Origin of the sequence: Streptococcus sp. LPB0220 (assembly GCF_008727815.1) — a bacterium.
Taxonomy (GTDB): domain Bacteria; phylum Bacillota; class Bacilli; order Lactobacillales; family Streptococcaceae; genus Streptococcus.
In genome coordinates this window covers 1,610,063-1,666,955 of record NZ_CP044230.1, presented here as the reverse complement: position 1 = coordinate 1,666,955, position 56,893 = coordinate 1,610,063, and the positions used below count along the sequence as shown (strand labels likewise).

General features: G+C 42.9%; 61 protein-coding genes and 1 riboswitch (2 of these 62 cut by a window edge). Of the genes, 53 read left to right on the top strand and 8 right to left on the bottom strand.

Features of this window, described 5'->3' with window-relative positions:
- The 11 genes from LPB220_RS08650 to LPB220_RS08600 form a co-directional block, all read left to right on the top strand.
- On the top strand, positions 1 to 678 hold the 3' portion of the coding sequence (locus LPB220_RS08650; RefSeq protein ID WP_045759787.1) for a methionine ABC transporter ATP-binding protein. 390 nt of this gene lie to the left of the window's left edge; only the last 678 of its 1,068 coding nucleotides appear in the window; its start codon lies beyond the left edge, outside the window; its stop codon occupies positions 676 to 678.
- Positions 675 to 1,367, top strand: a complete 693-nt coding sequence (locus LPB220_RS08645) for a methionine ABC transporter permease (protein ID WP_003008487.1) — start codon at positions 675 to 677, stop codon at positions 1,365 to 1,367. Before LPB220_RS08650 ends, LPB220_RS08645 begins: the two co-directional genes overlap by 4 nt.
- A 12-nt stretch (positions 1,368 to 1,379) precedes the next feature.
- Entirely contained in the window at positions 1,380 to 1,967 is a 588-nt protein-coding gene (locus LPB220_RS08640; RefSeq protein WP_049492390.1) for an MptD family putative ECF transporter S component, read from the top strand.
- Positions 1,968 to 2,092: 125 nt separating this feature from the next.
- Entirely contained in the window at positions 2,093 to 2,287 is a 195-nt protein-coding gene (locus LPB220_RS08635; protein WP_003005328.1) for a helix-turn-helix transcriptional regulator, read from the top strand.
- Positions 2,288 to 2,315: 28 nt separating this feature from the next.
- Positions 2,316 to 2,798, top strand: coding sequence for a DUF6773 family protein (locus LPB220_RS08630; RefSeq protein ID WP_049492393.1), 483 nt, complete (start codon positions 2,316 to 2,318; stop codon positions 2,796 to 2,798).
- A gap of 10 nt (positions 2,799 to 2,808) precedes the next feature.
- On the top strand, positions 2,809 to 3,300 hold the full coding sequence (locus LPB220_RS08625; protein ID WP_049492396.1) for a DUF6773 family protein: 492 nt from the start codon (positions 2,809 to 2,811) through the stop codon (positions 3,298 to 3,300).
- Positions 3,301 to 3,450: 150 nt separating this feature from the next.
- Positions 3,451 to 4,434, top strand: a complete 984-nt coding sequence (locus LPB220_RS08620) for a rhodanese-related sulfurtransferase (RefSeq protein WP_118227884.1) — start codon at positions 3,451 to 3,453, stop codon at positions 4,432 to 4,434.
- A gap of 99 nt (positions 4,435 to 4,533) precedes the next feature.
- A complete protein-coding gene (locus LPB220_RS08615) occupies positions 4,534 to 5,439 on the top strand; it encodes a DUF4299 family protein (RefSeq protein ID WP_118227885.1) in 906 nt (301 codons plus the stop codon).
- Positions 5,440 to 5,601: 162 nt separating this feature from the next.
- Positions 5,602 to 6,375, top strand: coding sequence for a nucleoside phosphorylase (locus LPB220_RS08610; RefSeq protein WP_150906455.1), 774 nt, complete (start codon positions 5,602 to 5,604; stop codon positions 6,373 to 6,375).
- Between the two features lie 153 nt (positions 6,376 to 6,528).
- Entirely contained in the window at positions 6,529 to 7,281 is a 753-nt protein-coding gene (locus LPB220_RS08605) for an SDR family oxidoreductase (protein WP_049492410.1), read from the top strand.
- 83 nt (positions 7,282 to 7,364) lie between these two features.
- Positions 7,365 to 8,267: a carbohydrate kinase family protein gene (locus tag LPB220_RS08600; protein WP_150906453.1), complete on the top strand. Its 903-nt coding sequence runs from the start codon at positions 7,365 to 7,367 to the stop codon at positions 8,265 to 8,267.
- A gap of 216 nt (positions 8,268 to 8,483) precedes the next feature.
- On the opposite strand, the gene rsmG is transcribed toward LPB220_RS08600, so the two are convergent.
- Positions 8,484 to 9,197, bottom strand: a complete 714-nt coding sequence (gene rsmG, locus LPB220_RS08590) for a 16S rRNA (guanine(527)-N(7))-methyltransferase RsmG (protein ID WP_150906452.1) — start codon at positions 9,195 to 9,197, stop codon at positions 8,484 to 8,486.
- A gap of 70 nt (positions 9,198 to 9,267) precedes the next feature.
- On the opposite strand from rsmG, the gene LPB220_RS08585 reads away from it, so the two are divergent.
- Positions 9,268 to 9,828 (top strand): LemA family protein, encoded by a 561-nt coding sequence (locus LPB220_RS08585; protein ID WP_023918932.1) that lies wholly within the window; start codon positions 9,268 to 9,270, stop codon positions 9,826 to 9,828.
- A gap of 1 nt (position 9,829) precedes the next feature.
- The gene (gene htpX, locus LPB220_RS08580) at positions 9,830 to 10,726 is read left to right on the top strand and encodes a zinc metalloprotease HtpX (RefSeq protein WP_118095475.1); all 897 of its coding nucleotides are present in this window, start codon (positions 9,830 to 9,832) and stop codon (positions 10,724 to 10,726) included.
- 29 nt (positions 10,727 to 10,755) lie between these two features.
- Here the strand turns inward: htpX and LPB220_RS08575 are convergent, their stop codons facing one another.
- Positions 10,756 to 11,973, bottom strand: coding sequence for an MFS transporter (locus LPB220_RS08575; RefSeq protein WP_049492423.1), 1,218 nt, complete (start codon positions 11,971 to 11,973; stop codon positions 10,756 to 10,758).
- A 284-nt stretch (positions 11,974 to 12,257) separates the two neighbouring features.
- The gene (locus tag LPB220_RS08570; RefSeq protein WP_150906450.1) at positions 12,258 to 13,118 is read right to left on the bottom strand and encodes a helix-turn-helix domain-containing protein; all 861 of its coding nucleotides are present in this window, start codon (positions 13,116 to 13,118) and stop codon (positions 12,258 to 12,260) included.
- Between the two features lie 204 nt (positions 13,119 to 13,322).
- Here LPB220_RS08570 and LPB220_RS08565 point away from each other — a divergent pair, with 204 nt between their 5' ends.
- The 18 genes from LPB220_RS08565 to greA all read left to right on the top strand — a co-directional run bounded on the left by LPB220_RS08565 (position 13,323) and on the right by greA (position 34,739).
- Positions 13,323 to 13,862, top strand: a complete 540-nt coding sequence (locus tag LPB220_RS08565) for a YceD family protein (RefSeq protein WP_150906448.1) — start codon at positions 13,323 to 13,325, stop codon at positions 13,860 to 13,862.
- A gap of 124 nt (positions 13,863 to 13,986) precedes the next feature.
- On the top strand, positions 13,987 to 15,465 hold the full coding sequence (locus LPB220_RS08560) for a flotillin family protein (protein WP_003017392.1): 1,479 nt from the start codon (positions 13,987 to 13,989) through the stop codon (positions 15,463 to 15,465).
- A 169-nt stretch (positions 15,466 to 15,634) separates the two neighbouring features.
- Entirely contained in the window at positions 15,635 to 17,059 is a 1,425-nt protein-coding gene (gene gndA / locus LPB220_RS08555; RefSeq protein WP_150906446.1) for an NADP-dependent phosphogluconate dehydrogenase, read from the top strand.
- 9 nt (positions 17,060 to 17,068) lie between these two features.
- Complete coding sequence (locus tag LPB220_RS08550; protein WP_021153723.1) at positions 17,069 to 17,767, top strand: response regulator transcription factor; 699 nt, start codon at positions 17,069 to 17,071, stop codon at positions 17,765 to 17,767.
- A gap of 224 nt (positions 17,768 to 17,991) precedes the next feature.
- Positions 17,992 to 20,184, top strand: coding sequence for a PTS transporter subunit IIBC (locus LPB220_RS08545; protein WP_150906842.1), 2,193 nt, complete (start codon positions 17,992 to 17,994; stop codon positions 20,182 to 20,184).
- A gap of 85 nt (positions 20,185 to 20,269) precedes the next feature.
- A complete protein-coding gene (locus tag LPB220_RS08540) occupies positions 20,270 to 21,082 on the top strand; it encodes an endonuclease/exonuclease/phosphatase family protein (protein ID WP_150906445.1) in 813 nt (270 codons plus the stop codon).
- Between the two features lie 166 nt (positions 21,083 to 21,248).
- Positions 21,249 to 21,722: a transcriptional regulator NrdR gene (gene nrdR / locus LPB220_RS08535; RefSeq protein ID WP_150906443.1), complete on the top strand. Its 474-nt coding sequence runs from the start codon at positions 21,249 to 21,251 to the stop codon at positions 21,720 to 21,722.
- The gene (locus tag LPB220_RS08530) at positions 21,723 to 22,901 is read left to right on the top strand and encodes a DnaD domain protein (RefSeq protein WP_150906441.1); all 1,179 of its coding nucleotides are present in this window, start codon (positions 21,723 to 21,725) and stop codon (positions 22,899 to 22,901) included. It abuts the gene before it with no gap.
- Positions 22,902 to 23,801: a primosomal protein DnaI gene (gene dnaI / locus LPB220_RS08525; RefSeq protein WP_150906439.1), complete on the top strand. Its 900-nt coding sequence runs from the start codon at positions 22,902 to 22,904 to the stop codon at positions 23,799 to 23,801.
- On the top strand, positions 23,798 to 24,511 hold the full coding sequence (locus tag LPB220_RS08520; protein WP_150906437.1) for a nitroreductase family protein: 714 nt from the start codon (positions 23,798 to 23,800) through the stop codon (positions 24,509 to 24,511). The genes dnaI and LPB220_RS08520 overlap by 4 nt, the downstream gene beginning before the upstream one ends.
- A gap of 57 nt (positions 24,512 to 24,568) precedes the next feature.
- Positions 24,569 to 25,879 (top strand): ribosome biogenesis GTPase Der, encoded by a 1,311-nt coding sequence (gene der / locus LPB220_RS08515; RefSeq protein WP_031575509.1) that lies wholly within the window; start codon positions 24,569 to 24,571, stop codon positions 25,877 to 25,879.
- A 565-nt stretch (positions 25,880 to 26,444) separates the two neighbouring features.
- The gene (locus LPB220_RS08510; RefSeq protein ID WP_150906435.1) at positions 26,445 to 29,543 is read left to right on the top strand and encodes a DEAD/DEAH box helicase; all 3,099 of its coding nucleotides are present in this window, start codon (positions 26,445 to 26,447) and stop codon (positions 29,541 to 29,543) included.
- Positions 29,544 to 29,598: 55 nt separating this feature from the next.
- Positions 29,599 to 30,249 (top strand): cystathionine gamma-synthase, encoded by a 651-nt coding sequence (locus LPB220_RS08505; RefSeq protein ID WP_129299039.1) that lies wholly within the window; start codon positions 29,599 to 29,601, stop codon positions 30,247 to 30,249.
- 9 nt (positions 30,250 to 30,258) lie between these two features.
- Positions 30,259 to 31,593, top strand: coding sequence for a UDP-N-acetylmuramate--L-alanine ligase (gene murC / locus LPB220_RS08500; protein ID WP_150906433.1), 1,335 nt, complete (start codon positions 30,259 to 30,261; stop codon positions 31,591 to 31,593).
- A gap of 81 nt (positions 31,594 to 31,674) precedes the next feature.
- Positions 31,675 to 32,091 carry a GNAT family N-acetyltransferase gene (locus LPB220_RS08495; protein ID WP_024054776.1) on the top strand — a complete coding sequence of 139 codons (417 nt, stop codon included), beginning with the start codon at positions 31,675 to 31,677 and terminating at the stop codon, positions 32,089 to 32,091.
- 12 nt (positions 32,092 to 32,103) lie between these two features.
- Positions 32,104 to 32,613, top strand: a complete 510-nt coding sequence (locus tag LPB220_RS08490) for a GNAT family N-acetyltransferase (RefSeq protein ID WP_191904631.1) — start codon at positions 32,104 to 32,106, stop codon at positions 32,611 to 32,613.
- Between the two features lie 71 nt (positions 32,614 to 32,684).
- A complete protein-coding gene (gene mltG, locus LPB220_RS08485; protein WP_191904604.1) occupies positions 32,685 to 34,199 on the top strand; it encodes an endolytic transglycosylase MltG in 1,515 nt (504 codons plus the stop codon).
- 57 nt (positions 34,200 to 34,256) lie between these two features.
- Positions 34,257 to 34,739, top strand: a complete 483-nt coding sequence (greA, locus tag LPB220_RS08480) for a transcription elongation factor GreA (protein ID WP_003005389.1) — start codon at positions 34,257 to 34,259, stop codon at positions 34,737 to 34,739.
- A 154-nt stretch (positions 34,740 to 34,893) separates the two neighbouring features.
- On the opposite strand, the gene yidC is transcribed toward greA, so the two are convergent.
- Together yidC and LPB220_RS08470 are read right to left on the bottom strand one after the other, a co-directional pair.
- On the bottom strand, positions 34,894 to 35,811 hold the full coding sequence (yidC, locus tag LPB220_RS08475; protein WP_003008377.1) for a membrane protein insertase YidC: 918 nt from the start codon (positions 35,809 to 35,811) through the stop codon (positions 34,894 to 34,896).
- Between the two features lie 77 nt (positions 35,812 to 35,888).
- Positions 35,889 to 36,167: an acylphosphatase gene (locus tag LPB220_RS08470; protein WP_023918900.1), complete on the bottom strand. Its 279-nt coding sequence runs from the start codon at positions 36,165 to 36,167 to the stop codon at positions 35,889 to 35,891.
- Between the two features lie 73 nt (positions 36,168 to 36,240).
- On the opposite strand from LPB220_RS08470, the gene LPB220_RS08465 reads away from it, so the two are divergent.
- The 14 genes from LPB220_RS08465 (at position 36,241) to yidD (ending at position 45,684) form a co-directional block, all read left to right on the top strand.
- Positions 36,241 to 36,987: a TrmH family RNA methyltransferase gene (locus LPB220_RS08465; RefSeq protein WP_150906429.1), complete on the top strand. Its 747-nt coding sequence runs from the start codon at positions 36,241 to 36,243 to the stop codon at positions 36,985 to 36,987.
- 82 nt (positions 36,988 to 37,069) lie between these two features.
- Positions 37,070 to 37,561 (top strand): HDIG domain-containing metalloprotein, encoded by a 492-nt coding sequence (locus LPB220_RS08460; protein WP_003005617.1) that lies wholly within the window; start codon positions 37,070 to 37,072, stop codon positions 37,559 to 37,561.
- Positions 37,562 to 37,589: 28 nt separating this feature from the next.
- Positions 37,590 to 38,276 (top strand): Bax inhibitor-1/YccA family protein, encoded by a 687-nt coding sequence (locus tag LPB220_RS08455; protein ID WP_003008369.1) that lies wholly within the window; start codon positions 37,590 to 37,592, stop codon positions 38,274 to 38,276.
- A 95-nt stretch (positions 38,277 to 38,371) separates the two neighbouring features.
- Positions 38,372 to 39,622, top strand: a complete 1,251-nt coding sequence (locus tag LPB220_RS08450) for a diaminopimelate decarboxylase (protein WP_150906428.1) — start codon at positions 38,372 to 38,374, stop codon at positions 39,620 to 39,622.
- A 55-nt stretch (positions 39,623 to 39,677) separates the two neighbouring features.
- On the top strand, positions 39,678 to 39,923 hold the full coding sequence (locus LPB220_RS08445; RefSeq protein WP_024055201.1) for a YneF family protein: 246 nt from the start codon (positions 39,678 to 39,680) through the stop codon (positions 39,921 to 39,923).
- 77 nt (positions 39,924 to 40,000) lie between these two features.
- Positions 40,001 to 40,795, top strand: coding sequence for a glutamate racemase (racE, locus tag LPB220_RS08440; protein ID WP_150906427.1), 795 nt, complete (start codon positions 40,001 to 40,003; stop codon positions 40,793 to 40,795).
- Complete coding sequence (locus LPB220_RS08435) at positions 40,792 to 41,772, top strand: nucleoside-triphosphate diphosphatase (RefSeq protein ID WP_009731509.1); 981 nt, start codon at positions 40,792 to 40,794, stop codon at positions 41,770 to 41,772. The genes racE and LPB220_RS08435 overlap by 4 nt, the downstream gene beginning before the upstream one ends.
- Positions 41,745 to 42,266 carry a metallophosphoesterase gene (locus tag LPB220_RS08430; protein WP_150906426.1) on the top strand — a complete coding sequence of 174 codons (522 nt, stop codon included), beginning with the start codon at positions 41,745 to 41,747 and terminating at the stop codon, positions 42,264 to 42,266. The genes LPB220_RS08435 and LPB220_RS08430 overlap by 28 nt, the downstream gene beginning before the upstream one ends.
- A complete protein-coding gene (cbpB, locus tag LPB220_RS08425) occupies positions 42,263 to 42,724 on the top strand; it encodes a cyclic-di-AMP-binding protein CbpB (protein ID WP_003008353.1) in 462 nt (153 codons plus the stop codon). The genes LPB220_RS08430 and cbpB overlap by 4 nt, the downstream gene beginning before the upstream one ends.
- Positions 42,721 to 43,452 (top strand): site-specific tyrosine recombinase XerD, encoded by a 732-nt coding sequence (gene xerD, locus LPB220_RS08420; RefSeq protein ID WP_003005319.1) that lies wholly within the window; start codon positions 42,721 to 42,723, stop codon positions 43,450 to 43,452. The genes cbpB and xerD overlap by 4 nt, the downstream gene beginning before the upstream one ends.
- Entirely contained in the window at positions 43,452 to 44,171 is a 720-nt protein-coding gene (locus LPB220_RS08415; protein WP_150906425.1) for a segregation/condensation protein A, read from the top strand. Before xerD ends, LPB220_RS08415 begins: the two co-directional genes overlap by 1 nt.
- Positions 44,155 to 44,724 carry an SMC-Scp complex subunit ScpB gene (scpB, locus tag LPB220_RS08410; protein ID WP_009731504.1) on the top strand — a complete coding sequence of 190 codons (570 nt, stop codon included), beginning with the start codon at positions 44,155 to 44,157 and terminating at the stop codon, positions 44,722 to 44,724. The genes LPB220_RS08415 and scpB overlap by 17 nt, the downstream gene beginning before the upstream one ends.
- Complete coding sequence (locus LPB220_RS08405) at positions 44,714 to 45,445, top strand: pseudouridine synthase (protein ID WP_013904014.1); 732 nt, start codon at positions 44,714 to 44,716, stop codon at positions 45,443 to 45,445. The genes scpB and LPB220_RS08405 overlap by 11 nt, the downstream gene beginning before the upstream one ends.
- Positions 45,442 to 45,684 carry a membrane protein insertion efficiency factor YidD gene (yidD, locus tag LPB220_RS08400; protein WP_013904013.1) on the top strand — a complete coding sequence of 81 codons (243 nt, stop codon included), beginning with the start codon at positions 45,442 to 45,444 and terminating at the stop codon, positions 45,682 to 45,684. Before LPB220_RS08405 ends, yidD begins: the two co-directional genes overlap by 4 nt.
- A 223-nt stretch (positions 45,685 to 45,907) precedes the next feature.
- Here yidD and LPB220_RS08390 read toward each other — a convergent pair whose 3' ends face one another.
- The gene (locus tag LPB220_RS08390; protein WP_021153700.1) at positions 45,908 to 47,347 is read right to left on the bottom strand and encodes a TrkH family potassium uptake protein; all 1,440 of its coding nucleotides are present in this window, start codon (positions 47,345 to 47,347) and stop codon (positions 45,908 to 45,910) included.
- Between the two features lie 5 nt (positions 47,348 to 47,352).
- Positions 47,353 to 48,708 (bottom strand): Trk system potassium transporter TrkA, encoded by a 1,356-nt coding sequence (gene trkA, locus LPB220_RS08385; RefSeq protein ID WP_150906424.1) that lies wholly within the window; start codon positions 48,706 to 48,708, stop codon positions 47,353 to 47,355.
- A 333-nt stretch (positions 48,709 to 49,041) separates the two neighbouring features.
- Here trkA and LPB220_RS08380 point away from each other — a divergent pair, with 333 nt between their 5' ends.
- From LPB220_RS08380 to LPB220_RS08350, 7 genes are all read left to right on the top strand, one after another.
- On the top strand, positions 49,042 to 49,584 hold the full coding sequence (locus tag LPB220_RS08380) for a tRNA (cytidine(34)-2'-O)-methyltransferase (protein WP_024055209.1): 543 nt from the start codon (positions 49,042 to 49,044) through the stop codon (positions 49,582 to 49,584).
- Positions 49,585 to 49,664: 80 nt separating this feature from the next.
- Positions 49,665 to 49,814, top strand: a riboswitch (FMN riboswitch).
- Between the two features lie 217 nt (positions 49,815 to 50,031).
- Complete coding sequence (locus LPB220_RS08375; RefSeq protein WP_049472288.1) at positions 50,032 to 50,589, top strand: ECF transporter S component; 558 nt, start codon at positions 50,032 to 50,034, stop codon at positions 50,587 to 50,589.
- On the top strand, positions 50,579 to 51,229 hold the full coding sequence (locus LPB220_RS08370; protein WP_150906423.1) for a phosphatase PAP2 family protein: 651 nt from the start codon (positions 50,579 to 50,581) through the stop codon (positions 51,227 to 51,229). Before LPB220_RS08375 ends, LPB220_RS08370 begins: the two co-directional genes overlap by 11 nt.
- Before the next feature lie 53 nt (positions 51,230 to 51,282).
- Positions 51,283 to 52,242 (top strand): TIGR01212 family radical SAM protein, encoded by a 960-nt coding sequence (locus LPB220_RS08365; protein ID WP_150906422.1) that lies wholly within the window; start codon positions 51,283 to 51,285, stop codon positions 52,240 to 52,242.
- The gene (locus tag LPB220_RS08360; RefSeq protein WP_013904006.1) at positions 52,226 to 52,783 is read left to right on the top strand and encodes a tRNA (mnm(5)s(2)U34)-methyltransferase; all 558 of its coding nucleotides are present in this window, start codon (positions 52,226 to 52,228) and stop codon (positions 52,781 to 52,783) included. Before LPB220_RS08365 ends, LPB220_RS08360 begins: the two co-directional genes overlap by 17 nt.
- Entirely contained in the window at positions 52,776 to 53,030 is a 255-nt protein-coding gene (locus LPB220_RS08355) for a hypothetical protein (RefSeq protein WP_003005673.1), read from the top strand. Before LPB220_RS08360 ends, LPB220_RS08355 begins: the two co-directional genes overlap by 8 nt.
- A 12-nt stretch (positions 53,031 to 53,042) precedes the next feature.
- Positions 53,043 to 55,097 carry a cation:proton antiporter gene (locus LPB220_RS08350; protein WP_150906421.1) on the top strand — a complete coding sequence of 685 codons (2,055 nt, stop codon included), beginning with the start codon at positions 53,043 to 53,045 and terminating at the stop codon, positions 55,095 to 55,097.
- 211 nt (positions 55,098 to 55,308) lie between these two features.
- On the opposite strand, the gene LPB220_RS08345 is transcribed toward LPB220_RS08350, so the two are convergent.
- Complete coding sequence (locus tag LPB220_RS08345; protein WP_150906420.1) at positions 55,309 to 56,100, bottom strand: ABC transporter ATP-binding protein; 792 nt, start codon at positions 56,098 to 56,100, stop codon at positions 55,309 to 55,311.
- A gap of 74 nt (positions 56,101 to 56,174) precedes the next feature.
- On the opposite strand from LPB220_RS08345, the gene LPB220_RS08340 reads away from it, so the two are divergent.
- On the top strand, positions 56,175 to 56,893 hold the 5' portion of the coding sequence (locus tag LPB220_RS08340) for an AI-2E family transporter (RefSeq protein ID WP_118227906.1). The gene runs 409 nt beyond the window's last position; only the first 719 of its 1,128 coding nucleotides appear in the window; the start codon lies at positions 56,175 to 56,177; the stop codon falls past the right edge of the window.

Here is a 56,893-nt window from a genome sequence, read left to right as displayed (position 1 = left end):
AAATTGTTGGATCTAGTTGGTCTAGCTGACCGTGCAGAAAATTACCCAGCCCAATTGTCTGGTGGTCAAAAGCAACGGGTGGCGATAGCGCGTGCCCTTGCCAACGATCCAAAAATTTTGATTTCAGATGAGTCAACTTCAGCCTTGGATCCAAAGACGACCAAACAAATTCTAGCTTTGTTGCAAGAATTGAATAAAAAACTTGGTTTAACCATTGTCTTGATCACCCATGAGATGCAAATTGTCAAAGATATTGCCAACCGGGTAGCTGTCATGCAAAATGGCGAACTGATTGAAGAAGGGTCTGTGTTAGATATCTTCTCGAATCCGAAAAATGCTTTGACGCAAGACTTTATCACGGTTGCAACAGGAATTGATGAAGCCATGGTGAAAATCAATCAACAAGCGATTGTGAAGAACTTGCCTGATGATTCGATTTTGGCGCATCTCAAGTATGCAGGTTCTGTGACAGATACAGCTATCATCAATGATATTTACAAGCAGTACCAAGTATCTGCCAACATTTTATTTGGGAACATCGAGATCCTTGATAACACACCTGTTGGAGAGTTGGTGGTCATCTTATCAGGTGAAAATCAAAATCTGGAAACGGCCAAAGCTGAGTTAGAAAATGCAGGAGTTTCCGTGACTATTGTGAAAGATGGGAGAAAAGCATGATCCAGTTAATTCAAACATATTTACCAAATGTCTATAAATTAGGGTGGTCTGGCCAGTATGGATGGGGAACCGCTATTTACTTGACTCTTTACATGACCGTTATTTCCTTCATTATTGGTGGATTTTTAGGTTTGGTGACAGGACTTTTGTTAGTCTTGACCCGTCCAGGAGGTGTCATCGAAAATAGAATCGTTTTCCAAATTTTGGATAAGATTACTTCCTTGTTCCGCGCCATTCCTTTCATTATCTTGTTGGCCTTTATTAATCCCTTGACCTACTTGCTCTTGAAAAATACCATCGGTCCTACAGCGGCCCTTGTTCCGCTGTCTTTGGCTGTCTTTCCATTCTTTGCTCGCCAAGTCCAAGTAGTCTTGTCAGAATTGGATGGAGGCGTGATTGAAGCAGCACAAGCCAGTGGGGCAACCTTCTGGGATATTGTCGGTGTCTACCTGCGTGAAGGACTTCCTGATTTGATCCGTGTAACAACAGTGACCATCATTTCCTTGATTGGAGAAACCGCCATGGCGGGTGCCGTTGGTGCTGGAGGATTAGGAACCTTAGCCATCAACTACGGGAAAAACATGTTTAACAATGATGTCATCTTTGTGGCGACCCTATTGATCCTGATTCTGATCGTTCTGGTCCAATTTATCGGGGACTTCCTTTCGAAGAAAATTAGCCACCGTTAGGATCAGTATCCAATGAATAGAATAAATGTGAATCAAATAAAACAAGTTGGAGCCTTCATCTTCCTCTATTTTCTTGCGATTGGACTGGGGGTCTTAGTTGGAAATCTGGTCGATCATCAAGGAAATATGTTTTATGCTCCTGCCTTTTCAGCCTTGTTTGGCGGGATGATCTACCGCTATTATCTAGAAAAAATAAAAGGAGTTGGATCTATCTTTATAGTTGGCTGCGTGATTGGATCCTTCTTCCTCTTTTCGCGTCATGGTGCAGGGGCCTTTATTCCAGCCTTGATCGCCGGAAGTTTTGCGGAAATGGTCGCCTTAAGTGGTCGTTTTCGCTCGAATTTACGAAATGCTTTGTCTTTTGTCATTTTTGCCTTTGCGACGACAGGGCCCATTCTTATGATGTGGTTCTATCCAGCCAGTTACCGCATGTCGTTACTGGATCGTGGTAAATCGATAGACTATGTCAATCGGGTGATGGTATCACCAGATCTAGCGACCATCACTTGGTTTGTCCTCACGGTCATATTGGGTGCTGGATTAGGATGGGGACTATCATATATCCTACAGTCATTTCTAACAAAAAGAAGAGGAAACTAAGAAAACCTGGGAAACCAGGCTTTTTTTGTTTTGTAAAAAATATTTTTTACAAAATGCAAGATATATATTGCAAAATAGAAAATATAGTGTATAATAGAGCTATAAAAATAAGAAAGGAAAAGCCTGTGGCGAAAAATCTCAAATTAAAAATGGCCCGGGTCGAGCATGATATGACCCAGGGGGATCTTGCAGATGCCATTGGAGTGACGCGCCAGACCATCGGTCTGATTGAGGCGGGAAAGTATAACCCGACCCTCAGTCTCTGCCTTGCCATCTGTAAGACCTTGGATAAGACGCTGGATCAACTGTTCTGGGAGTAACAGTTTTAATAATAGAAAGAGGAAGAATATGAAACAAAAGAAAGAACCAATTGTAAAAGATGAACGGACTATGCTACTTGATGGAAAAATCGCAGGAGAACTTGTCCTTGGCATGACCTGCTTTATTGCCCTATCTGCCTTTGTGAAGTCCAGTATCCTGGACTTAGACCTAGTCGCTTATCTCCCCGAGATGTTCCTTCTGATTGCCATGGGGGCTTATGCTCTGCTAAGAAGGATCAGTTCAGGGATTGATATCCGAGATGTGTTAGAAAAAGATAGCTGGTTGAGTCGCCTTGGGTCAGGTCTAGTCTTTGCTGTGCTGATGATAGCCATGGATGTGATTGGAAAGCGAGAGGCAACGAGCTTTATCTTGAGTCCCAAGTATCTGATCAAAATTTTATTAGAAATCATCGTTTTTGCCATCCTGACAGATCTGCTTGAAAAACCACTTGCTCTTATCAATCGGAAAAAACAAGAGAAGATCGAGGCAGAGTTAGAGGATGAAGAATAAGGAGAAAGCAATGAGATTACAATTGCTGAACAAACAAATCATAGATGAACGAGAAGAAGGCTTAGCTAATAAGGCTGGTGCTGAGACAGCCGGTTTTCTTTTCCTTGCCTTAACTGTTTTTAGTGTGGGATCCATTTTTACATCTAAGGTGGGGCTCAGTCCAATCATGGTGGTAGCCTTACTCATCGTCTCAGGATTGTATTACTCTGTTCGTTGTCAACGATTGGGTGTGAAATTTATCAGTTATAGCTATCTAAATGTGACGGGAATTGTAGCAGTAACCTCTATTCTTTCCTTGTTCATCTGGGCTCAAAATTTTCAATTAAACCAAGCTGTCTATCAGGCAAATCCCTTCCATTCAAAATTCTTACTGGTACTACCTATTACCTTTTTACTGAATCTTCCAATTGTATGGGGAGTCAATACCCTTGTAATGCTTCTTGCAAAAGTTGAGAAAAAACGCTATGAAGCCTATCTAGATCAGTTGGAAAAGGAAGAGTAGAAAGTTGGAACCTTGGTTTCGTCGTATAAAAGTCTGGGAAACCAGGCTTTTATTTTTCAGTCAAATAAATTGCATTCGTTTTCTTGGGAGAGTATACTGGTATAGTTGAATGAAAAATTCTGATAATTTAATCTTAGAAAAGAGAATGACATGGCAAAACCTATTCGTGTATTACTTTACTATAAATATGTTCCCATCGAAAACGCAGAACAATTTGCGGCTGATCACTTGGCTTTTTGTAAATCAATCGGCCTTAAAGGTCGTATCCTAGTCGCTGACGAAGGGATTAACGGAACCGTTTCTGGTGACTATGAAACAACGCAAAAATACATGGACTACGTTCACAGCCTTCCAGGGATGGAAGACCTCTGGTTCAAGATCGATGAGGAAGAAGAGCAAGCCTTCAAGAAGATGTTTGTACGTTATAAGAAAGAGATTGTCCACCTTGGTTTAGAAGATGATAATTTCGATAATGACATCAATCCTCTTGAAACGACAGGTGCTTATTTGTCTCCAAAAGAGTTTAAAGATGCTCTTCTAGACGAAGATACAGTCGTCCTTGATACTCGGAATGACTACGAGTACGATCTTGGTCACTTCCGTGGGGCTATTCGTCCTGACATCCGTAACTTCCGTGAATTGCCACAATGGGTTCGTGATAACAAGGAAAAATTCATGGACAAGCGTGTTGTCGTCTACTGTACTGGTGGAGTCCGCTGTGAGAAATTCTCTGGCTGGATGGTGCGTGAAGGCTACAAAGATGTTGGTCAATTGCATGGCGGAATCGCCACTTACGGGAAAGACCCAGAAGTTCAAGGCGAACTGTGGGATGGGAAAATGTACGTCTTTGACGAGCGGATTGCAGTCGATGTCAACCATGTCGATCCAAGCGTTGTCGGAAAAGACTGGTTTGATGGAACACCATGCGAACGCTATGTCAACTGTGGAAATCCTTTCTGTAACCGTCGCATCTTGACCTCAGAAGAAAACGAAGACAAGTACCTCCGTGGCTGCTCACATGAGTGCCGAGTTCACCCTCGCAATCGCTATGTAGAAGAACACAACTTGTCACAAGCAGAAGTTCGTGAGCGTTTAGCCCTTATCGGTGAGACGCTTGATGGAGCACCTGCATAATGGAAACAAACAGTCTGAAAGCTCAGGCTGTTTTTATATGGAAATTGATTGAAAATTGTGCTATACTTTAGGTAAGCGATTTCACAAAGGAGAAAACAAATGAGTATCGTGTTTTCAATCAAAAATAAAAAGAGCTTATTTGGCTATCAGAAAGTACTCGCAGCACAGGAAGTTCTTAAATTAGTGGAAGGGTTGACGACCTACAACTATGATCCTGCCACCCTTCATCGTCCCTTAAATGATTTTGAAGGTTTGAACTGTATCGTATTTGGTAAGAGCGGTCTTCCTCTGCAGTTACGCTATTTTGATGAGGAAGAGTCTTATCAGATTCAGGTGCCCTCTTTTGCGATAGAAGAAGATTGGCAGTTGGCCCTTCGATGGCTTAGTCGCCTCGCAGAAGTATTAGGAACGGAGATTGTGGCCAGCGACGGCGTGAGCTATACTCCAGATTCTATTTTCCATTTTGATTATGAAGTCGTCATCCTAGAAACGCTGGGTAATTTGACGAAAGAAAAAGATCTAAAAGAGTTTGAAGTACAAGGCTTCGCTCATCTGGTTTATTTGGATCGGGATACAGTGCAGGAAGTCTTGAACCATGTCCATCCACTAGAAGCCTACTCTGCCTTTATCAAGAAGATTCAATATAGTGCAGCTTATTTCAGTCAAGTCCGTTTTTATCAACAGGAGGAGACAGGAGCCTTCTTAGCTAGCTATAGCTTGACAGAAGATACGGATACGGTCTTGCCAAGCGTGCCACATGTTCCTGCAGAATATGTAGAAATTGTGGGCTTAGCGGGTATCATTGATTGGCGAGTTCTATTGGTTGCGATCGATGGAGATCCTGATAAGCCAGAAAGTTACCATCCAATTGGTTCTCTTGCTCTGAAGAATCTACTGGAAGCACTAGAGCCAGATGAATTCCAGTTGCTTGATGCTAGTCAAATTGAAATTAAAAAATTGTCCAAAGAACGATTGCTAGAATTAGCGCAATTGGAGAACAAGTAAAAAATATCGAAGTGAACTGTTCTTCCGACGTTTGATCCGAAAAATCTAACGTCTGGGAGCAGTTCTTTTTTTTTTTATGCTTCTTCCTTTGATCAAAAACCAATGACTAGGCTAATTATGGTATAATAGGGGCCTAGAAGTAGAATGAAAGAGGTGCACGAAATGCTGTTAGAAGAATTTGATGCCAATCGACAGGCGATTATCAATCCACAAGACTTACACCAACCAATTGAAGGATTTCCCAAAGTAGTCATCCCTTGCTTTTCAAGAGTAACTTTTGCTCGCCTCCTTGAAAATTATGAACATGAGGTCATTGCAAGAACCTCCATGGCCAATTTTGAAGTCGTGGTCTATGGGATCACTATTGGAGACCAACAGATTGGTGCCTTTAATGCACCAGTTGGGGCTGCTTCCTGTGTGGGGATTATAGAGGACCTGATTCAATTTGGGATGGAAAAACTGGTGCTCTTTGGAACCTGTGGGGTTTTAGACCGTGATATCGAAGCGACTTCCATCATCATTCCAACGGCTGCTCTTCGCGACGAGGGGACCAGTTACCACTATCTTCCGGCTAGTGATGAAGTGGAAGTAAACAAGAAAAACCTTCCTCTCTTCCAAGCCTTTCTTGAAAGCCACAAGGTTTCCTATCAGTCAGGAAAAGTGTGGACGACAGATGCACCCTACCGGGAAACCATCGACAAGATGAAGCGACGAAAGGAAGCGGGAGCCATCTGTGTGGATATGGAATGTTCGGCAGTGGCAGCCTTAGCAGCTTATAGGGGCTTTGAGCTCTGCCATTTCTTCTATGCAGCTGACCACCTCTCGGAAGAAAAATGGGATATCCGAACCTTATCTAGTCATGAGGATTTAGATAGCAAGGATCGAATCGCGGAGTTAGCCATCCAATTTGCGCTCTTATGGGAAAAGGCGAACTAAATGAAAGAAGTAATGATTGAACTGAAGGATTTTTCCTTCCAATACAAGAAGTAATTTTGCAAGTGAGGGATGGTTCATCTAGATTCTAATTCGAGACAGAACCTGATGGATCTGCTCAATCTGAATTTTTTTACAATCCATGGAGGTAATGACATGTCAGAAACGATTTTAGTAACAGGAGCTTCAGCTGGCTTTGGTCAAGCGATTTGCCGTCGTTTAGTAGCAGATGGATATCGTGTGATCGGATCAGCTAGACGCATCGAAAAATTACAGGCCCTCCAAGAAGAGTTGGGAGAAGCCTTTTATCCCCTGCAAATGGATGTGACGGATCTTTCTCAGGTAGATCATGCACTTGCCAGTTTGCCAAAAGCTTGGGAGAAAGTGGATGTTTTGGTCAATAATGCTGGCTTGGCTCTAGGCCTCGCCCCAGCTTATGAAGCAGAGGTCGCAGACTGGCTGACCATGATTCAGACCAATATTGTTGGTTTGACCTATCTGACAAGGAAAATCTTGCCCCAGATGGTGGAACGAAATGATGGCTATATTATCAATTTGGGCTCTACAGCAGGAACTGTGCCTTATCCAGGGGCCAATATTTACGGGGCATCCAAGGCTTTTGTCAAGCAATTCTCCCTCAATCTTCGGGCGGATCTAGCTGGCAAGAAGATTCGTGTCAGCAATATTGAACCCGGTCTTTGTGAAGGGACAGAGTTCTCTTCTGTTCGCTTTAAAGGAGACGAAAAACGGGTAGAAGCCCTCTATCGTGATGCCCATGCCATTCAACCTGAAGACATTGCTAACACCGTAGCTTGGTTGATCCAACAGCCCAAGCATGTCAATGTCAATCGGATTGAAATCATGCCGGTTTCCCAAACCTTTGGCCCTCAACCCGTTTATCGTGATTAAAAAGAGAAGCAACCACTCCACAAGGGGTTGGTTGTTTTTTATGTTTCCTCTGGTATAATAGAAGGCAAAGTAAGGAGAAAAAGATGACAGCTGCGTTAATTATTGGTTCTACAGTTTGTGATGTGATGATCTACTTGGATCGTTTGCCAAGTCGTGAAGGAGATGCCCATATTGATCACCAGCAATGGTCTGTGGGAGGTTATGCCTTTAATGTCGTTAATATCCTTCATTTTTTGTCGCAACCCTACCAGTTTGTCTCGCCAGTCGGTTCTGGAATATATGGTGATTTTATTCGGAGAGAATTGAAACAATTAGGGATTTCCTCTAGCATCTCATTAGAAGGGGCCAATGGTTGCTGTTACTGCTTTGTAGAGTTTGATGGTGAGCGGACCTTCTTATCGGACCACGGAGTGGAGTATAGCTTCCAAGCAGAGTGGCTAAAAGAGATTGAGACAGATCGGTTTGATTACATCTACTTATGTGGCCTTGAAGTCGAGGAGCCAACTGGTCTTGCATTGGTCCAGTCTGTTTCGCAACTAGAAGGCCAGGTGATTTTCGCACCTGGGCCACGTGGACTCTTGATTCCAAAGGATCGATTGGAAGCCATTTATGATCTGCATCCAATTCTCCATGTTAATGAGGCTGAAGCACTGGCTTTTTCAGGGTGTAGAGAGATCCAGCCAGCCATCGAACACTTGTATCAGAGAACGGGACAAATAGTCATTGTCACCTTGGGTGAAAACGGAGCGGTTGCCTATGATGGCAACTGGTATGAGGCAGACGGTTTTCCAACAGAAGTCGTCGATACAGTAGGCGCTGGAGATAGCCATGTAGGAGCCTTTATATCCGCTCGTCTAGAAGGCTTAGACATCGCGCAAGCCTTAAGCTTTGCCAACAAAGTCTCTAGCCAGATTGTTGCAAGTAAGGGCGTTCATCTGACAAAAGAGCAGCAAGAAGCCCTGCGAACAGAATTGAAACAAAAATAAAAAAGAGAGTGGGACAGAAATCGGTAATTCGTTAGAATTCGATTTCGTCGTCCCACCTCCGCACAGTTGAGTAGGGCTGTAAAAGCTGATGAAATCAGCGTAGTAGAGCCCACTCAACCACTGCGTCTTGCTTGACAATCCAAAAATAATTGAGAGGCTAGGACTTTTGTCCCAGCCTCTTATTTGACTTTTATCCTCTTAGCCCTTTGTATCTTACTACAATGGCCGCTTATTGGGCATACCTGCTTTTCTTGGGTATTTGTTGGGTGTTTCTTTTTTCTTCTCCACAATAGTGATATAGCGTGGATCCCCGTTTGGCAATTCATACTGTAGATTGTCTTCAACCTTGCTAAAGAGCAGGTTAAGGGCATTTTTGGCTTCTTCCAACTCTTCTGGAGCATTGCTGGCCTTGAGAGCAAGAAGTTGTCCTCCTACTTTCAGGTAAGGAATGGTCAGTTCAGAGAGGACCTGCATGCGGGCAACAGCGCGGGCAGTTACGATATCAAATTGGGCACGAAAAGCCTTATCTTGTGCAAAGTCCTCCGCACGTCCATGGTAGAAATGAACTACGCTCAAACCTAACTCTTCAGCCAGCAAGTGGAGAAAATTGATCCGCTTATTAAGGGAATCAATGATGGTCACATCCAGCTCAGGGAAAAGGATCTTCATGGGTAGGCTTGGAAAGCCGGCGCCAGCTCCGATATCCAAGAGACGGATGGGTTGGTTTTCGATCAAACCTTGTAAAATGGGTGCGATCGAATCATAAAAATGCTTGAGATAGACTTCGTCTTTTTCGGTGATGGCAGTGAGATTAATCTTTTCATTCCATTCCACGAGGAGCTCGAAATAGCGTTCGTATTGCTCTTTTTGACGATCAGTTAATGGAAAGCCGAGATCGGCTAAACGGACATAAAATTCTTCTGGTTTCATGCTTTTATTTTACCACAAAATAAGGGAAATTTGATATACTGGTAGAAAGAAATGAAAGGAATTCAATAAAATGATTTGGATTATTCTTGGGATCATTGTGGTCCTTGTGTTGATTGTAGTAGGAGTTTACAACGGTTTGGTGAAAAGCCGGATGCAAACTCGTGAAGCATGGAGTCAAATTGATGTGCAATTGAAACGTCGGAATGACTTGATTCCAAACTTGATCGAAACCGTTAAAGGCTATGCCAAGTACGAAGGAGATACACTAGCAAAAGTGACTCAACTTCGCCAACAAGTAGCGCAAGCTTCTTCACCTGCAGAAGCAATGGCAGCCAGTGATGCTCTTTCACGCCAAGTAGCAGGCATCTTTGCGGTGGCTGAAAATTACCCAGACTTGAAAGCCAACACCAACTTCATGCAATTGCAAGAAGAATTGACCAACACAGAAAACAAAATTTCTTATGCTCGTCAATTGTACAATAGTGTCACAAGCAATTACAATGTCAAGTTGGAAACTTTCCCAACAAACGTAATTGCTGGAATGTTCGGCTTCAGACAAGCTGAATTTCTTCAAGTGCCTGAAGAAGAAAAAGCAGTACCAAAGGTGGACTTTAGCGGATTAGGAGACTAATATGCTCTTTGACCAAATTGCAAGCAATAAAAGGAGAACCTGGATTCTCCTTATTGCTTTTTTCATACTCTTAGCTCTTATCGGAGCAGCCGTTGGTTACCTCTGGTTAGGCTCCTCCCTTGGTGGCGTCATCCTAGCTTTGATTATTGGTGGGATTTATGCCTTTAGCATGATTTTCCAATCCACGGAAGTTGTCATGCGGATGAATGGGGCGCGTGAAGTGACGGAAGAGCAAGCCCCTCAGCTCTACCATATTGTACAAGATATGGCTATGGTAGCTCAGATCCCCATGCCTCGGGTCTATATTGTAGATGATCCTTCTATGAATGCATTTGCGACAGGGTCCAATCCTCAAAATGCTGCTGTTGCAGCAACGACAGGTCTTCTAGCTGTGATGAACCGTGAGGAATTGGAGGGAGTCATCGGACATGAAGTCAGCCACATTCGCAATTACGATATTCGCATCTCTACGATTGCAGTGGCCCTTGCCAGTGCCATCACCATGCTTTCTAGCATTGGTGGCCGGATGATGTGGTGGGGCGGTGGTCGTAGCCGGGACGATGATCGAGAAGGTAGCGGTGGTTTGGAGATTGTAATTTTGATCCTTTCCTTGCTTGCCATCGTTTTAGCACCATTAGCAGCGACCTTGGTCCAGTTAGCCATTTCTCGTCAACGGGAGTTCCTAGCAGACGCTTCAAGTGTTGAATTGACACGGAATCCTCAAGGAATGATAAATGCTTTGTTAAAGCTAGACAATAGCGAACCAATGCAACGACATGTCGATGATGCGAGCAGTGCTCTTTTTATCAACGATCCAAAAAAAGAATCCGGATTGCAAAAACTCTTTTATACCCACCCACCCATTGCTGAACGGGTGGCTCGCCTAAGAAAAATGTAAAAAAAAAAATCCACCAAACGGTGGACTTTTTATTTGGTTGTTAAGAGGAGGGTAGTGAAACCAAGCATGGCAAATGTCCCCCAAGCTAGGGGAAGGCTCCAGATAGCTAGACTAGAAAAGAGAGCTGTCCCAAGTGGCATGGCAAAGCTGACCATCAGTCCCAAAAAGCTAGAGGTAGAAGCTAATTTTTCAGCAGGCAATTTGCTCATTAAAAGACTGGAAACTTTTGGGTTGATTTTTGCTACAAGATAACCAAGGAAAGTGATGAGTAGAAGAGAAAGAATGTCCCAGTGTACCAGGATATTTGTGAGCCCAAGCATGGTCAGCCCACCTGCGATCCACAGGAGGATATGATGGAGCGATTGTTTGGAAAAATAGTCATGGGGTGTCAAGCTAGCCCAGACCATGCTTAAAATAGTCACAGCCTCTAAGATCAAGAGGGATTGGCTAAAACTCAACTGAAAGAAGGGGGAGTGAAGCAGTTGCAAATTGTAGATACCAGAGATGGATCCCCCTAGGGCATTGATGAGAACCAATGAGAAGAGCAACTTGCCAAAGTGGTGAACCTCCTCATCTGCAAAAATACTTTTTGCGTTCTGGTACATCTCTTGGCAATCGTGTACCAAAGATTTCTTACTTTTGGGCTCAATGACGGGAGCATGTGTCAGCTGCTTTTTTCTCATCAGGAGACAAGTGGAAGACAGGAGAAAAGTCACGGCATTGATCGAAGCGACCATAGCAAAATTTTGATGGCTGATAGCTAGCAGCCAAACTCCTAGAGCTTGTCCAGAAATCGAACAGACCATGCTAAGCAGTTGGTTGAAGGAATAGGCCTCCATCAAATCCTCGTCGGGGATGTTCTTTTTCATGATAGGGAGTTGCAAACCTCCGCGATAATCACTCAAACAATCTGAAACAATGTTTAAGAAGCAAACAATCGAAAAGGCAAGGTAACCCGGAATCTTGGTCATGAGAGCAATAAGGATGAAGAGGCTGGCTTGAAGATAGCCAATGCGGATCAACCAGTTAGCTTTTTTCTTCGTGCGATCAGCCTTCATTCCGACAAAAATGGTAAAGAGGCTAGGAATAAATACAATGAGATTGGCAATGCCAACCGCCAGACTCGGTTGTGGCATGCTGGCAGCAAAGACCACAAAGACCAGATTGTAGATGGCAGCACCAAGGGTATTCAAAAAGCGAGAAAGACTAAGTAAGGCAAAAATCTTATTACGGACTAAGAGTTTCATAAGCCTTCCTCCTTCACGTGATCAGTTGGTATGACTTGTTTGATAGATCGAAAGATCTGTTTGAAGAGATCCAACTTCTCCTTTTCAGAGAGAGCTAGTTCCTGATCCTTCAGATAAACGCAGGTATGTGAGAGAAGAAAGCGGAGGAAGTGGTTTTTTAGTTTGGTCATCATGGGAAGAACCTTCTTTCTTTACTTGATAGTCCTATTGTAAACCTAAAAAGCAAGAAAAAATTAATGTTGCATATTTTCAACAAAAACTCACGGAACAGATCTGTGAGTTTCTTAGGTTTCTTTGATGAGTTCCTGCATGCCCTGCCTGTAGTAGCGGGCACTGTCCTTGCAATCAAGAATGGAGAGGACCTGAATGGCCTGCTCCATCTTTTCAAGACCAATTTCTTTCTCTCCCTTTCGATAGAGAAATTCTCCTTTGGCGTAGAGATAAACCGTCCGATGGTAGGCTTCGTTCTCAGAGTAAAAGTGGTCGTTAATTAGGTGGTCAAAAAAAGATGCATCTTCAAATTCATTTGAACTAATGGCGAGAAAAAAGCCATTAAGGAAAATAGAATTGATGGCAGGACGAGAGGAATCTAGGAGAAGCTTGAAATCCTCCCGTTGGACCAACTCCTCTGTGTATTGTCGATAGAGCTGACTAGAGAAAAGAGGAGAGGTCAGTGAAAATAGGCTTAACTCAAAATTTCCCCAGACCATGACAGAGAAAAGGTAGTCATAGAGGAAATCTAGTTCCTCTTGGCTAGCAGCCAACTCTACCTCAGGATAGTTGCCAAGCATTTGGGCCTTGAGAATAATGCTGGCTAAGAAGTCTTCTTTTTTCTGATGTTTCTGGTAGGCTAGCTGGTAGCTTTGGTACAAGGCTTGATCGTGTTCCAAGCTCATGTTTTCATAGTGCTCTTTCAACAATTTGGGAATAAAGGAGTGCTGATCGATTCCAGCTAGATGGGAAAACTCACTGAGGCTCGTTTTGATCTGTTGCAAAGCCTGAAAAAACCGTTGGGTCGTCAGGTCATTTTCCCCTCTTTCAAATCGAGATAACATAGAGCGCGAAAATTCACCACCCGTAGCTTCCTCTAAAGAGATGTGGCGACTTTCACGTATTTGCCGAAAAACTGCTCCGATTTCTTTCATGAATTCTCCTCTATCTAACATTGCTCAATGCCCTAGCCAGTGACCCTCTGTTGTCCAAGAGATGGTGGGACCTTGTATACAACACCAATTGGCCTAGTTACTGTATCTTTTTTCATGATTATAACAAATTTTTGAGGAGACTTCTTGGTTGAGGGGCAGCTTCATGATATACTAGTAGTATCTAGAAGATTTGAGGACAAAAGAATGAACTTATATACACAAGAAATCCGTAAAAATCCTGAAGGACTAGCTTTTGATCAAGAGTTGGATTTGTTAAAGGATCTGCAAAAGCGTAATTCAGAAATTCTTGATTTAAAGAATGTGACAGCGACAGGACGAGTAGCCTATGATACAGGCCTCTATGTCTTGGATTACCAGTTGACCTACACCATCGTTTTGGCATCTAGCCGAAGCATGGAGCCTGTTGAGCTTCAAGAGAACTATCCTGTAACAGAGGTGTTTGCGGAGGATGTACAGTCTGACGCAGATATCGAGGCCCTAGAGGAAGACTTGATCCTTCCAATCGAAGGTGGGAAGATTGACCTGAGTGAGAGTGTAGCGGATAATATTCTGCTCAATATTCCTCTCAAGGTTCTCACTCCAGAAGAAGAGGCTGGACACGGCTTTATCGAGGGCAATGATTGGAAAATCATGACAGAAGAAGAGTACCAAGAAGCTCAAGCTCTTAAGAAGGAAGAAAATAGTCCTTTTGCTGGTCTCCAAGGTTTATTTGAGGAAGAATAGGCTAGGGATGACATATTAAAAATCTAAACATAAATACAGGTCTTTTCTTTGAGGAAAGGCCTTCTTTTGATATACTAGGATTAATAAACAACAGAGGGGAGACCTCTAAAAAAGGAGAAAAAGTATGGATACTTTATTTATTCCAGGTTGGTTGATTACTTTTGTAATCGTAGCCATTCTTGTATTGATCTTGTTGGTCAAAGGGTATGTCAACGCTAAACCCAACGAAGTCGTGGTCATTACAGGTCTTCGAAAACAACGTCACTTGCGTGGGAAAGCTGGCTTTATGATTCCCTTTGTCGAACAACGCTCTTATCTTGATATTGAGCAATTCTCGACAGATGTTCGGACGTCAGAAGCAGTCCCAACACTGGACTTCATTAACGTCCGTGCCGATGCAGCTGTTAAATTAAAAATTGGTACTACCGATGAAATGATTGCCCGGGCTGCAGAAAACTTCTTGAACTGGAATACGACAGATATTTCCAACTCTGTCCAAGATGTCTTGGAAGGAAACTTGCGGGAAGTGATCGGTCAGATGGAGCTCCGTAAGATGGTCAATGACCGTCAAGAGTTTGCCTCAAAAGTGCAGGACAACGTAGCACCAGACTTGGCTAAAATGGGTCTAGAAGTCATCGCCTTTACGGTTCAATCCTTCTCTGATGAAGGGGGAGTCATCGATAACCTCGGGATTGAAAATGTTGAAACCATTAAGAAAGATGCCTTGATTGCCAAAGCCAAAGCAGAACGTGAACGCAAGGAAGTCGAAGCAGAACAAGATAAATTGGCTAACGACAAACGCGTCGCTGCCGATCTTGAAATTGCGCAGAAACAAAATGAACTGAAACTCAAACAAGCAGCCCTCAAGCAAGAAGCAGATATTGCCCAAGCAAAAGCGGATGCCGCTAAAGGGATTGAGGCAGAAGTGCAACGTCGTGAACAAGAGCGCGTGGCAGCCGAAGCTAATATCATGAAGCAGGAAAAAGAAGCGGAAGTCAAAGAGCGCGAAGTTAAGGTTCGTGAGCAAGAATTGGATGCCAATATCCGCAAACAAGCTGAAGCTGAAAAATATGCGCGTCAACAAGCTGCAGAAGCAGAATTGATCGAACGCCAACGCAAGGCGGAAGCAGAACTCTTCGAAACACAAAAAGAAGCCGAAGCTCGGAAAGCCCAAGCCGAAGCTGAGAAATTTGCTCAATTGCAAGAGGCCGAAGCTATTGAAGCCAAAGGTCGTGCCGAGGCTGAAGCCATTCGATTGAAACTGGAAGCTGAAGCCAAAGGTTTGGACCAAAAGGCCGAAGCGATGAAGAAAATGCAAGAAGCAGCCATTACTGAAATGGTCGTTGACAAGTTGCCTGAAATTGCGCGTGCTGTCGCAGAACCATTAACTAAGGTGGATAAGATCACCATGTACGGGGAAGGCAATGCTTCTAAGATGGTGGGCGATATTATGCAAAGTATCGACCAAGTCTCTCAAGGAGCTGGATTTGATATTCGTCAATTGCTAGCAGGAGCTCTTGGGGTCAATATGACGGTCAACAAACTCAAAGAAGGAGAACAACCGGTCATTGAAGCAGAGGAGTTAGCTTCTAAAGAAGATTAGTACCATTCTTAAGAAAGTGTCTGAGAACTGTTTCTCGGGCACTTTTGTTTTGAAGATCAAATGACTTGCATGATCTTCTCCCTCTTGGAGAAGGCGGGAAGCTATTTTCTGCTTTCTTTTGAGGAGGAAAAATGGTAGAATAAAGGCAAACTATAAAGAGGAGTGTCACATGACTAAAGCAAACTTTGGTGTTGTTGGTATGGCCGTAATGGGTCGTAACCTTGCCCTTAATATCGAATCTCGTGGCTACACAGTTGCCATTTTTAACCGTAGTAAAGAAAAAACAGAAGATGTGATTGCTTGCCATCCTGATAAAAACTTTGTGCCAAGCTATGATATCGAAAGCTTCGTAAACTCTATCGAAAAACCACGTCGTATCATGCTCATGGTTCAAGCAGGACCTGGTACAGACGCAACCATCCAAGCCCTTCTTCCACACTTGGATAAAGGTGATATCTTGATCGACGGAGGAAACACTTTCTATAAAGATACCATCCGTCGTAATGAAGAGTTGGCGAACTCAGGGATCAACTTTATCGGTACAGGTGTATCTGGTGGGGAAAAAGGTGCCCTTGAAGGTCCTTCAATCATGCCTGGTGGGCAAAAAGAAGCGTATGACTTGGTAGCTGACGTTCTTGAAGAAATCTCTGCAAAAGCGCCTGAAGATGGAAAACCATGTGTGACTTACATCGGTCCTGATGGAGCTGGTCACTACGTGAAAATGGTCCACAACGGGATCGAGTACGGGGATATGCAATTGATCGCAGAAAGCTATGACCTCATGCAACACTTGCTTGGACTTTCTGCAGAAGACATGGCTGAAATCTTCACTGAATGGAACAAGGGTGAATTGGACAGCTACTTGATCGAAATCACTGCGGATATCTTGAAACGCAAAGACGACGAAGGTCAAGATGGACCAATCGTAGACTACATCTTGGACGCTGCAGGAAACAAAGGAACTGGTAAATGGACTAGCCAATCAGCGCTTGACCTTGGTGTGCCGTTGTCACTCATCACTGAGTCAGTATTTGCCCGTTACATCTCTGCCTACAAAGAAGAACGTGTACACGCTAGCAAGGTTCTTCCAAAACCAGCTGCATTCAAATTTGAAGGAGATAAGGCTGAATTGATTGAAAAAATCCGTCAAGCCCTTTACTTCTCAAAAATCATCTCATACGCACAAGGTTTTGCGCAATTGCGTGTTGCTTCTAAAGAAAATAATTGGAACTTGCCATTTGCGGACATCGCATCTATCTGGCGCGATGGATGTATCATCCGTTCTCGTTTCTTGCAAAAGATCACAGATGCTTACAACCGCGATGCAGATCTTGCTAACCTTCTATTGGATGAGTACTTCTTGGATGTCACTGCTAAGTACCAACAATCAGTTCGTGACATTGTAGCTCTTGCTGTTCAAGCAGGTGTACCTGTACCAACCTTCTCAGCAGCCATCACTTACTTCGATAGCTACCGTTCAGCGGATCTTCCAGCGAACTTGATCCAAGCACAACGTGACTACTTTGGTGCTCACACATATAAACGTAAAGACAAAGAAGGTACCTTCCACTATTCTTGGTACGACGAAAAATAATCTTGCTCTATGGTCAAACGAGTTCTACTAGTAGAAAATGAGAAGCAAATCGCTCGCTTCATTGATTTGGAACTTCAAAAAGAAGGGTACCAAGTTGATGTGGTCGAGGATGGAAAAGCGGGTCTGGCTTTGATTGCTGCGACCAAATATGATCTGATCTTGTTTAATTACGATTTGTCAGATATGTCTGGTGAAACATTCGCAGAGGAAATCAGTCGGATTCGCCCAGCTTCTGTTTTGATTGTTTTGGATAGCCGCGAAAAAATTGCTGAGCACAAAGAGAGTATTCAGCGCTTTGCCGTTTCCTATATGGTTAAACCCTTTATTATCAGCGATTTGGTAGATAAGATCACAGCCATTTTTAGAGGACGTGATTATATTGACCAACATTGTAGCCAGATGAAAATCCCAACATCATACCGCAATTTGCGCATTGATGTGGAACACCATACCGTCTATCGTGGGAAAGACATGATTAGTTTGACCCGCAGGGAGTATGATCTCTTAGCGACTCTGATGGGAAGCAAAGGGGTGGTGACACGAGATCAGTTGTTGGAAAGTGTCTGGAAGTACGAGAGTACAGGTGAGACTAATATTGTGGACGTCTATATCCGTTATCTCCGTGGGAAAATTGATCTACCCGGTCAAAAAAGCTATATTAAGACCGTTCGTGGGATTGGCTATGCCATGCAAGACGCATTAGAATAAAATATTCGAACCCTTAGAGGGTTCGAATATTTTTATACTTCAAGGGAAACGTTTGCGTTCGGGAAGAATAGGTTTTAAAAAGGATTTGGCTTAAAAAAGATAAAATTTGGAGAAAAAAATGGATGTAAGGCTTTACAAATTTTTAAAATATGGTATACTAGAAACAAATTAAGCGCAAACGTTTTCTTAAAACAAAGCCTTAAACAATATAAGGAGGTTGAATGATGAACAAAGGATCATTCAAAAGTTTATTTAGCTTTGAATTCTGGCAGAAGTTCGGTAAGGCCTTGATGGTCGTTATCGCTGTCATGCCAGCGGCTGGGTTGATGATTTCAATCGGGAAATCAATCCCTATGATCAACCCGAATTTATCTCCACTTGTTATTACAGGTGGGATTCTCGAACAAATCGGTTGGGGGGTTATCGGTAACCTTCACATCCTCTTTGCACTCGCTATCGGTGGTAGCTGGGCCAAAGAGCGTGCAGGGGGTGCCTTTGCAGCTGGTCTCTCTTTCATCTTGATTAACCGTATTACCGGTGCAGTTTTCGGAGTGACATCTGCAATGTTAGCTGATAAAGCTGCAACGGTTCATACAATCTTCGGTGGATCGATTAAAGTTGCGGATTATTTCATCAGTGTTCTTGAAGCACCAGCCCTTAATATGGGGGTATTTGTAGGGATTATCTCAGGTTTCGTTGGAGCAACTGCCTTCAATAAATACTACAACTACCGTAAACTCCCAGAAGCCCTTTCTTTCTTCAATGGGAAACGCTTTGTACCATTCGTTGTTATCGTCCGTTCAGCTGCTACAGCCTTGGTTTTGGCAGCCTTGTGGCCAGTAGTTCAATCAGGAATTAATGGATTTGGTGTTTGGATTGCCAACTCACAATCAACAGCTCCAGTATTGGCACCATTCTTGTTTGGTACCTTGGAACGTCTTCTCTTGCCATTTGGTCTTCACCACATGTTGACCATTCCAATCAACTATACTCAATTGGGTGGTAGCTACCAAGTACTTACAGGTGCTGCCAAAGGAACAACTGTATTTGGACAAGATCCACTTTGGTTGGCTTGGGTAACAGACCTTGTCAACTTGAAGAAAGCTGATCCTAGCCAATACCAACACTTGCTTCATGCCTACACACCAGCTCGTTTCAAAGTTGGTCAAATGATCGGATCATTTGGTATTTTGATGGGTATTGTGGTTGCCATCTACCGCAATGTGGATCCAGATAAAAAAGAAAAATACAAAGGGATGCTTTTTGCAACTGCCCTTGCAACATTCTTGACAGGTGTAACAGAACCAATTGAATACATGTTCATGTTTATTGCTACACCATTGTACATCATCTATGCTCTTGTTCAAGGTGCTGCCTTTGCAATGGCTGACTTGGTTCACCTTCGTGTTCACTCATTCGGTTCAATCGAATTCTTGACACGTACTCCAATGGCCATCAACGCTGGTTTGGCATTAGATATCTTTAACTTTGTATGGGTAACAGTCCTCTTTGGATTTATCATGTACTTCATTGCCAACTTCATGATTAAGAAATTCAATTATGCGACTCCAGGACGTAACGGTAACTATGAACAAAATGATGATGCCCCTGCAGGAGATGGTGCAGCAGCAGGTGCTGCTACAAGCTCAGCAAGCTCACAAGTCATTAACATCATCAACCTTCTTGGTGGACGTGCCAATATCGTAGACGTTGACGCATGTATGACTCGTCTTCGTGTAACCGTTAAGGACGCTGAAAAAGTCGGAACAGAAGAACAATGGAAAGCTGAAGGCGCTATGGGTCTTGTCATGAAAGGACAAGGTGTCCAAGCAATCTACGGACCTAAAGCTGACGTATTGAAATCTGATATCCAAGACGTTCTTGATTCGGGTGAAGTTATTCCTGAAACACTTCCTAGCCAAATGACAGCAGTTCAAAAAGCTGAAGCAACCTTTAAAGGGGTAACTGATGAAGTGCATTCCGTTGCAGATGGTGAAGTGATCAACATCGAAGATGTGAAAGATCCTGTATTCTCACAAAAAATGATGGGTGACGGATTTGCAGTTGAGCCTGAAAATGGCCACATCGTTTCACCAGTTGCTGGTAAAGTTACTAGCGTCTTCCCAACCAAACATGCCCTTGGTTTGGTAACAGATAATGGTTTGGAAGTCTTGGTTCACATCGGTCTAGATACTGTTAGTCTTGAAGGAAAACCATTTGAGGTTAAAGTTTCTGAAGGTCAAACAGTGGCTGCTGGAGACCTCTTGGTAGAAGCAGACCTTGATGCAATCCGTGCAGCTGGTCGTGAAACTTCAACAATTGTTGTCTTCACAAATGCAGATGCGATTAAATCCGTTAAGGTCGAACATACTGGTAAATTGGTAGCAAATGCACCAGTTGCAACAGTAGAATTATAAAAGACATCGGCAAAGAAAATGAGGTTGGGGCAGTGCACCCGGCCTCTTGCCGTTTCTTGATTTGGAGAGAAGGAGAAATCAGGGGATGAAATTTTTAACATTAAATTCCCATAGTTGGATGGAAGAGAATGCTCAGCAAAAATTTGAAACCCTCAAGGAACAAATTTTAGAAGCGCAATATGATGTGATCTGTTTCCAAGAGGTCAATCAAGAAATGGCCTCAGAAACAGTCGAAACAGATGAGTATTATCAAGCTTTGCCATCATCTGTAGCGATTCACAAGGATCACTTTGTTCGCGTATTGGTAGAAGAGTTAGCTGCTCATGGACTCCACTATTATTGGACTTGGGCCTACAACCATATTGGCTATGATCACCTCAATGAGGGTGTGGCCGTTCTTTCGCGTCAACCCTTGAAGGCAGATGAGATTTTGGTATCCAATATGGATGATCCAACGGACTACCATACTCGTCGAGTAGCCGTTGCCCATACAAGTGTAGATGGCAAAGAGATTGCTGTTGCCAGCGTCCATCTTTCTTGGTGGGACAAAGGTTTCCAATTTGAGTGGCCACGCATTGAGAACTACTTCAGCCAAGTAGGCAAACCTTTTATTCTAGCTGGTGATTTCAATAATCCTGCTGGTCAAGAAGGGTATGAAACGATTCTATCCAGTTCGCTAAAACTTCAAGATAGTTTTATCGAAGCCAAAGAAACAAAGGGGACTTATACTGTAGGTCCTGGAATTGATGGCTGGACGGACAATCAAATTCCCTTGCGAATTGATTACGTCTTTGCAAGTCCAGAATGGGACATCCAGCGTCTTCATGTCATCTTTGATGGGGAAAATAAACCCCATGTCAGTGACCACTATGGCTTAGAAGCTGAATTATCACTTTAATATAAACGGAGAGTCGAAAGGAAAACGATTTTTTTCAAATCGTCCTTCGACTCTTTTTTTATGTATCAAAGAGGAGCAGGCATAGGGGATTCTCCTGTTCTTCTGCTTTCTTTACGATTCAATTTATGGTAAAATGAAGTGTTAAAACAGTTTAAGGAGGTAGCAAATGCGTTGTCCAAAATGTGGTGGAAGTAAGTCTAGTGTGGTGGATAGTCGACAAGCTGAAGATGGGAATACCATCCGTCGTCGCAGGGAATGCGAAGAATGCCATTATCGCTTTACTACCTACGAACGTGTAGAAGAACGGACACTAGTAGTTGTCAAAAAGGATGGGACACGCGAGCAATTTTCTCGTGATAAAATCTTTAATGGCATTATCCGCTCGGCTCAAAAACGGCCTGTTTCTAGTGATGAAATCGAAGAAATTGTAAACCGGATTGAGCAAAAGGTTCGCAGCCAAAGTGATAATGAAATCAACAGTGAGTATATTGGTTCTTTGGTCATGGATGAGTTGGCAGATCTGGATGAGATCACCTATGTCCGTTTTGCTAGTGTTTACCGGAGTTTCAAGGATGTTGGTGAATTAGAGACCCTCTTGAAGCAAATCACGAAGGGAACCAAGAAGAAAAAGGAAAGATAGATGAAGCCCAATACGCCTTTCGCATTTTTAAAAAATAATCTTCTTCCACCGGCAGGGGCTGCATTGGAGCAGTATTACCTGCCTATTTTGGAGACGGATACGGTAGCGGTTTATCGGTATCTACTCGCCTCTTACGATCAGGGTGAAAAACAATATTTACTGGCACAAATCCTCAATCATTTGAATATAGGATTTCCACAGTTGCTACTTGCCTTTGATCGTTTAATTGCCATGGGGTTGATCGATCTCTATGAGGAAGAAGTTGGGATCACCATTCAGTTACATGCTCCTCTTGAGGCAGGAGAATTTTTTTCGAATGCTGTTTTCAAACGCTTGCTTGAAAAAAAGATTGGGGAAAAGGCCGTGGAAGATCTGCTCCCAGTACGCTCTTTAGGGACTAGACGGCAAGTTTCCTTCTCGCAAGTCTTTGGAATAGATGCTGGGGAGACGACCGTTCTTCCAAGTAAGAAACAGCAGTTTGATATGGAGATGTTTAAGCGAATGATGGGGCGTGATGGACTTCGTTTTGCGGATGAAGGAGAAGCAACCCTAGCTCTCTTTGCCATCGCAGAAGAGCAACAATGGACCTGGTATGAAACCTATCTCCTAGCAAAAGAAACGGCTGTAGACCGGATTGTCTCTCCAAAGAGAATGAAGCAAAAGTTGGCTCAGGCCAACCAAGAGCAACCCCGCATGTCCTATAGCCGTCAGGAAGAAACCATTCTGAGAGAAGCTAAGGCAAAATCCAGCCTACAATTTCTAGCGGAGATTAAGAAGGCACGCAATGCGACCATTACGCAGAGCGAACGCAAGACTTTATCCAAGTTAGCTGATCTAGGCTTACTAGATGAGGTGATCAATATTATCTTATTGTTGACCTTTAACAAGACCCAGTCTGCTAATCTCAATGAAAAGTATGCTTTGAAGGTAGGAAATGATTTTTCTTATCAAGGGGTCAACAGTGCAGAAATGGCGATTTTAAAAGTCCGAGAACGTCAGGAACAGACTAAGTCTCAAGGAAACAAGGGGACGACAACTGCCCCAGCCAAAGGCAAGCCAAGCAATGTTCCTAAGTGGAGCCAACCGCACTATCAAAATCAAACCAGTCAAAAAGAAAAAGTGGATCTTGCAAAAGAGAAACAACGCCTATTAGAAAAATTAAATCAAGGAGGTGAGTAGATGGAAAGTGTAGGTCAAACCCTGTCTCACATGAATCGTGCCCGCCAATTCAACTATGAGGATTTGGTGGCACAGATTTTAGCAGACCAAGAAGTCGCTGCCTTTATCCAAGCTCAGTCTTTGTCTGAGCAAGAAATTCGACGGAGTATTTCAAAATTTAATCAATACATTAGTGAACGCAACCGTTTCTTATTGGGAGATCCAGATTATATTGCCAAAGGTTATAAGCCCATCCTAACCATGAATGAAGGTTATGCAGATGTGGCCTATGAGGAGACACCAGAGTTAATCGAAGCCCAAAAACGGGCTGCGATCAACCAACGTCTTAACTTGATCAATCTCCCTTCAACCTTAAAAGAAGCCAGTCTAGCCAAGGTAGAGCTCGATGATAAGGGACGATTTGAGGCCTTTGAAGAATTAGCCAATTTTGTAGCCAACTATCCGGAATATCAAAAGGGGATCTACCTCTATGGTGATTTTGGAGTAGGAAAGAGCTACATGATGGCAGCCTTGGCTCATGATTTATCCGAAAAACGTCAGGCCTCTACTACCCTACTTCATTTCCCAAGTTTTGCTATCGATGTAAAAAATGCCATCAGTTCAGGCTTGGTCAAAGAAACCGTCGACCAGGTGAAAAAAGCCGAAATTTTAATTCTCGATGATATTGGGGCGGAGCAGATGTCAGCCTGGGTGCGAGATGAAATCTTGCAGGTGATCTTGCAACACCGGATGCAGGAAAATCTTCCAACCTTCTTCACCTCCAATTTTAATTTTGAAGAGTTGGAACGCCATTTTGCAACGTCACGCAATGGTGATGAAACCTGGCAGGCTAAACGCGTTATGGAGCGTGTGAAATTTTTAGCTAAGGAAATCCATTTAGAAGGAGTCAATCGTCGATGAATGATACTATCCGTTTAATGCAGTCTCATTTTTCTGTTCGCCGTTTTAAGGAAGAAGCCATCAAAGAAGCTGATCTCAAGGAAATCTTATCAGCTGGGCAGATGGCATCAAGTTGGAAAAACTTTCAATCTTATTCTGTGATTGTGGTGAAGAGCAAGGAAAAGAAAGAAGCTCTCTACGACTTGCTTCCTCAAGAAGCGATTCGCCAATCAGCCGTATTTCTTCTCTTTGTTGGGGATTTAAACCGTGCTGAAAAAGCTGTCAAACTTCATGAGAAGGATTTTCATCCAGAAGGTGTGGATAATTTGTTGATCACTTCAGTGGACGCGGCTCTAGCAGCTCAAAATACGCTATTAGCAGCTGAAAGTCTCGGCTATGGTGGAGTCATTATCGGCATGTTGCGCTACTGTTCAGAAGAAGTCGCAGAACTTTTCCGTCTGCCAGAATATACCTACCCTGTTTTTGGGATTGCTCTTGGAGTACCTAATCAGCAGCATGCGGTGAAACCACGCTTACCCTTGGAGCAGATTGCTTTTGAAGAAGAATACCAAGAACAAGACCTATCGGTTGTGACTGCCTATGATAAGGTTCAGGCAGATTATGCTGGAGCGCGTGCAACAGATAGCTGGAGCGAGCGCCTTGCTGCTCAATTTGGGCAACCTGAGCAAGAAGAAACCAAAAAACTACTAGAAAAACACAAACTATTATGAAATGAAGAGAGGCGTTATTGAACTGAAGTCTCGCCTTTCATTAGAAAAGAGGAAATCATGGCCCTACCAACTATTGCGATTGTAGGCCGTCCCAATGTCGGAAAATCTACACTCTTTAACCGGATTGCCGGTGAGCGGATTTCCATCGTTGAGGATGTAGAAGGAGTCACTCGTGACCGCATTTATGCAACAGCTGAGTGGTTGAATCGAAAATTTAGTATCATCGATACGGGGGGAATTGATGACGTAGATGCCCCATTTATGGAGCAAATCAAGCATCAGGCAGAAATTGCCATGGACGAAGCAGATGTGATCGTCTTTGTTGTTTCTGGAAAAGAAGGGATCACGGATGCGGATGAATATGTCACACGTATCTTGTATAAGACCCATAAACCGGTTATTCTTGCAGTCAACAAGGTGGATAACCCAGAGATGCGCAATGATATCTATGACTTTTATGCCTTAGGACTGGGCGAGCCACTACCGGTATCCTCTGTCCACGGGATCGGAACTGGGGATGTTCTCGATGCCATCATCGAAAATCTTCCGAATGACACAGAAGAAGAAAATCCAGATATCATCAAATTTAGCTTGATTGGTCGTCCAAATGTTGGGAAATCAAGCTTGATCAATGCGATCCTTGGAGAAGACCGGGTCATCGCAAGCCCTGTTGCTGGAACCACACGGGATGCTATCGATACCCATTTTACCGATGCAGATGGCCAAGAATTTACCATGATCGATACAGCTGGTATGCGCAAATCTGGTAAAATCTATGAAAACACTGAGAAATATTCTGTCATGCGTGCCATGCGTGCCATCGACCGCTCAGATGTGGTTTTGATGGTTATCAATGCCGAAGAAGGGATTCGGGAGTATGACAAGCGGATCGCTGGCTTTGCTCATGAAGCTGGAAAAGGGATGATCATTGTTGTCAATAAATGGGATACTATTGAAAAAGACAACCATACCATGAAGCAGTGGGAAGATGACATTCGCGATCAATTCCAATACCTTTCTTATGCGCCGATTGTTTTTGTCTCTGCCTTAACCAAACAACGCTTGCACAAGTTGCCAGAGATGATCAAACAGATCAGTGAGAGTCAAAATACACGGATTCCTTCAGCTGTCTTGAACGATGTGATTATGGATGCCATTGCCATTAATCCAACGCCGACCGACAAAGGGAAACGCCTCAAGATCTTCTATGCGACACAAGTGGCAACCAAGCCGCCAACTTTTGTGGTCTTTGTTAACGAAGAAGAACTGATGCACTTCTCATACCTCCGTTTCTTGGAGAACCAAATTCGCAAGGCCTTTGTTTTTGAAGGAACTCCAATCCATTTGATTGCTCGAAAACGGAAGTAGGGAATAAGAGACAAATGGATCAAAGTGGAGAAGGATATTTCAAATGATAAAACGCTCATTCTTCCAACTATGAAAATAACTAAAAGTAGCGCATAAGCGTTGCTTTTTTTAATAAGCTGGTAAAATGAAGTGGAGGATAGTCAGATGCGTAGTATCATGGTCCGGATATTCTTTATTCCTTATGCTTTTTTTAAGGATGAGTAGAGTAAACTCATGAACATCATGAGAGCTTTAGGTTTGTGTACTTATTATTTAAAATCTATCTGTATCTCCTGTTTCTCGGTTCGATCGTAAGCTTGGAGCTCTTGATCCTATTGCTGGGGATTTTATTAAAAAATAAGGTCGTGTTTTTTCTTTTCTCTATGAGCAATCGGGATTTTGCTATTCCCGTTGTTTAGCTATTCGATCAAACAGTTAACAGATAGATATTAGGGATAGCTGTTTGAACTGAGAGCGTTACGAAATCAGGTAAAAAACGGGCTAAAATCCTTTCAAGATGATGACTATTTTTTCTAATTTTTGCTTAAATATGGTATAATAAAGGGATTAATCTAAGGTGGTAAACATGGCAAAATTAATTCCTGGGAAGGTTCGTTCACAAGGGAGCCTTCTCTATGAAGCTGGGAAGGTTTCCCTTCAGGAAGTAAAAGAAAAATACCTATATTTTCGGGTGGAAGAAGAAAGCTTGCGGTACAGTTTGGACGACGATGCTGTTTTTTGTAGCTGTGCTTTCTTTCAAAAGAAAAAATTCTGTACACATCTAGCAGCTGTGGAAGCTTTTTTGAAGAATGATGACAGTGGGAAAGCAGCTCTTACAAGCCTTGAAGAAGATGCCACGGCGACTGAAGAAACGCAGGAGAAGGTCTCTTTTGGAAGTTTGTTTTTAGACCAGGTCCTTCCAAAAATCGAAAAGAAAGAAACTCGCTATGTCTTATCAGCAGTCGGGCAGGAGGATGAATACTCTGGTCAATTCTTGTGGACCCTTCGCATTCGTCGCTTGCCAGACGAGCGTTCTTATGTGATCAGAGATGTGCTAGCTTTTTTGCAGACCCTTCAGAAAGAAGGCCACTTTGCAATTGGCAAAAGTTACTATGAACCCATTTCTTACTTAGAATTTGATGGGCCTAGTCAGGATGTGATCAATTTCCTACAAGGCTTGGTCACAGATAGTGGCTCGAAAGAGCAAGATTTCTTTCCCAATGCTGGGCGCCATCTTTATTTTCCACCGACTCTCTTTGAAGAAGCTGTAGAATTACTAATGAATTTGGATTCCTTCCTCTTGCAATACAGCTTGTATGATTTTTCTGAAGTCTATTTTCAGGATGTCCATGGGGAGGAAGATCTCTTTCATTTTCAGGTGGAAGACCATGGTGATTTTTACGAATTGATCATTACTGAGCCACAAGTGAAGGTTGTCGAGTCTGCTGTTTACCTGTTTCGAAATGGTGTCTTCTATCACCTGACGCCCCAACAGCGGACCTTATGGAAGGCGATTCAAGACTTACCAATGGATCAAGATCGAAAAAAACGCCTGCATTTTGATCCAACGGATCAGACCAAACTTTCCTATAGTTTAAAAGAGTTCAAAAAACTGGGACAAATAACAGCCCCGACCAGCTTTTTAATCCACGATTTCACTCCGGAATTTCATTTTGATCTAGCACAGGATCAGACTGTATTACTGGATGTTGTCTTTCAATACCAGGATCGTGTGGTGACCACGCGTGAGGAACTTCTCAATCTTCCTTATTCTAGTGATTTCGATAAGGAGCAAGAAGTTTTTTCAACCATGCTAGCAGCAGGTTTTACGGATGATTTTTCTTCCCAAAGAAGTCCTTTATCAAGTGAGCAAATCTATCCATTCTTTCACCAACAGATCCCGACTTTTGAAGCCTTAGGAGAGGTTACCCTCTCTGATAGCCTTTTAGATCTTTATCAAGTGGAGCGTCCAAAAATTGATGTTAAAACCAATGGCAGTCTACTGGAGATCGGTTTTGACTTTGAAAGTGTGGATCCAGCCGAAGTGGACCAGGTCCTCAAAGCTCTAGTAGGGCAAAAAGACTATTTTGTCAGCCATACAGGGAAAGTTCTTGTCTTTGATGAAGAAACCAAGAAGATCAGTCGAGCCTTAGCAGATCTGCGGGCGAAAATGAGCAAGGGTGGGAAACTACAAGCCCGCCGGATTGCCGCTTATCAGCTATCTGATTTGTTGGCAGATCAAGACAATGTTCATTTTTCAGAAGACTTTCGAAATTTAGCTCATGATTTGACTCATCCAGAAGACTTCCAACTCCCTCAGATGACAATCCAAGCGACCCTAAGGGATTACCAAGAAACAGGGGTTAAATGGTTCTCCATGTTAAATCATTATGGTTTTGGTGGTATTTTAGCGGATGATATGGGGCTTGGGAAAACCCTGCAGACTATTTCCTTCTTGACCAGTGTCGCAAAAAAAGAAACTAAAATCTTGATTCTAGCTCCATCTAGTCTCATCTACAATTGGAAACAAGAATTTTCAAAATTCGCTCCTCAGATGGAAGTGGCAGTCGTTTACGGCCTCAAGCAACATCGCGATGAACTCATTGCAACCAATCCTCAGGTAGTCATTACGAGTTACGCCTCTTTCCGTCAGGATGTGGAGGAATACCAGAAAAATCAATATGAATACCTAATTCTAGATGAAGCTCAGGTCATGAAAAATGCCCAAACCAAGATTGCTCAACACTTACGTGGATTTGAGGTGCCGCATATATTTGCGCTATCTGGGACACCGATTGAAAACCATGTAGGAGAGCTTTGGTCCATTTTCCAAATTGTTCTTCCTGGTCTGTTTCCAGCTAAAAAAGAATTTCAAAAGTTGAGTCCTGAGACCATTGCGCGATTTGTCAAACCTTTTGTCCTGAGACGGAAAAAAGATGAAGTGCTCCAAGAATTACCGGACTTGATTGAAACAACCTATCACAATGAGCTGGACGAAAGCCAAAAAACAATCTATTTGGCCCAATTAAAGCAAATTCAAGATCGGGTTCGAAGTTCTAGTGAGGAAGAATTAAATCGGAGTAAGGTTGAAATTCTCTCAGGTCTCATGCGCCTTCGTCAAATCTGTGATACTCCAGCCCTCTTTATGGAAGACTATCAAGGAGATAGTGGGAAATTGGAGAGTCTTAGAGATCTTTTGGGTCAAATCAAGGATGGTGACCATCGGGTCTTAATCTTCTCTCAATTCAGAGGCATGCTAGATATTCTGGAGCAAGAGATTGATCAGCTCGGCATGACTTCCTTTAAAATCACGGGTTCCACCCCGGCTAAAGATCGTCAAGAAATGACCAATGCTTTTAATGCAGGTGAGCGCCATGCTTTTCTCATTTCTCTGAAGGCTGGAGGGGTTGGATTGAACCTCACTGGTGCCGATACGGTCATCTTAGTCGATTTGTGGTGGAATCCTGCAGTGGAAGACCAGGCTATTGGACGTGCCCATCGAATGGGACAGGAACAAAATGTTGAAGTTTACCGCATGATTACTCGTGGTACGATCGAAGAAAAAATCCAAGAACTACAAGCTTCCAAAAGACACTTGGTCTCAACGATTTTAGACGGAACGGAAACACGATCTAGTTTATCGGTTGAGGAAATTCGTGAGATTCTTGGAATTCAGTCAGAATAGCTTGAAAAATTCTGTGAATAGTTTATAATTAATGGAGTGTCGAAAGGAAGAAAGCATGACAGAAAAATATTTTCCTCAAGTAGGGGATAATGAGTTGATGTTAACAGAGATGCCCCACATGAACCTGTATGATGAAACAGACTTGATTAGTAACATTACAGGCGACTATGTGGATAAAAATTATTTGGAATGGCAACCGATTGCTGAAAATACCAAACCTAAGCATCCATACCACCAACCACTAGAAGAGCCCCTACCGAAAAGACGGCCAGTAAGAAAACCTGATTTTAAAGAGCCGATTGATAAAAAAAGTCCAGCCAATCGTTATGCAGAGGAAGCGAGAGAGCGTGCGCGTGAAGATCTGAAAAAGAAACGCACAGCCCCTTATCTGACAACGGATCCAGCAGCTACTACAAGTAAGCGGAAAAAACCGTTTATTTCAGAACAGAAACCTGGTCAGCCAACAGCTCCCTTCCAAAAGGAAAATCCGGGTGAATTATTGAAATACAGCAAACGATTGCGACAAGATCAGTTGATCCTTGCAGAGTTCGAATCTGCAGGAGAACCAGAAGTGGCAGAACCGACTGAAAAGAAAAACAATTATGATTTCTTAAAGACTAGCCAAATATACAATAAAGATCAGCACAAGTTGAAACCACAGCCGATCAAACAAGAATTGGATTTAACCCATCTAGATCAAGAATAAGGAGAAAACATGTCTAATACATACCATTTTATTGGAATTAAAGGAGCAGGGATGAGTGCTTTAGCCCTCATGCTTCACCAAATGGGACATACGGTTCAAGGGTCAGATGTTGAGAAGTATTACTTTACGCAACGTGGCTTGGAACAAGCAGGAATTCAAATTTATCCATTTGATGTGAAAAATTTGGAAGGCGACAAGATCCTCATTGCCGGGAATGCTTTCCGTCCAGATAACAATGTGGAAATCGCTTATGCGGATGAGCATGGCTTAACCTATAAACGCTACCACGAATTCCTTGGTGAATTTATGCGTGACTTCGTCAGTATGGGGGTTGCCGGAGCACACGGAAAAACCTCGACAACAGGGATGCTTTCTCACGTCTTATCAAATATCACTGACACCAGTTATTTGATTGGTGACGGGACAGGTCGTGGCTCTGCAGCAGCCAAATACTTTGTATTTGAATCAGATGAGTATGAACGCCACTTTATGCCTTACCATCCTGAATACAGCATCATCACCAATATTGACTTCGACCATCCAGACTATTTCACGAGCTTGGAAGATGTCTTTAATGCTTTTAACGATTATGCCAAACAAATCAGTAAGGGCCTCTTCATCTACGGAGAAGACAAAGAATTGCGTCGGATTACCTCATCAGCACCAATTTATTACTATGGTTTTGATAAGGAGACGAACGATTTTGTGGCAAGCAACTTGCTTCGCTCAACGACAGGTTCAACCTTCAACGTTCATTTCCGTGGAGAAGATTTGGGGCAATTCCATATCCCAACATTTGGTCGTCACAACATCATGAATGCTACAGCAGTCATTGGTTTGCTTTACATTGCAGGATTTGATTTAGATTTAGTCCGCGAGCATTTGAAGACCTTCGCTGGCGTGAAACGTCGCTTCACTGAAAAAGTAGTCAATGGAACAGTGATTATCGATGACTTTGCGCACCATCCAACGGAAATTATTGCAACCTTGGATGCGGCCCGTCAAAAATACCCAAGTAAAGAGATTGTGGCCATTTTCCAACCACATACCTTTACACGGACCATTGCCTTGTTAGATGAATTTGCTGAAGCCTTGAATCAAGCAGATGCTGTTTACTTGGCACAGATCTATGGTTCTGCACGGGAAGTCGATCACGGCGATGTGAAAGTTGAAGATTTGGAAGCAAAAATTGTCAAACGTTCAGCGATTATTACAGCTGAGAATGTTTCTCCTCTTCTTAACCATGATAATGCAGTCTATGTCTTTATGGGAGCAGGAGATATTCAAACCTATGAATACTCATTTGAGCGTTTATTATCTAGTTTGACACATAGTGTACAATAAGAGATGATTGAGTCTGGAATCTTTTGGTTCCAGACTCAAATTTATCTGTCCACTGAAGGAGTATGAGATGAGGAAAGCAGGATGATGATTCGATCAATCACCCCAGCTGATCAAGAACAGCTGCTGTTACTAGAAGAAGAACTTCATGGCAATGAAGGAAAGGAGCACAGGGCCACTCTTGAGGAAGCGCTAGGTTCGAAGGAAGCTATTTCTTTGCTTGCAGAGCAGGCGGGGGATGCTGTGGCTTACTTGTTGGCGACAGAAGACCAGCCTTTAAAAAGAGACCTAATTGTATTGCGACTAGCAGTGAGACCAGCCTTTCAAGGTCAAGGCTATGGTTCTATTTTAATCGCTGCTTTAAAGGATCTAGCTGTTCAAAAGGAAAAGGAAGCCATTTGGATCGATTGCCCAGAAGACTTACTATCTTATTTTTCCCAGCAAGGATTTCGAGATGAAGCTGAGTCTGATCGAGGTGTCCATATGGTTTGGGAACGATAGAAGGAGTAAATGATGAAAGAAAAGATTCACATTAGACAGGCAGAGCTGCAGGATTTGGATGCCATCGAGCGCATTGAGCTTGAGAATTTCTCAGAAGAAGAAGCGATTGCGCGTGAGATTTTAAAAGATCACATCGAAAAGATTCAAACGACATTTCTTGTAGCAGAGTGCCAGGGTCAGATTTTAGGCTATTTAGAAGGACCTGTTAGACCGGAGCGCTATTTGATCGATTCCTCTTTTTCAGAGGTTGAAGATCTAAGTCAGTTAGAACAGGGCTTTATTTCCATTACGAGTCTATCCATTGCTAAAGAAGCTCAAGGACTTGGAGTGGGAACCCTTTTGCTTGAAGCGATGAAAGAGATTGCGTTGAAAGATAATCGCCAAGGGATCAATTTGACCTGTCATGATTATTTGATTCCTTATTATGAAAAGCAAGGATTTACCAATGAAGGCCGGTCAGAATCCCAATATGCGGGTGAAGTTTGGTACAATCTGGTCTGGGAAAATGAAAACCTTGATTAAATAGGTATTTTGAAGAAGAAGGGCGATTTGTATTGCTTTTCTAAATCTTTTAAGATATAATATTAAGGATTATGATGAGGGAGGTCAATTATTTGACTGATAAATCACAAGACAGTGAGAAGTTATTAAGCTTCAAAGAGCAGATCCTCAGAGACTTAGAAGAGGCAAATGAGCAACTTCTAAAGATCGAAAAAGAGTATGATCTACCTGATCGAAGCATTGAAACCCCTTCTTCACTGAAAGAGGAGGAAGAAGCAACACCACCTCCAAAAGAAGAAGCTGTTGTGGCTTCCACGGAAATACCAGTGGAGCCAGAAAAGGCGACTCCTATTGTAGAAGAAAAGAGTGAGCTTACAAAGCCTGCTAAAAAAGGACCAACTCAGGAACCGGTAGAGGAAAGCTTATCGCGCTCTTCTCGTAACCAGCGCCAACAAAAACAAAAGAAACAAAATAAAATCGCCAAACGCATCGTTCGTACAGTGGTTAGCCTTTTGCTGATTGTGATCGTAGCTACAGGGATCTTTGCAGTGACCTATATCCATTCAGCTGTCAAGCCAATGGATAAAAATGCAACAGAATTCGTGACGGTTGAGATTCCAGCAGGTTCAAGTAATCGTGAGATTGGCGCGATCCTTGAGAAAAAAGGACTCGTGAAAAATGGTCAGTTCTTTAACTACTATACCAAGTTCAAGAACTATAGCAATTTCAAATCCGGTTATTTCAACCTTCAAAAGAGCATGGATTTAGAAACCATCATCCAAAAACTGCAGGAAGAGGGAACCAAAACTCCTCAGGCTCCAGTTCTTGGAAAGGTGACGATTCCAGAAGGCTATACGATCGATCAGATTGCGACGGCTATCACAGCAGATGTCTCTAGTAAGAAGGCAGGAAAGACTCCATTTAAGAAAGAAGATTTCTTGAAGGCTGTCCAAGATGATGCCTTTATTGAGAAGATGGTGGCCAAATATCCTAAGCTCTTGGCGAATCTGCCAAGTAAGGATTCTGGTGTTCGCTACCGTTTAGAAGGTTATCTCTTCCCAGCAACTTATAACTATGGGAAAGATACCACAGTGAAAGAGATGATCGATCAGATGCTTGCGGCAATGGATCAAAACTTAAGCCCATACTATGAAACACTTGAGAGCAAGAACATCAATGTAAACGAAGTATTGACTCTTGCTTCCTTGGTTGAAAAAGAAGGGGCGACGGATCAGGACCGCAAAGATATCGCGAGTGTCTTCTATAACCGCTTGAACCAAGATATGCCTTTGCAAAGTAATATTGCAATTCTTTATGCAGAAGGGAAACTTGGTCAAAAGACGACCTTAAAAGAAGATGCAACGATCAATACAGAGCTGGATTCACCTTATAATATTTATAAGAATACCGGCTTGATGCCTGGCCCAGTGGATAACCCTGGAGTATCAGCGATCGAAGCGGCGGTGAACCCAAGTAAGACCGATTACTTGTATTTTGTCGCAAATGTCGAAAATGGTGAAGTTTTCTTCGCTAAGACATACGAAGAACACAATAAAAATGTTGAAGAACACGTCAATAGTAAATTGACACAAGCAAGTTCAAACTAGAAAAAGCATGTGGCGCGTCCACAGCTTTTTCATTCAAATAATAGAAAGAGAAGAATAATGGCAGAAAAAACATACCCAATGACCCTAGCAGAAAAAGAAAAATTGGAACAAGAATTAGAAGAATTGAAATTGGTCCGTCGACCTGAAGTGGTGGAACGGATTAAGATCGCTCGTTCATATGGTGACCTCTCAGAAAACTCTGAGTATGAAGCGGCAAAAGATGAACAAGCTTTTGTTGAAGGTCAAATCTCTAGCTTGGAAACAAAAATCCGTTATGCAGAAATCGTCGATAGTGATGCTGTTGCAGTAGACGAAGTAGCGATCGGAAAAACCGTTACAGTTCAAGAAGTTGGCGAAACAGATGAAGAAGTATACAGCATCGTTGGTTCAGCAGGGGCAGATGCCTTTGCAGGAAAGATCTCTAACGAAAGCCCAATCGGTCACGCTTTGATTGGTAAGAAGACAGGTGACGTTGTCACTGTTGAGACACCAGCTGGAAGCTACCAAGTGAAAATTTTGAACGTAGAAAAAACAGCGTAACTATAAAACGCAAGCTCTCCAAGAGGGCTTGTTTTTTTGTGCTCTTAATCTTTTTGTGAGAGTGAAAATTCTTTGCTGACTGAACGATATCAAAAAAGCACTTGAACCTCCGGGTTCAAGTGCTACTGTATACCGCTAGAATTAGTAGTTTGGACTACTTTCTATTGCGTTGTTTTCCTGCATTGCGGTTGTTTTTTGGTTTGTGTTGAATTTGTGTGGTCGCAGTTGGTGTGACGTCTTTTTTCACGCGGTGACTAGTCGCTTTAGGAGGATTGTTTTTGTATTCCTCAGCGACTCGTTTGCGAAGATTTGGACGAATCAAGTAGTTGATGACAAATTGTTGGATAATTTGGATCACCCCACCGACTACCCAGTAAAGAGTCACTCCGGCTGAGGAGATCAATGAGAAGACACCGATCATAATCGGACTCATCAGTGATGCTTTGCGCATGCTTTCCTTTTGGGTTTCATCTTCAATTCCATGAAGAGAAAGCATACTTTGGATATAGTAAAGAACTGCTACGATGGCCGTCAAGAGCAAGCTTGGTTTGCCAAGAGCAATGCCAAGGAAGCTACTATCTGCTACCCCTTTGGTGTGTTGAGCTGCAAAGAAGAGAGCTGAGAAGAATGGCATTTGGATCAAGAGTGGCAAACACCCAACTCCACCAAACATGCTAACTCCATTTTCACGTTGAGCAGCCATTAATTCCTGTTGCGCCAATAGCTTTTCTTCTTGTGTGCTAGCGTTCTTCATGCGCTCTTGGATTGGCCCAAGGATAGGTTTTAAGTAGTTCATCTTTTCAGATTGGTAGGTTGCCTTCCATGATTGGTACAAACCAAGTGGCAAGATGATTAAACGCACGATCAAGGTGACGATAATAATCCCGATCCCAAAGCCCAAGCCAAGGTTGTTGGCAAAGAATTTGATGGCTTCGCCCATTGGACGGCCAAGAAGATTCCAGATCAATCCAGTCGGATTTCCAGTTTTCCGATCGACACTCACGCATCCTGATAAGAAGACAAGCGAAGCTAGTCCCATCGATGCAAGTAATGCAAGTTTATTTTTTTTCACAAATAGTTCCTTCTTTTTTAAAATGTTACCTTTCTATTATACTGTTTTTTTTGAAAATACACAATAGTTCTCTAGTCTTAATTTGCAATTTTAAAGTCTGTATAGTTTTCAAAGTTTGCGAGCGTAACATCTAAATAAGTCACATGTGCAAAAGGTGTAGGACCTTTGCGAATTTCTTGAATGAATTTAGCCATTTGGCTACTAGACTCTGCCTGGGCCAGAATGCCAACCGTTCCGTCGTCGTTATTCCAGACACGGCCAGTAATCCCACCGATCTCTAAAGCAAGACTGTACACTCCCCAGCGAAAGCCAACCCCTTGAACCCGTCCTTGGGCAATCATTTTTACCTTTTGCATGTACGACCTCCTTGACTCGAAGAAATCTATCTGAGGCATGATTTCTTCTTTTTCTTTGTGCTATAATAGTTCTATGAATATTATAACGTCTAAATCCAATAATGTAATCAAAAATGCTAAAAAATTACATCAAAAAAAATACCGGACAGATTCTTATCTCATTGAAGGCTGGCATCTGTTTGAAGAGGCAGTAGAAAATCAAGCGAAGATTCAACAGGTCTTTGTTTTAGAAGCCTATTTAGACCGGGTAGAGAACATCCAAAAAGTCACCGTCGTGACCCCGGAGATCTTAAGTCTCTTGGCAGATTCGAAGACTCCGCAAGGGATTGTCGCAGAGATCGCTCTGGAGCAACCAGTCCTTCCAGATCAGTTACAAGGTCGCTACCTTTATATAGAGGATGTACAGGATCCCGGCAATGTAGGGACTATGATTCGAACAGCAGATGCAGCAGGTTTTGATGGCGTCATGCTTTCGAAAGCCTCCGCAGATCTATACAGTCTCAAGACCCTTCGATCCATGCAGGGCAGTCATTTCCATATTCCTATCTGGAAACTGGATCGAGAAGAACTATTGGAACGAGCTGCGCAATCTCATCTAGCAGTTCTCGCAACGACGCTTTCAGAAGCTTCCATTGACTACCGTCAGCTTCCTCAGACCGATCAGTTTATTCTGGTTATGGGGAATGAAGGAAATGGCATCAGCCAGGAAATGGCGGCACAAGCAGACCAGCTGGTTCATATTCCTATGCCAGGTCGGGCCGAGAGTTTGAATGTTGCAGTGGCAGCAGGAATTTTGATGTTTTCTTTAAGGAAATTTTGAGAAAAAGAAGTATACTTAACCTGTAAGAAGAAGTTGATGGAGATCTTATTGGGAGAGCTTATCAACGAAAGGTGGTTATCTTATGCAATATCATCGTGACAAAGAATACATGACCTATGTAGGCCATCTGATCCAGCATCCTAAGGTTCAAAAATTAGCTGACATTCCCCACCATATTCATTCCAATCGTTTGGAGCATTCCATTCATGTTAGCTATACCAGTTATAAACTGGCTAAAAAATTTGGTTGGGATGCTAAAAGTACGGCTCGGGGTGGCCTCCTGCATGACCTCTTTTACTATGATTGGCGCGAGACCAAGTTTACGAAAAGTCACGCCTGGATCCATCCCCGCATTGCCGTGAGAAATGCACGAAAGATCACAGATCTCAATGCCAAGGAAGAAGACATCATTATTAAACATATGTGGGGTGCTACCCTTGCCCCGCCTCGCTACAAAGAATCCTTCGTAGTGACGATGGTGGATAAATACTGGGCTGTTAAGGAAGCTTCAGAACCTTGGCGTAAAAAGATGGCCAAAAGGAGATTTTTTCATCGAAAAATGTTAAAATCATAGTAAACAAATTTGAAAGGAACTTGTTTATATGTATAATGATTCAGTAATCCAAGAACAAAGTGGATTGAATGCTTTTTATAACAAAATCTACTCATTAGTTGGGATCGGTGTTGGGATTTCAGCCCTTGTGTCTGGTCTTATGATGACGGTCTTTCAAGATTTCTTCGTTCAAATCTTGACAACAGCACCAATGGTTTACTATGCAGCAGTGGTTGTAGAATTGATCTTGGTCTTTGTTGCAAGTGGGAAGGCTGTTAAAAATAGCCCGTCTGCTCTTCCGATCTTCTTGATCTACTCAGCTTTGAATGGCTTTACCTTGAGCTTTATCATTGCTCGCTACATGCAAGCAACTGTCTATAAGGCTTTCTTGGTCAGTGCCTTGATGTTTATTGTCATGGGAGCTATCGGACGCGTCGTGAAAAAAGACCTGTCTGGTATGGGACGTGCCTTGATGGGAGTCTTGATCGGTGTGATCATCGCTTCTGTTGTGAACATGTTCTTGAGAAGTTCTGGAATGGACTATATCTTGAGTATTATCTCTGTCTTCCTCTTTGCAGGATTGACAGCTTGGGATAACCAAAAGATTCGCTATGTCTATGATCAAACAAATGGTCAACCTGCTACAGGTTGGGCAGTAGCGATGGCTTTGGAACTTTATCTTGACTTTATCAACCTCTTTATCAGCCTTCTTCGTATCTTCGGAAGAAACGACTAATCAAAGAGCAATTGAGCTGGGGCAGTTGCCTCGGCTTTTTTTGTCTTCCGACTTGTGCTATACTAATAGTGACTAAAGTATAGAAATGAGCGCTTATGAAAACACCTTTTGTAACCCGTGAACAATTAGAAAGCCTGACCCAAAAATTTCCGACCCCTTTCCATCTCTATGACGAAGCAGGAATTCGTGAAACAGCGCGTGCCCTCCATCAAGCTTTTGCTTGGAATGAAGGATTTAAGGAATATTTTGCCATCAAGGCGACTCCTAACCCATCGATCCTAAAAATTTTGCAAGAAGAGGGCTGTGGAGTTGACACGGCCAGCTATGTCGAATTGTTGATGGCAGATAAACTGGGCTTTAGTGGAAAAGAGATCATGTTTTCTTCTAACAATACGCCAGCTGATGAATTTGTCTATGCTAGAGAATTAGGGGCAACGATCAATCTGGACGCCTATGAAGACATTGCTTTCTTGAAGTCTGTGACTAGCATCCCCAAGGTCATTTCTTGCCGCTATAATCCTGGTGGAGTTTTTGAACTGGGAACCGATATTATGGACAATCCGGAAGAAGCTAAGTTTGGCATGACCAAGGAGCAATTGGTCCAAGCCTTTATCGAGTTGAAAAAACTAGGTGTGGAAGAGTTTGGCATTCACGCTTTATTGGCTTCTAATACAGTATCCAACGACTACTATCCAGAGTTGGCGCGTCAACTTTTTGAATTGGCAGTGGAAGTCGTCGAGAAAACAGGTGTTCACTTGGGCTTCATCAATCTTTCTGGTGGGGTTGGGGTCAATTACAAGCCAGAACAAGAACCAAATGATATTGCCATTATTGGGGAGGGCGTACATCGCGTCTTTGATGCGATTCTCAAACCGGCAGGACTTGGTCATGTGAAAATCTATACCGAGCTTGGTCGCTTTATGCTGGCTTCACACGGTCTTTTGGTGACCAGAGTGACGCATAAAAAGAAAACTTACCGGACTTATGTCGGGGTTGATGCTTCAGCTGTGAACCTTCTTAGACCGGCTATGTACGGTGCTTATCACCATATCACCAATATGGATCGTCCAGAGGAACCGACTGAAGTGGTCGATGTCGTGGGAAGTCTCTGTGAAAATAACGATAAATTTGCCAAACAACGAGAACTACCCGTGACGGAGATTGGAGATTTACTTGTGATCCATGACACGGGAGCCCATGGATTTTCAATGGGGTATCAGTACAATGCTAAGTTGCGTTCGGCAGAAGTTTTGCTTCAAGAAGATGGGCAGGCCCGTTTGATTCGTCGAGCAGAAAAACCAGAAGATTATCTTGCGACACTCTACGGCTTTGACATTGAAAAATAAGCGATTGTCTGATATAATGATAGTTATGTAAAAATAATGGATCGGAGAAAATTTTATGAATCTCTTTTTAGGAATTTTGTTGATTATTTTAGCTTTCTTTGGTGGGATGGTTGCAGGAATGTTCTTGCTTCGTCGTCAGTTTGAAAAAGAATTTGCATCGAACCCACGTTTGAATGTTGAAGCAGTCCGTACGCTTTTAGGTGCCAGCGGCCAACGTCCAAGCGAAGCAAAAGTTCAACAAGTCTATCGCCAAATTGTGAACCAACAAAAATCAGCAATGGTGAAAAACAAGAAAAAATAAGAGTGGGGCAATCTCACGATAATAAATGAGAGGGGCTTGGAGGAATTTCTTAGTCCCTCCTTTTGGAAGGAAGAGATATGGATAACCGACCGATTGGTTTTTTAGATTCTGGAGTAGGGGGCCTAACTGTTGTCCGCGAATTGCTCCGTCAGCTTCCTCACGAAGATGTCGTCTATATTGGAGATTCAGCGCGTGCACCTTATGGTCCTAGACCAGCAGATCAAATTCGCGAGTATACTTGGCAGATGGTGAACTTCCTTCTGACCAAAAATGTCAAGATGATTGTCTTAGCCTGTAATACAGCGACGGCAGTGGTTTGGGAAGAAGTCAAGGAGAAACTTGATATTCCCGTTTTGGGAGTGATATTGCCCGGAGCTTCTGCAGCCATTAAATCGACGACCCATCAAAAAATTGGGGTCATTGGGACACCGATGACGGTTTCTTCTGGAATTTATAAAGAGAAGATTCAAAGTCTGGCACCAGACATGGAAGTCAGCAGTTTAGCTTGTCCCAAGTTTGTTCCTTTAGTAGAATCAAACGAGTTGGCATCCAGTGTGACCAAAAAGGGGGTTTACGAAACCCTAAAACCACTAGTTGGAAAGGTTGATACCTTGGTCTTGGGATGCACCCATTATCCCCTTTTAAAACCGATCATTCAAAATGTGATGGGACCGGATGTCAAATTGATTGATAGTGGGGCAGAGTGTGTTCGGGATATTTCCGTCTTATTAAACTATTTTGAGCTCAATAAGAGTCGCGAACTCTTAGAGCAGACCCACCGCTTTTATACCACTGCAAATGCCAATAGCTTTGCAGCGATTGCCGAAAAATGTCTAGAACGTTCAGTGAATGTGGAGCATGTAAATTTATGAGTGACAAACTATTTGAATACAAAGATCCCCAAGATTGGTATATTGCCCAATGGGGAGAAGATGCAGACTACAACCAATTTAGTCAAGTGCCTGCGGAAGCTTCCACTCTGTTAGATCAGCTGGAACTTCTCTTTGCCAAGGATCCTGAAGGATTCCCTCTCAATCTATCGGTGATGCGCTATGGTTCAGCCTTTCGTTTTCTGACCTTTTTGACCGAAATCTTGAATGAAGTCAAGGGAAGAGCTTTTGAAATCGTACAGCGTCAAGGAGCCTTGCTCTTGGTTGAAAAAGGGAAATTGCTTTACTTGCATTTGCCAAGTGATGGGGTGGATGTGGAAGCCTTCTTGGGTCAAGACAAGGTCAAAGATACGATTCTTATTGCGACTCGAAATGAGGGAAAAACCAAAGAATTCCGTAATATGTTTGAAAAGCTGGGCTTTGAAGTGGAAAATCTCAATCAATACCCAGAGCTTCCAGAAGTCGAAGAAACAGGGATGACCTTTGAAGAGAATGCCCGCCTAAAAGCTGAAACCATTGCAGAGCTAACTGGGAAAACAGTCTTAGCGGATGATTCAGGTTTGAAGGTGGATATCTTGGGAGGCTTACCAGGAGTTTGGTCAGCTCGCTTTGCGGGAGTTGGTGCGACAGATGCGGAAAACAATGCGAAATTGTTGCACGAATTGGCCATGGTTTTTGACTTGAAAGATCGTTCAGCTCAGTTCCATACGACCTTGGTGGTTGCAAGACCAGGCAAGGAAAGCCTAGTGGTGGAAGCAGATTGGCCAGGGTATATTAATTTTGAGCCCAAAGGGGAACACGGCTTTGGCTATGACCCTCTCTTCTTAGTTGGGGAAACGGGCCGTGCTGCTGCTGAATTAACGCTTGAAGAAAAAAATACACAATCACATCGTGCTTTAGCTGTTAAAAAGTTATTGGAGGTATTTCCATCATGGCAAAGCAAACAATCATCGTTATGAGTGACTCGCATGGAGACCGCTCCATTGTTGAAGCTATTAAAGAAAAATACCTGGGCAAGGTCGATGGGATCTTTCACAATGGGGATTCTGAGCTAAAAAGTGACGATCCTGTCTGGGAAGGGATCCACGTTGTCCAAGGAAATATGGATTTTTATGATGGCTATCCGGAACGCTTGGTGACCCAACTAGGTCCAACACGGATCATCCAGACCCATGGGCATCTCTTCCAGATCAATTTTAGTTTTCAAAAATTGGATCTGTGGGCCCAAGAGGAGGAAGCAGATATCTGTCTTTACGGCCACCTTCATATCCCAGATGCTTGGAAGGAAGGAAGAACCCTCTTTGTGAATCCTGGATCTGTTAGCCAACCTCGTGGTCTGATTCGCGAGTGTTTGTATGCCAAGATAGAGATTACCGATTCGAACTTCAAGGTAGAGTATTATACGCGAGATCATGGATTGTACCCTGAATTGACAAAGGAGTTTAGTAGATGATAGCAAAGGAATTTGAACGTTTCTTGCTGGCGCAGGAAGAGACGTTCTTAACTCCTGCCAAAAATTTAGCGGTCTTGATTGATACCCACAATGTAGACCATGCGGTCTTGCTATTGAGCCAGATTAGCTATAGTCGCATCCCAGTAGTAACGGATGAACGCAAGTTTGTGGGGACGATCTCCCTAACGGATATTCTATCTTATCAATTGAAACACGAGATTCCTGAGGAGACTTTTGCTTCGATGGATATCGTAGACGTTGCAAAGAAGGAGGTCGGGGTCATCGGCTTAGACTTCAATTTGACAGAAGTCCTTCACAAGTTAGTGGATGACTCCTTCTTATCAGTGGTGGATGAAGAAGGGTATTTCCAAGGGATTATTACGCGGAAATCGATCCTCAAAGCCATCAATTCGCTCATGCATAATTTTTCAAATGAATACGAGATGATTCCAAAATGAAAGAATTTATTGCAAGTTTTATTGATCAAAAAGAACTAAGTGAAAATTCTCAGTCAGCCTATTTCTATGATTTGGACCAATTTATTGAATCAATTCATGGAAAAGTGACGCCGACGAATTTGAGAATTTACCAAGCTTCGATAAAAGATTTTAAACCGGCGGTTCAAAAACGAAAATTATCCGCTGTTAACCAATTTTTATATTATTTGTATCAAGAACGCTTTATTTCTGAATACCATCGTTTGGTCTTGCCTAAAATTCAACCGGCCAAGACCCATGATCGTGAATTGTTGGATCTGACCCATTTTTGGGAAGAATCAACCAATCCACAGGGACGATTGATGGCCTTATTGATTCTGGAGATGGGCTTATTGCCAAGTGAGATCCTCCAAGTCAAGGTCGAAGATATTCAGCTGGACTTTCATGTCATTCGAGTGGGCAAAGATGGCCAAAAACGGGTTTTAAAAGTTCCAGAGCCTTTACTGGATGAGTTGCAACTCTTCCTGGATGGTGTCTATCTCTTTGATAATAAAGGAAAATCATACTCTCGTCAGTGGGGATTCCGACAATTAGAAGCCTTCTTGATCGAAAAAGGCAACCAAGACCTTTCGGCACAATCGATTCGTGAGCAGTATATTTTGAAACAACGGGAACTCGGTGTGGATCTCTTTAGTATTGCGCGTGAATTGGGCCTAAAAACCATGGTGACATTAGAAAAATATAAATAATGGATATTAAAATTAAAGATTTTGAAGGGCCTTTGGACCTCTTGCTCCACTTGGTCTCTAAATACCAGATGGATATCTATGAGGTCCCCTTGATTGAGGTGATCGAACAGTACCTGGCTTATCTAGCGACTCTCCAAGCTATGAAACTAGAGGTAGCTGGGGAATACATGCTGATGGCTAGTCAATTAACCCTGATCAAGAGTCGTAGACTTCTTCCTAAGGTCGCAGAGGAGATGGATGAAGCAGAGGATCTAGAGCAGGACCTCCTTTCTCAATTGGAAGAGTACCGTACTTACAAGCAATTAGGAGAGTTGATGGCCTCGCAGCACGAGGAGCGCGCCCTCTATTATTCGAAACCAAAGATGGAATTGGTCTATGACGATACCGAATTACTTCATGATCGCACCACGGTGGATCTCTTCTTGGCTTTCTCAAAACTATTGACCAAGAAAAAAGAAGAATTCCGCCAGAACCATACAACCATTGTAAAGGATGAATACAAGATTGAGGATCTGATGGACCAGCTGCGTCACCGATTCCACGATCGCTCACAAGTTCTCTTGCAGGACTTGTTTCTAGAAGCAGCGGATCTCCAAGAGGTCATTACTCTATTTCTTGCAACCCTTGAATTGATCAAGATTCAAGAAGTAACGGTGATCCAGGATAGGGCTTTTGGAGAAATTTACTTAAATAGGATTGAACATGAGCAAATTAGCTGAAATTGAAGCACTCTTATTTGTAGCAGGTGAAGAAGGAATTACTGCCAGACAAATCGCAGACCTTCTCTCTTTACCTCCGACAGGTGTGGTGCAAAGTTTAGAAAAATTAAGCCAAAAATACCAGGAGGACACAGATACCAGTCTGTGTTTGATGGAGACAGCTTCCCGTTATAAATTGGTGACAAAGGCAGACTACGCTTCAGTTTTACGAGACTATTCTAGAACGCCCATGAATCAAAGTTTGTCTCGGGCTGCCCTCGAAACCTTATCAATCATTGCTTATAAGCAACCAATCACCCGTGTGGAGGTCGATGATATTCGGGGTGTCAATTCCAGCGGTGCCATTACCAAACTACTGTCATTTGATCTGATCCGAGAGGATGGGAAAAAAGAAGTCCTCGGGCGTCCCAATTTGTATGTCACGACGGAGTATTTTTTGGATTATATGGGAATCAATCATTTGGAGGAATTACCAAAGGTTGAGGAAGTGGACATTGATCCAGAGGAAGGTCAATTATTTTCAGAGAGAACAGAGGAACTAGATGAGAATTAACAAATATATTGCCCATGCAGGCGTGGCTAGTCGTCGCAAGGCCGAAGAACTGATCAAGCAAGGCTTGGTGACGGTCAATGGCCAAGTTGTGCGTGAATTAGCGACTATTATTAAGACCGGTGATCAGGTTGAAGTAGAAGGCACTCCAATCTACAACGAAGAAAAGGTCTACTATCTTTTAAATAAGCCACGTGGCGTCATCTCTAGTGTATCTGATGATAAAGGGCGGACAACAGTCGTTGACCTTTTATCTCAAGTGCCAGAGCGTATCTACCCAGTGGGACGTTTGGACTGGGATACATCTGGTGTCTTGATTTTGACCAATGATGGTGATTTTACAGATGAGATGATTCACCCACGTAATGAGATTGATAAGGTCTATGTGGCGCGTGTCAAAGGGATTGCCAATAAGGAAAATTTGCGTCCCTTGACACGAGGGGTGACCATTGATGGCAAGAAAACCAAGCCAGCGACTTACGAGATCTTAAAAGTGGATGTTGAAAAGAACCGTTCAGTGGTTCAGTTGACCATTCATGAAGGGCGCAACCACCAGGTCAAAAAGATGTTTGAAGCTGTAGGACTTTTAGTGGACAAACTCTCCCGAACCCAGTTTGGAAACCTAGATGTCTCAGGACTTCGTCCGGGTGAATACCGTCGCTTGAACAAAAAAGAAATTAGCCAGTTGCACAATCTAGCAGTGACTAAATCTAAAAAATCATGAAAAAAATCCTGATTGCTATGGTCAGAGGCTATCAAAAATGGATCTCTCCCATATTTCCGCCTTCTTGTCGCTTTCAACCGACCTGTTCCAATTATATGATCCAAGCGATTGAACGCTTTGGTGTGAAAGGTGTCTTGATGGGGGTTGCGAGAATCTTGCGATGCCATCCTGGTACCCAAGCGGGACCAGACCCTCTGCCAGACCACTTTAGTCTGAGACGAAATGAAGAATCAAAATAGGACGATCACAAATAAACAGAAATGAGAGTGGGACAGAAATCGGTAATTCGTTAGAATTCGATTTCGTTGTCCCACCTCCGCACAGTTGAGTAGGGCTGTAAATGCTGATGAAATCAGCGTTGTAGAGCCCACTCAACCACTGCGTCTTGCTCGACAATCCAAAAACAATTAAGAGGCTAGGACTTTTGTCCCAGCCTCATTTTTTTATAACACTCTCGTTTTATCAGCGTTTAGACCATGTTTTAGGCAGGAAGAGCAGAATCATTGGATAGATTTCAAGCCGTCCGGCAATCATGGCTAAGGAAAGTAACAGTTTTGAAATCGGACTAAAGATGGAGAAGGTTTGACCCGTACCAATCATAGGTCCAATATTGTTGAAACAACTAAAGACAGCACTGACAACCGTCATGAAGTTATTGTTGTCTAGACTCACTACAAAGAGTAAGCCGATCGTAATAAAACTGTATATTGTAAAGTACTTGAGGATCTGATGTTGGGTATCCTTATCGAGTACCGTATCGTTGACATGCAAGGTCAAAACGCGATTTGGAGACAAGGTCGAAAGAACCTGATTTTTTGCGATTCGCCACAAGGTCAAGCACCGAATGACTTTTAACCCCCCAGCGGTCGAGCCAGCAGACCCACCGATGACCATCAGCATTAAGAGGATGAACTGAGAAAAGAGAGGCCATTTTTCCGTCGTTCCATAACCAAAACCGGTGGTGGTGATGATATTGGACACTTGGAAGAAGGAAATCTCAAAGCTCTTCGCAACATTAGCATAGAGATGAAGGCAATTGTAGGCAATCAATACGCTAGATAGGATTACAATAGTGATGTAGGTCCGCAATTCCTCATCTTTAAAGAAGGCCTTGAATTTTCGGATCATAAGGAAGTAGTAGAGGTTAAAGTTAACCCCAAAGACCAAGACCCCGATACTGACCAAATAGGTAATTAGACTACTGTTGTAGTGGGCGATCCCATCGTTAAAGACGGTAAAGCCCCCAGTACCAGCCGTCCCCATGGCGATGACGAAACTATCATACAGGGGCATGCCAGCAAGGAAATAAAGAATCACAAAGAGGAAGAACAAACCCAAGTACAAGAAGTAGAGGATTTGAGCCGTGTTTTTTAATTTGGAAACGACCTTGCCAAAAACTGGACCAGGAACCTCTGCCTTCATGACTTCAAGGTGGCTGTTCTTGTTATTGTCCATAATCGCAAGGGCAAAGACCAATACTCCCATCCCCCCTATCAAGTGGGTAAAACTACGCCAAAAGAGGAGAGAGTGGCTGAGGACACCCACATCGTCTAAAATCGTTGCCCCTGTTGTTGTAAAGCCGGAGCTGACTTCAAAGAAGGCATCGATAATGTTTGGAATTTGGCCCGAAAAGACAAAGGGAAGGGCACCAAAGAAGGACCATAGGATCCAACAAAGTGCTACAATCAGGACTCCTTCCTTAGCATAGATGTGAAAATCCTTAGGTTTGTGAAAACTACCAAGGAGGCCAAACGCAAGTAGGATGGCCATGGTTGCTCCAATGGAGACAAAGACCTTGGCAGGTTCCCGATAGATTGCAGCGACCACTAGGGGAACGATTAGGAGACCTGCCTCGATTAAGAGGAGTTTGGATAAGAGGTAACGAATCATGCTTCTATTCATCAGGCTTACCTCTCAAGTAGATCGTAGATTTTAGTGACATTTTGAATCAAGGTGGTCACGATAATCCGATCCCCTACCATCAAACGGTCATCCCCATTCGGGAAAATAGCCTTGCCGTTTCGAATAATGGCAGCGATCAAAACGCCCTTCTTCAATTTCAATTCAGAGAGGGGATATTGGGTTAGTTTGTTGTCTTCCTTAATTTGAAACTGCAAGGTTTCAATCCGGCCGTTTGCGACATGGTGCAAGGCTTCTAGGTTTGAGAACTGTGCATTGTAGCGCCCGCGAATAAAGTGCATAATGGTGTCTACAGCGATGCGTTTTGGAGTGACAATACTGGTCATATCCTGATCGCCAATGATCTCCAACAGACTGGTTCGGTTGACTTTGGTAATGTTCTTTTTGACTCCGACAGAATCCAAGAACATGGAGGTGATGATGTTTTCTTCATCGACCCCTGTCAAAGTAGCCACAGCATCAAAGTTATTGGCACTCTCTTCTAAAAGAATGTCTTTAGCAGTTCCGTCTCCATGGACGACATAGAGGTCAGGGAATTCTTGGCTAAAGAATTCAGCTCGTTCGCGATTGACCTCGATGACCTTGAGATCGATTTTGCGACGCACATCCTGGAGAATATTGAGCAGATAGTAGGCAATTTTTCCAGCACCAATCATCATCATGCTCTTAATGACTTGAGGTCGGACATTGTTGTGGAAGAGAACGACCTCGATCCGATTACCTGTTACGAAAATCTTGTCTTGAGGTTGTAAGACAAAGTCTCCGTTTGGAATGGTGAGTTCGTTGCCACGCTCGATTGCGCAAACAATGACATTTCCGTATTTCTTCCGGAATTGGGAGAGGCTCATATTGCAGAGATTGCTATCTGGCTTGATCTTAAATTCCATCAAGGCTACCCGACCATTGGCAAAATGCTCCACAGAAAGGGCATTTGGGAAGTCAATGATATTGGCAATATATCGAGCTGTCAGCAATTCCGGATTGACAACCAGGGAGAAGCCCAAGATATTTTTTTCCTTGAAGTAGGAATTGGAATATTCAGGATTCCGCACCCGAACGATGGTCTCTTTGGCTCCCATTTTTTTAGCCAAAACAGCAGAGACCATATTCACTTCATCGTACTCGGTCATGGAAATGAAGATGTCGCAGTCTTCAACATCCGCTTGCTCCAAGATCTTGAAGTTTGCCCCATTTCCTAAAATTCCAATGATATCAAATCGTTTGGTAATATGGTTAAGAACGGATTCGTCTTTTTCGATCAAAATAACATCGTGGTTTTCAGCAACGAGAGAACGACAAAGGGCCGTTCCGACCTTTCCTCCACCAACAACAATAATTTTCATAGAATACCTCCAGAGTATGCTTCTATCATACTCTATTTTCAAGAAAAATTCATCTTTTTTAAGGATTTTCTGGTGGAATTTTGAGAAGCTAAGAACAAGTAGGAAAAATCGTCAAAAGAGTAGAACGAGGAGGGATTGAAAACTTTGGTAAAGTTTCTTAAAAAAATCTAAAAAAACTATTGACAGGAGCTTCAAAAGTGTTATACTTAGAAAGTACCTTCGTTGATTTACCTCAAACCTGTTGTGAGTTAAGTTAATGAAGCTGTAACCACGCTGTTTGCTGAGCTTGACTCCGGGCAGTGTGGCTATTTTTTTATCAGAAAGAGATCGAGTATGAATATTGAAGAACTGGACTACCAAGAGTCAGCTGCTCAAAACCACATCGTCTTGTTCCAACCTCAGATTCCACAAAATACGGGAAATATTGCACGGACTTGTGCGGCGACCAATTCCCCCTTGCATATCATACGACCCATGGCTTTTCCGATCGATGATCGCAAAATGAAGCGAGCAGGACTCGATTATTGGGACAAGCTGGATGTCCGTTTTTATGATAGCCTAGAAGAGTTTATGGAAGCAGCGAGCGACGGTCAGGTACACCTAGTGTCCAAGTTTGCAAATCAGACCTATTCGGACGTTTCTTATCAGGATGGGAAGTCCCATTATTTCTTGTTTGGACGCGAAGATAAAGGATTGCCGGAAGAATTTATGCGCCAGCACGAAGAGAAGGCCATTCGCATTCCGATGAATGACGAGCATGTCCGTAGTTTAAATGTCTCCAATACCGTCTGCATGATTGTCTATGAGGCTCTCCGCCAGCAGGGCTTTAAGGGGCTGGAGTTGAGCCATCGTTATGAGCACGACAAGCTCAAATAAGAACGAAAAATTAAAACCCGAACGATGTAATCCATGACGTTACAAAAACTTGCCTAGGCAAGTTTTTTTTGTTATCATAAAAGGGTCTTCAGGGCAGGGTGTAATTCCCGACCGGCGGTGACTTTTACTAGGAAATGTTCTTTTCCGTACTCTAAAAGAAGTCCGCGAGCGCAAGCTGATGTGGTGTGACTCCACAACCGACAGTATAGTCTGGATGGGAGAAGACGAGAGACGAATAGACTGACAGCTATTCTGATCTGTTTAGAGTTGATGCATGGGAATAGTACCTTGGAGTCTAAGACTGACTAACGGCATGTTTCGATGGAGACCAGCTAAAGTAACTAGAATAGTTTCTAGTTTAAGCTTTGTTTAAATAGTTTAGAGTAGAATGATGGAGTAGACGTCTTTCCAGCTTCTCTAATTTTTAAAAAATTGGAGGAACCTGTTATGACAAATACACGTAAACTGACCCTAGTGGCTGTTTTATCCGCATTATCTTTTATTTTGATGTTCTATCAATTTTCTTTCTTGATAGATTTCTTCAAAATTGATTTGAGTATCATCGCCATTTTGTTGGCTTTGGTCTTGTTGGATTTTAAAAGTGCTGTTTGGGTGACCTTGATCCGATCTGTTCTTAAATTAGCTCTTAATAATAAGGGGCTTGAAACCTTGATCGGACTACCAATCAATATCATTGGAGTTCTTGTTTTTGTTCTTGCTTTTGCATGGATTTGGAACAAGGAACGGACCCATGGCCGATTTGTCCTAGCTACGATTATTGGAACGATCAGCTTGAGTATCACGATGGTATTGGTGAACTATGTCTATGCAATCCCTTTGTATGCTCGCTTTATGAACTATGATATTTCGAAAACACTAGGGCTTGTCCACTATTTAGCCGCAATGGTTGCACCGTTTAACCTGATCGAAGGAGTGATTTGGGCCATCGCATTTGGATTGATCTACACTCTTTTGCAACCGATTTTGAAAAAATATGAAAAATAAACAACAACATTGGGCGAAGGCAAGCTTCGCCCTTCTCATTTTTGTCATTCTCGGGTATGTGATTCGTTTCTACCCGCAACAATTAACGGGCTTTGACAGCGCGCTTCAATCTACTATTCGAGGCGATCTGCCTGCACCACTGACAGCCTTCTTTACCAAGGTAACCCATGTCATGGATACCAAGATCATTGTCATCTGGGTGGGTCTTTTGCTAGCTGTCTTTGCCTGTAAGAAATGGTACAGCGAAGCCCTCTTTCTGGGGAGCAATCTGGTATTGACTGGTCTTTTGGTTCTTCTTCTAAAGAATATCTACCAGAGACCGAGACCAAGTATTCTTCATCTAGTAGAGGAAAAAGGCTTTTCTTTTCCAAGTGGTCATTCACTGGCGTCTACCCTTGTTTTGGGAAGCTTGATCATCATTGTTGGCCAGCATATAAAAAACAAAGCGGCCCGCTATTGTCTTCAGGGGCTTCTGATTCTGGGAATTGTGACCATTGTGGGCTCCCGTATTTATGTCGGGGTTCACTATCCTTCAGACGTTCTCGGCAGTATGATTTTGGGCTTTGCTGTCTTGCAATTTGAGTACCCCTTGTACGATCGCTTGCGGTTTCAATGGCGCTTTACAGGGAAGCAAAAATAACTAACAACTAGGAGTTGGACTCGTGTTTTGAGTTCGACTCTTTTTTTGCTATAATGAAGGGTATGAAATCCTACAATACCTTGAATGATTATTATCGAACCTTATTTGGAGAAAAGACCTTTAAAGTCCCTATTGATGCAGGCTTTGATTGTCCTAATCGTGACGGAACAGTCGCCCATGGTGGCTGTACTTTTTGCACGGTCTCAGGTTCAGGAGATGCCATTGTGGCCCCAGAAGCTCCGATTCGAGAACAATTTTACAAAGAGATTGATTTTATGCATCGGAAATGGCCGGATGTGAAGAAGTACCTGGTCTATTTTCAAAATTTCACCAATACCCACGATAAGGTGGACGTCATTCGAGAGCGTTATGAGCAGGCCATCAATGAACCAGGAGTAGTAGGAATCAACATCGGTACGCGTCCGGATTGTTTACCAGATGATACCTTGGCCTATCTAGCAGAGCTGACCGAGCGCATGCATGTGACGATTGAGTTGGGGCTTCAGACGACTTATGAAGCGACGTCTCAATTAATCAATCGGGCCCATAGTTATGACCTCTATGTGGAAACAGTCAAGCGGATTCGCCAACAGGTGCCCAAGGCTGAGATCGTGTCCCATTTGATCAATGGCCTTCCAGGGGAAACACATGAGATGATGGTGGAAAATGTTCGCCGTTGTGTGACCGATAATGAAATTGATGGGATCAAGTTGCACCTCTTGCATTTGATGACCAATACACGCATGCAACGAGACTATCATGAAGGACGACTCCAACTCATGAGCCAGGAGGAATATGTCAAGGTTATCTGTGACCAACTAGAGATCATCCCCAAACACATCGTGATTCACCGGATTACAGGGGATGCGCCTCGTGATATGCTAATTGGTCCCATGTGGAGCCTCAACAAATGGGAAGTCCTAAACGCTATTGAAACTGAAATGCGTCGTCGTGGAAGTACTCAAGGATGTAAGCTAGAAGAAAAGGAGAGTGCCAATGCTTCGACCACTTGAAATGGCCCATCAATTTTTAGCAGAAGTCATCACCAAAGAAGATGTCGTGGTAGATGCCACCATGGGAAATGGACATGATACGGCCTTTTTAGCCAAACTAGCAGGCCAGGTCTATGCCTTTGATATTCAAGAACAGGCCCTTGTAAATACCCAAGAAAGATTGGAAAAGTTGGGGCTTCAGCATGTTCAGTTGATTTTAGATGGCCACCAGCATGTGGACCAATATGTGGAGACTCTCAAAGCAGCTATTTTTAATCTAGGTTATCTGCCATCTGCGGATAAATCGGTCATTACTCTTCCGGCTACTACTATTGAAGCGATGGAAAAAATCTGTGCTCGCCTAGAAAAAGGTGGTCGAATGGCTTTGATGATCTATTATGGTCATGAGGGAGGAGACATCGAGCGTGATGCAGTGCTGGACTTTGTCAGCCAGCTCCCACAAAAAGAATATACAGCGACCATCTACCGGACACTGAATCAAGTGAACCAACCACCGTTTTTGGTCATGATTGAAAAATTAGAAAGCTATCGTCATGGATAAAGAATATTTAAAAAATAAAATTGAAGGATTGAGACACCATTTTGTTGAATCAACCATTCACGAGCGTGCAATCGGTTTTTATGATGAAGCCCATATGACCAAAAAGATGCTCAAAATAAAAAAGAAATTGGTTGCGCTTGAGATGGAACGGTGCCAAAAGAAGATTGAGCACAAGGATGTAACCAAGACAGACCAAAAGATTGCGGAGTTAAAACAGCAATTTGAGACTTGTTGCCAAGAACGCTAGGGAGGGAGGAAGATGGAATTACTCCTTTATGCAGTGATCTTCTCGATGATCTTGATCGTCTCAAATGTCACCAATAAACTTGTGCCGAGCCTTCCTCTGCCTTTGATTCAAATCTTACTAGGGATCGTTTGGGCCCTCTTTGTCCCAGAAGAAAATTTTCATCTAGATACAGAACTCTTTCTGGCCTTGGTCATTGGCCCTCTGTTATTTCGAGAGGCAGAAGAAGCAGATATTACTTCTGTCTTAAAGCACTGGCGCATCATTCTTTATTTGATTTTTCCAGTGATTTTTATCTCAACCATTAGTTTGGGATGGGCAGCTCACTCCTTGTGGCTGAGTCTTCCTTTAGCAGCCTGTATGGCCGTAGGGGCAGCTCTAGGTCCAACAGACTTAGTAGCCTTTGCTTCCCTGTCTGAGCGCTTTACCTTTCCAAAGCGGGTTTCGAATATCTTAAAAGGAGAGGGGTTACTAAATGATGCCTCAGGTCTAGTTGCCTTTCGAGTGGCCTTGGCAGCCCTTGCGACCGGAAGTTTCTCCCTTGGAGAGGCAGGGATTTCCTTAGGAATCTCCATTATAGGAGGATTTGCAGTAGGAATCTTGACGGCCTTTGTGAACCGTTGGCTGCAAACCTTACTCTTGAGTGTTCGCGCTAGTGATATTGCCAGTGAATTGTTATTAGAATTGAGTCTCCCGTTATTGACTTTTTTCTTAGCAGAAGAACTCCATGTGTCTGGTATCATCGCTGTGGTCGTGTCAGGGATCCTAAAAGCCAGTCGCTTTAAGCACATTACCCTTCTTGAAGCTCGGGTGGATACTGTGAGCCATACCGTCTGGAATACGGTCAACTTTATCTTAAATGGGTCGGTCTTTGTCATCTTAGGAATGGAATTGGAAATGATTTCCAAGCCCATCTTAAGTAGTCCCATTTACAATGATCTTCTTTTAGTTCTTTCGGTCTTTGTGTTGACAGCCTTGCTCTTTTTGATTCGTTTTGTCATGGTTTACCTCTTTTATTGGTTCCGAACGGCTCGACTAAAAAAATCGTTGAGAAATTATCTAAAAGATGCCTTATTGCTGACTTTTTCGGGTGTGAAGGGAACGGTTTCGATTGCGACGATTCTTTTGATTCCAACCAAGATCGAAAAAGAATACCCTATCCTACTCTTTTTAGTGGCAGGAGTTACCCTTGTCAGCTTTATTGCTGGCTTAGTGGTACTTCCAAAATTATCAGAAGACAAGGAAGAAACCAATGACTACCTGATGCAGATCGCGATTTTAAATGATGTCGTCATGGAATTAGAAGCAGACCTAAAGAATAGCAAGCACAAGGGACCCTTGTATGCGGCGATTGATAACTACCATGGTCGCATAGAAAACTTGATTCTGGTCCAAGAAAACAGGCTCATTCAAAAGGACTGGGAACAGTTGAAGCTCCTGATTTTGAGTATTGAAAGTGACGGCTTGGAACAGGCTTATGAAGAAGGGAAGATTCGAGAGCGGGGCTACCGCGTCTACCAACGCTATCTTCGCAATATGGAGCAACGTGTCAATCGCAATCTTTCGTCTCGCTTAACCTATTACCTCTTGGTGTCTTTCCGCCTTTTGCGTTTATTCGTTCATGAGATCTTAACTTTTGGGTCTGGCTTGCGAAACTGGTGGACCCGAGAAGACAGCAAGTTAGAGGCCATTGATTATGACCAGATTGCGGCCCTTTATCTGGCCAATACGGAAATCATCATCGAAAGTTTGGAAGACCTCAAGGGGGTTTATCGGAGCAGTTTGCTCTCTTTCCTACAAGAATCTCGTCTGAGAGAGACAGCTATTATTACCAGTGGGGCCTTTGTGGAGCGGGTTATTAATCGCGTGAAACCAAATAATATCGATGAAATGTTGAGAGGCTATTATTTGGAGCGTAAGATTATTTTTGAATATGAAGCGCAACACCTGATTACTGCCAAGCAAGCGCGCCGTATGCGACAAAATGTCAATGAATTAGAAAGCTATTCCCTAAGAGAAAGTGCCAATACTCTTCCATACGATTTGATCGAGTATGCACGGAATCGTTGAGATAAGAGTAAAAGAGGCTGGGACAAAAGTCCTAGCCTCTCAATTATTTTTGGATTGTCGATCAAGACGCAGTGGTTGAGTGGACTCTACTACGCTGATTTCATCAGCTTTTACAGCCCTACTCAACTGTGCGGAGGTGGGACGATGAAATCGAATTCTGACGAATTACCGATTTCTGTCCCACTCTCTTTTTGCTTTATTCATTTTCTTTTCAGTGTGCGATTTCTGGTTTGACAAAGAGTCGCTCATCGCCTAGATCAATAAGGGATACTGGTGCTTCGTAAAACTGGCTAAGGACATGAGGAGTTAGGATGTTTTCCTTTGGCCCTTGTTCGACCACTTGGCCATGTTTGAGTAAGAGGACATGGGTCATGTCTGTTGTAATTTCCTCGGCATGGTGGGTGACGTAGATCATGGTAGGCGCGTGATCCAGTTGTTTGATATGATGGATCTGACGGAGGAGCTTTTCTCTGGCAAAGAGATCCAATCCACTAGAAGCTTCGTCAAAAATGATCAGATCTGGCTGGTCCATGAGGCTTCGTGCAATGAGAACGGTCTGCTTTTCTCCCTGGGAGAGCTCACGGTATTTGCGGCCGATCAAAGAGCTAGCCCCAATTGAAGTTAGCATATCCCGTGCCCAGTTCAGTTCTTCTTCCCCGTATGCAGCATATAAGATACTACTCTTGTATTGACCAGTTAGGACAATTTGCTCTGTCAAAAGATGTTCTGGCAGTCTTTCTGAAATGAAGGAGCTAACGATCCCAATACGCTTACGTAACTCAGGAATACCCCCTTCTCCAAAGCGGGTTCCAAGGACCGTTACCTGGCCAGAACTAGCCCAGTATTCAGACATGAGCAGTTTGAGGAGGGTCGATTTTCCTGCTCCATTTAAGCCTAAAATCGCCCAACATTCATTTTCTTTTACTTGCCAGTTAATCTCTTTTAAAAGGGCTTTTCCATTGCGGATCAAATTGACGTCTTGTAGTTCAATCAAATTATTCATAACTTCATCCTTTTGATTAAAATCTCCTTTATTCTATCATAAAATATGGTAGAATAGAAAACAGGAGGTAAGGAATGTTTCGAAATAGTAAATTGTTATTCTGGACATGTGAGATCTTATTATTGACGGTGATTTTCTATATTTGGAAATCAATGGGGACTTTAATTTCTCCATTTGTATCTGTTCTGAATACCATCCTCTTACCATTTTTAATTGCAGGTTTTTTATATTACATTACCAATCCGATTGTTGAATTGTTGGAAAAACACTTAAAAATCAAGCGTGTGTTTGGGATTTTGATCACCTTAGTCCTCTTGTTTGGGATCATTGGCTTAGGGATCTTTTATCTGCTCCCTATCTTGATCAATCAGTTAACCAGCTTGATCAATTCAACTCAAGGACTTTACTGGGAAGTTCAAAGTTTGGTTCGAAAACTCTCGACCAATCCTTTGTTCCAAAATGTGAATATCCAGTCGACGATTCAGCAGTTGAATCTCTCTTATATGGATATCCTACAAAATCTCTTGAATAGTGTGACCAACAGTTTAGGAAGTGTGGTTAACACCATTGTCAATACGGTCTTTATCTTGATCATGACCCCCGTCTTCTTGGTTTATTTCTTGGTCGATGGGAAGAAATTATTGCCGATGTTGGAGCGGACCATTTTACGCAATGACAAACTCCACATTTCAAGCCTCTTGATTAGTTTGAATGAAACGGTCTCTCGCTATATTAGTGGGATTTCGATCGATGCCTTTATCATTGGAACCCTAGCCTACATTGGCTATAGTTT

Coding starts and splice junctions, on each gene's coding strand:
- LPB220_RS08585 (WP_023918932.1), top strand. CDS start 9,268: ATGATTTGGATTATTCTTGGGATCATTGTGGTCCTTGTGTTGATTGTA.
- yidD (WP_013904013.1), top strand. CDS start 45,442: ATGAAAAAAATCCTGATTGCTATGGTCAGAGGCTATCAAAAATGGATC.
- mltG (WP_191904604.1), top strand. CDS start 32,685: ATGATGAGGGAGGTCAATTATTTGACTGATAAATCACAAGACAGTGAG.
- der (WP_031575509.1), top strand. CDS start 24,569: ATGGCCCTACCAACTATTGCGATTGTAGGCCGTCCCAATGTCGGAAAA.
- LPB220_RS08560 (WP_003017392.1), top strand. CDS start 13,987: ATGGATACTTTATTTATTCCAGGTTGGTTGATTACTTTTGTAATCGTA.
- LPB220_RS08375 (WP_049472288.1), top strand. CDS start 50,032: ATGACAAATACACGTAAACTGACCCTAGTGGCTGTTTTATCCGCATTA.
- LPB220_RS08615 (WP_118227885.1), top strand. CDS start 4,534: ATGAGTATCGTGTTTTCAATCAAAAATAAAAAGAGCTTATTTGGCTAT.
- LPB220_RS08360 (WP_013904006.1), top strand. CDS start 52,226: ATGCTTCGACCACTTGAAATGGCCCATCAATTTTTAGCAGAAGTCATC.
- LPB220_RS08490 (WP_191904631.1), top strand. CDS start 32,104: ATGAAAGAAAAGATTCACATTAGACAGGCAGAGCTGCAGGATTTGGAT.
- LPB220_RS08350 (WP_150906421.1), top strand. CDS start 53,043: ATGGAATTACTCCTTTATGCAGTGATCTTCTCGATGATCTTGATCGTC.
- LPB220_RS08570 (WP_150906450.1), bottom strand. CDS start 13,118: ATGAAAGAAATCGGAGCAGTTTTTCGGCAAATACGTGAAAGTCGCCAC.
- LPB220_RS08530 (WP_150906441.1), top strand. CDS start 21,723: ATGAAGCCCAATACGCCTTTCGCATTTTTAAAAAATAATCTTCTTCCA.
- LPB220_RS08355 (WP_003005673.1), top strand. CDS start 52,776: ATGGATAAAGAATATTTAAAAAATAAAATTGAAGGATTGAGACACCAT.
- LPB220_RS08365 (WP_150906422.1), top strand. CDS start 51,283: ATGAAGGGTATGAAATCCTACAATACCTTGAATGATTATTATCGAACC.
- trkA (WP_150906424.1), bottom strand. CDS start 48,708: ATGAAAATTATTGTTGTTGGTGGAGGAAAGGTCGGAACGGCCCTTTGT.
- LPB220_RS08495 (WP_024054776.1), top strand. CDS start 31,675: ATGATGATTCGATCAATCACCCCAGCTGATCAAGAACAGCTGCTGTTA.
- LPB220_RS08455 (WP_003008369.1), top strand. CDS start 37,590: ATGTATAATGATTCAGTAATCCAAGAACAAAGTGGATTGAATGCTTTT.
- LPB220_RS08430 (WP_150906426.1), top strand. CDS start 41,745: ATGGCAAAGCAAACAATCATCGTTATGAGTGACTCGCATGGAGACCGC.
- LPB220_RS08510 (WP_150906435.1), top strand. CDS start 26,445: ATGGCAAAATTAATTCCTGGGAAGGTTCGTTCACAAGGGAGCCTTCTC.
- LPB220_RS08405 (WP_013904014.1), top strand. CDS start 44,714: ATGAGAATTAACAAATATATTGCCCATGCAGGCGTGGCTAGTCGTCGC.
- racE (WP_150906427.1), top strand. CDS start 40,001: ATGGATAACCGACCGATTGGTTTTTTAGATTCTGGAGTAGGGGGCCTA.
- LPB220_RS08540 (WP_150906445.1), top strand. CDS start 20,270: ATGAAATTTTTAACATTAAATTCCCATAGTTGGATGGAAGAGAATGCT.
- LPB220_RS08545 (WP_150906842.1), top strand. CDS start 17,992: ATGAACAAAGGATCATTCAAAAGTTTATTTAGCTTTGAATTCTGGCAG.
- scpB (WP_009731504.1), top strand. CDS start 44,155: ATGAGCAAATTAGCTGAAATTGAAGCACTCTTATTTGTAGCAGGTGAA.
- LPB220_RS08605 (WP_049492410.1), top strand. CDS start 6,529: ATGTCAGAAACGATTTTAGTAACAGGAGCTTCAGCTGGCTTTGGTCAA.
- rsmG (WP_150906452.1), bottom strand. CDS start 9,197: ATGAAACCAGAAGAATTTTATGTCCGTTTAGCCGATCTCGGCTTTCCA.
- LPB220_RS08345 (WP_150906420.1), bottom strand. CDS start 56,100: ATGAATAATTTGATTGAACTACAAGACGTCAATTTGATCCGCAATGGA.
- gndA (WP_150906446.1), top strand. CDS start 15,635: ATGACTAAAGCAAACTTTGGTGTTGTTGGTATGGCCGTAATGGGTCGT.
- LPB220_RS08625 (WP_049492396.1), top strand. CDS start 2,809: ATGAGATTACAATTGCTGAACAAACAAATCATAGATGAACGAGAAGAA.
- murC (WP_150906433.1), top strand. CDS start 30,259: ATGTCTAATACATACCATTTTATTGGAATTAAAGGAGCAGGGATGAGT.
- LPB220_RS08620 (WP_118227884.1), top strand. CDS start 3,451: ATGGCAAAACCTATTCGTGTATTACTTTACTATAAATATGTTCCCATC.
- LPB220_RS08460 (WP_003005617.1), top strand. CDS start 37,070: ATGCAATATCATCGTGACAAAGAATACATGACCTATGTAGGCCATCTG.
- greA (WP_003005389.1), top strand. CDS start 34,257: ATGGCAGAAAAAACATACCCAATGACCCTAGCAGAAAAAGAAAAATTG.
- LPB220_RS08435 (WP_009731509.1), top strand. CDS start 40,792: ATGAGTGACAAACTATTTGAATACAAAGATCCCCAAGATTGGTATATT.
- LPB220_RS08505 (WP_129299039.1), top strand. CDS start 29,599: ATGACAGAAAAATATTTTCCTCAAGTAGGGGATAATGAGTTGATGTTA.
- LPB220_RS08450 (WP_150906428.1), top strand. CDS start 38,372: ATGAAAACACCTTTTGTAACCCGTGAACAATTAGAAAGCCTGACCCAA.
- LPB220_RS08575 (WP_049492423.1), bottom strand. CDS start 11,973: ATGAAACTCTTAGTCCGTAATAAGATTTTTGCCTTACTTAGTCTTTCT.
- LPB220_RS08415 (WP_150906425.1), top strand. CDS start 43,452: ATGGATATTAAAATTAAAGATTTTGAAGGGCCTTTGGACCTCTTGCTC.
- dnaI (WP_150906439.1), top strand. CDS start 22,902: ATGGAAAGTGTAGGTCAAACCCTGTCTCACATGAATCGTGCCCGCCAA.
- LPB220_RS08465 (WP_150906429.1), top strand. CDS start 36,241: ATGAATATTATAACGTCTAAATCCAATAATGTAATCAAAAATGCTAAA.
- LPB220_RS08610 (WP_150906455.1), top strand. CDS start 5,602: ATGCTGTTAGAAGAATTTGATGCCAATCGACAGGCGATTATCAATCCA.
- LPB220_RS08520 (WP_150906437.1), top strand. CDS start 23,798: ATGAATGATACTATCCGTTTAATGCAGTCTCATTTTTCTGTTCGCCGT.
- LPB220_RS08390 (WP_021153700.1), bottom strand. CDS start 47,347: ATGAATAGAAGCATGATTCGTTACCTCTTATCCAAACTCCTCTTAATC.
- nrdR (WP_150906443.1), top strand. CDS start 21,249: ATGCGTTGTCCAAAATGTGGTGGAAGTAAGTCTAGTGTGGTGGATAGT.
- LPB220_RS08630 (WP_049492393.1), top strand. CDS start 2,316: ATGAAACAAAAGAAAGAACCAATTGTAAAAGATGAACGGACTATGCTA.
- LPB220_RS08380 (WP_024055209.1), top strand. CDS start 49,042: ATGAATATTGAAGAACTGGACTACCAAGAGTCAGCTGCTCAAAACCAC.
- LPB220_RS08370 (WP_150906423.1), top strand. CDS start 50,579: ATGAAAAATAAACAACAACATTGGGCGAAGGCAAGCTTCGCCCTTCTC.
- LPB220_RS08470 (WP_023918900.1), bottom strand. CDS start 36,167: ATGCAAAAGGTAAAAATGATTGCCCAAGGACGGGTTCAAGGGGTTGGC.
- LPB220_RS08445 (WP_024055201.1), top strand. CDS start 39,678: ATGAATCTCTTTTTAGGAATTTTGTTGATTATTTTAGCTTTCTTTGGT.
- LPB220_RS08550 (WP_021153723.1), top strand. CDS start 17,069: ATGGTCAAACGAGTTCTACTAGTAGAAAATGAGAAGCAAATCGCTCGC.
- LPB220_RS08645 (WP_003008487.1), top strand. CDS start 675: ATGATCCAGTTAATTCAAACATATTTACCAAATGTCTATAAATTAGGG.
- LPB220_RS08640 (WP_049492390.1), top strand. CDS start 1,380: ATGAATAGAATAAATGTGAATCAAATAAAACAAGTTGGAGCCTTCATC.
- cbpB (WP_003008353.1), top strand. CDS start 42,263: ATGATAGCAAAGGAATTTGAACGTTTCTTGCTGGCGCAGGAAGAGACG.
- xerD (WP_003005319.1), top strand. CDS start 42,721: ATGAAAGAATTTATTGCAAGTTTTATTGATCAAAAAGAACTAAGTGAA.
- LPB220_RS08600 (WP_150906453.1), top strand. CDS start 7,365: ATGACAGCTGCGTTAATTATTGGTTCTACAGTTTGTGATGTGATGATC.
- LPB220_RS08565 (WP_150906448.1), top strand. CDS start 13,323: ATGAACTTATATACACAAGAAATCCGTAAAAATCCTGAAGGACTAGCT.
- htpX (WP_118095475.1), top strand. CDS start 9,830: ATGCTCTTTGACCAAATTGCAAGCAATAAAAGGAGAACCTGGATTCTC.